A 56,643-nucleotide genomic window follows, 5' to 3' on the forward strand; every position below is an offset into this window, starting at 1 on the left:
CCGGCTTCTTCTCCAAGGATGCCATCATCGAGGCTGCCTTTGCCGGCCACAATTCGGTCGCCGGCCTCGCTTTTGTCCTGCTGGTCATCGCCGCCTGCTTCACCTCCTTCTACTCCTGGCGGCTGATCTTCATGACCTTCCACGGCGAGCCGCGGGCGAGCCACGACGTCATGCACCATGTCCATGAATCGCCGCCGGTGATGCTGGTGCCGCTGTTCATCCTGGCCGCGGGCGCGCTGTTTGCCGGCGTTGTCTTTCATGGCGCCTTCATCGGCGAAGCCTATGCCGAATTCTGGAAGGCGTCGCTGTTCACGCTGCCGGGCAACCACATCCTGCACGAGATCCATGAATTGCCGCTGTGGGTCGAGCTGGCACCGTTCGTCGCCATGATCATCGGCTTTGCCGTCGCCTGGAAGTTCTACATCCGCTCGCCGGAGCTGCCCCGGAGCGTCGCCGCCAACCATCGGCTGCTCTATGCCTTCCTGCTCAACAAATGGTACTTTGACGAGCTCTACGACGTCCTGTTCGTGCGGCCGGCAAAGGCGCTGGGCAGGTTCTTGTGGAAGACCGGCGACGGCACCATCATCGACGGGCTCGGCCCTGACGGCATTTCGGCGCGTGTCGTCGACGTCACCGACCGCGTCGTCAAGCTGCAGACCGGCTATCTCTATCACTATGCCTTCGCCATGCTGATCGGCGTGGCCGCACTCGTCACCTGGATGATGCTCTGATGACCGCCTGGCCAATCCTCTCGCTGGTCACGTTCCTGCCGCTCGTAGGTGTGCTGCTGATCCTGTTCATCAGGGATGACAGCCCGAATGCGCGTCGCAACATCCGCGCCATCGCGTTCACGACGACAGCAGCCACCTTCATCATCTCGCTGTTCATCTGGACCGGCTTCGACAATTCGCAAGCCGGCTTCCAGTTCGTCGAGAAGTTTGCCTGGTTGGATTCCGGCATCTCCTACCATATGGGCGTCGACGGCATTTCGATGCTGTTCGTCATCCTGACGACGTTCCTGATGCCGCTCTGCATCCTGGCGTCGTGGGAAGCGATCGACAAGCGGGTCAAGGCCTACATGATCGCCTTCCTGCTCTTGGAAACGCTGATGATCGGCGTGTTCTGCGCGCTCGACATCGTGCTGTTCTACGTCTTCTTCGAGGCCGGCCTGATCCCGATGTTCATCATCATCGGCGTCTGGGGCGGCAAGCGCCGCGTCTATGCCTCGTTCAAGTTCTTCCTCTACACGCTGGCCGGCTCGGTGCTGATGTTGCTCGCCATCATGGCGATGTTCTTCCAGGCGGGCACCACCGACATCCCGACGCTGCTGACCCACAACTTCCCGGCCCACATGCAGACATGGCTATTTCTAGCCTTCTTCGCCTCCTTCGCGGTGAAGATGCCGATGTGGCCGGTGCACACCTGGCTGCCCGATGCGCACGTCGAAGCGCCGACGGCGGGCTCGGTGATCCTGGCGGGCATACTGTTGAAAATGGGCGGGTACGGCTTCCTGCGCTTCTCCCTGCCGATGTTCCCGCTGGCGTCGGAAATGTTCGCACCGCTGGTGTTCACGCTGTCGGTCGTCGCCATCATCTACACCTCGCTGGTGGCGCTGATGCAGGAGGACATGAAGAAGCTGATCGCCTATTCCTCCGTCGCCCATATGGGCTTCGTCACCATGGGCATCTTCGCCATGAACCAGGAAGGCGTGCAGGGCGCGATCTTCCAGATGCTGAGCCACGGCCTCGTCTCGGGCGCACTGTTCCTGTGCGTCGGCGTCATTTACGACCGCATGCACACGCGCGAGATCGACGCCTATGGCGGCTTGGTCAACAACATGCCGAAATACGCCACGGTGTTCCTGATCTTCACCATGGCCAATGTCGGCTTGCCGGGCACGTCAGGTTTCGTTGGCGAGTTCCTGACCATGCTCGGCGTGTTCCGGGTCAACACCTGGGTGGCTTTCTTCGCCGCCACCGGCGTCATCCTGTCGGCGGCCTACGCGCTCTGGCTCTACCGCCGGGTGATCTTCGGCGCGCTGACCAAGGAAAGCCTGAAGGGCCTGCTCGATCTGTCGACGCGCGAGAAGGCAATCATCTACCCGCTGGTCGTGCTGGTCATCTTCTTCGGCGTTTATCCCGCTCCCGTCTTCGATGCCACGGCCCAGTCGGTCAAGGCGCTCGTCACCAATGTCACCGCATCCATCGGCGCCGCGCAGACCGCGGCGGCGAACTGACCAGAGGTTTTGCGAACCATGACGCCGGACCTTTACTCCAGCCTTTCGCTCTCGACGCCGGAGCTGATCCTCGCCATCGGCGCGCTGGCGCTGTTGATGGTGGGCGCCTATTCGCGCGCCAACACTGCCATTCTGGTGACTGTCCTTGCCGTCGCCGTGCTGGTGATCGCAGGCCTATGGCTGATCTTTCCCACGGGACAGGGCGCAGCCTACGGCAACGCCTTCATCCAGGATCCGTTCTCCCGCTTCATGAAGGTGCTGTCGCTGATCGGTTCGGCGGTGACGCTGGTGATGTCGATGCGCTTCGCCAGGCAGGAGCATTTCGACAAGTTCGAATACCCGGTGCTGATCCTGCTCTGCACGCTCGGTATGATGCTGATGATCTCGGCCAACGGCATGATCGGGCTCTATCTCGGCCTCGAGCTGCAGTCGCTGGCGATTTACGTGCTGGCCGCGATCAATCGCGACAATCTGCGTTCGACCGAGGCCGGTTTGAAGTATTTTGTGCTGGGCGCGCTGTCGTCGGGCATGCTGCTTTACGGCATCAGCCTCATTTACGGCTACACTGGCAATGTCGGCTTCCAGGAAATCGCCTCGGCGCTTGGCAGCGGTGAGCGCCAGCTCGGCCTCGTCGTCGGCCTGGTTTTCGTTTTGGCCGGCCTTGCCTTCAAGATTTCCGCGGTGCCGTTCCACATGTGGACGCCCGATGTCTACGAGGGCGCGCCGACGCCGGTCACCGCCTTCCTGGCGGCTGCCCCCAAAATGGCGGCAATGGCGCTGATCGTGCGCGTCACCATGGGCGCCTTCAAGCCGATCGCTTCCGACTGGCAGCAGATCATCGTCTTCATCTCGATCGCCTCGATGGCGCTCGGCTCCTTCGCCGCGATCGGCCAAACCAACATCAAGCGGCTGATGGCGTACTCCTCGATCGGCCATATGGGCTACGCGCTGGTCGGCCTAGCCGCCAACAGCCAGGCCGGCGTGCGCGGCGTCGCCATCTACATGCTGATCTATCTCGTCATGACGCTCGGCACCTTCGCCTTCATCCTCGCCATGCGGCGCAAGGAAGGCAATGTCGAGCAGATCAGCGATCTCGCCGGTCTGTCGTCGACCAACCCGATCATGGCGACGATCCTGACCATCCTGATGTTCTCGCTGGCCGGCATCCCGCCGCTCGCCGGTTTCTGGGGGAAATGGTACGTGTTCCTCGCCGCCATCAACGCCAATCTCTATGCGCTGGCGATCATCGGCGTGCTGGCCTCTGTGGTGGGCGCTTTCTACTATCTGCGGATCATCAAGATCATGTGGTTCGACGAACCGGCCGGCGGCTTCGTGCCGATGGCGGTTGAGCTGCGCCTCGTGCTTGGTGTCTCCGGCGCTTTCGTGCTGTTCTATGTGCTGATCGGCGGGCCGATCGCGACCTACGCCGAAGCCGCCGCCAAGACATTTTTCTGAACGGATGGCATTTCGGCTGGCTCCGACCTCTGAGACGGAAGGGTTCCGGCTCGAGGCCCATGACAGCGTGGGTTCCACCAACACACTGGCGCTGGACCATGCAAGGGCAGGCGATCCCGGCAAATTGTGGGTCGTTTCCAAGAAGCAGGAAAGCGGCCGTGGCCGCCGCGGCAGGGCCTGGGTATCGCCCGAGGGCAATCTGGCGGCGACATTGCTGGTCATCACCGGCGGTGAGTTGCGTCTGGCGGCGACGCTGGGCTTCGTCGCCGGCCTGTCGCTGGCCGATGCGCTCGACGCCGTGGTGCCGAAGGGCAGGATCGCTATCGGCCTCGACGGCGCCAGCCAGGGGCAGAATCGCTTCGAGCTGAAATGGCCGAACGATGTGCTGGCCTCCGGCGCCAAGCTGGCCGGCATCCTGCTGGAATCGGCCATTCTCGATGGCGGCCGTTTCGCGGTGGCGGTGGGCATCGGCGTCAATGTGGTGGCGCATCCGCCGGATTTGCCGTATCCGGCGACATCGCTTCAGGCGCTGGGCGCGACATGCGACGCCGAAACGCTGTTCTTGGCGCTGTCTGATGCCTGGACCGACAATGCCCGGCTGTGGGATGACGGACGCGGGCTCGACGCCATCCGGCGTCGCTGGCTATCGCGCGCGGCGGGGCTTGGCGGCGAGGTTGCTGTCAGGATTGACGGGAATGTGGTGCGCGGTACCTTCGAAACCATTGACGCGGACTGCCGTTTCGTGATCCGCGATGATGAGGGGTCGGTCGTGACGGTAGCCGCCGGCGACGTGCATTTCGGCGCCGTCGCGTCGGCAAAGATTTAGGGGCTGGCCGCAAGGGCCGGGAAGGGAAAATTGATGGCGAAAGCGCAAAACGCCGAACTCGTCTTCGTGCCGCTCGGCGGCGTCGGCGAGATCGGCATGAACTTCGCCCTTTACGGCTATGGGCCGCCTAGCGCGCGCGAGTGGATCGTCGTCGATGTCGGCGTGACTTTTCCCGATGCGGCGCATCCTGGCGTCGACCTGATCCTGCCCGATACGCGCTTCATCGAGGAGAACCTCGCCGGCCTGCGCGGCATCATCATCACCCACGCGCATGAAGACCATTACGGGGCGCTGCTCGACATCTGGCCGAAGCTGAAGGCGCCGGTGTGGATGACACCGTTCAGCGCCGGACTGCTGGACGCCAAGCGCCAGGGCGAGCAGGGCGCGCCGAAGAAAATTCCGGTGACGATCTACCGGGCAGGCGAAACATTCACTGTCGGCCCGTTCTCGATCGAGGCCATTCCGGTGGCGCACTCGATCCCCGAGCCGATGTCGCTGGCGATCACCTCGCCGGCCGGCACCGTCATCCATACCGGCGACTGGAAGATCGATCCGGAACCGACGATCGGTCCGAAAACCGACGAGGCGCGGTTTCGCGCCTATGGCGACAAGGGCGTTCTGGCGCTGGTCTGCGATTCCACCAATGCGCTGCGCGAAGGCGAATCGCCGTCGGAAGTGGCGGTGGGCGAAGGCCTCAGGGGCGTCATCCAGAGCGCTGTCGGCCGTGTCGCCGTCACCACCTTCTCTTCCAATGTCGGGCGCATCGTCTCGATCGCCAAGGCGGCGCGCGATGCCGGCCGCCAGTGCCTGGTGCTGGGCCGCTCGCTGAAGCGGGTCATCGATGTCGCCGGCGAGCTCGGCTACATGGACGGGCTGCCGGAGTTCATCGCCGAAGAGGATTTCGGCTTCATCCCGCGCGAGAACCTCGTCATCATCTGCACCGGCAGCCAGGGCGAGGCGCTGGCGGCACTGGCAAAACTTTCGCGCGACGAGATGAAATCGGTGTCGCTGACGGCCGGCGACACGGTGGTGTTTTCCTCACGCACCATTCCCGGCAACGAGAAGGCGATCCTCGAGATCAAGAACCGCCTCATCGACCTCGGCATCAAGATCATCGAGGATGGCGACGCGCTTGTGCATGTCTCCGGCCATCCCCGCCGCAGCGAATTGCGCAGGATGTATGAATGGGTGCGGCCGCAGATCGGCGTTCCCGTGCACGGCGAAGCCGCGCATCTGGTGGCGCAGGGGTCGCTGATGTCGACGTCGGGCATCGGCCAGGTGGCGCAAGTGCGCGACGGCGACATGCTGCGGCTGGCGCCGGGTCCGGCCACGATCATCGACCAGGTGCCGTTCGGCCGCATCTACAAGGACGGCAGGCTGATCGGCACCGACCAGGCGATGGGCATACGCGACCGGCGCAAGCTATCCTTTGCCGGCCATGTCGCGGTCAATGTCGTGCTCGACGACAAATATGAGCTCGCCGGCGATCCCGATCTGGTCGCCATCGGCGTCGCCGAGGCCGATGCCCGTGGCGAAAACATGGAAGATCTGATGCTCGACGCGGCCGTCGGCGCGGTCGACTCGATCCCTCGCCAGCGCCGCAAGGACCTCGATCTGGTGCAGGAAGCGGTGCGCCGCGCCGTGCGCGGCGCCGCCAACGAGGCCTGGGGCAAGAAGCCGCTGGTGACGGTGTTTGTGACGAGGTGAGGGAATAGGCAGTAGGCGGTAGGCAGTGGAGAAAAATGCAGATGTATCACTACTGCCTACTGCCCATTCCCTACTCTCTTAACTTGTGGAGCACTTCATGCTCGGACGCCTGAACCATATAGCGCTTGCCGTGCCGGACCTGGCCGCGGCGATTGCGGCCTATCGCGATACGCTTGGCGCGAAGGTCACCGCGCCGCAAGCGCTGCCCGAGCATGGCGTTACCGTGGTGTTCGTCGATGTCGGCAACACCAAGATCGAACTCCTGGAGCCGCTGGGCGAGGGGTCGCCGATCGCGGCCTTTCTGGACAAGAACCCCTCGGGTGGCATGCATCATGTCTGCTACGAGGTCGACGACATCCTTGCCGCGCGCGATCACCTCAAAGCGAGCGGCGCCCGCGTGCTGGGCGACGGCAATCCCAAAACCGGCGCCCACGGCAAGCCGGTGCTGTTCCTGCATCCCAAGGATTTCTTCGGCACGCTGGTCGAACTGGAGCAGGCATGAGCTGGATTTCGTTTGCCGCGCTGTTCTTCATCACCTGGTGGCTGATGCTGTTCATCGTGCTGCCGTTCAGCGTCAAGACGCAGGATGACGACCAGGACGTGACGCTGGGCACGGTTGCGAGTGCGCCGCGCGGGCCGCATATGCTGCGCGCCGTGATCCGCACCACCATCGTCACGGCTGTCGTCATGGGGGTTTTCTATAGCCTGACGCACGGGCTGGGCTACAGCCTCGACGAAGTCCCGCACATCATCCCCGAAGCCAGCCAGGCACCGGCTAACTAACCACTTTCCCGCCGGCAGATCGGCTGGGATGTTTGTGTCTGTTTCGGAGCGCCAAACTCAGATTTTGTCTCGCCAGCCTGCGATGCGCAATAGGCGGCCAGGCATGGCCCACCCGCATTAGAATCACGCCTTGGTGTCAGGCTGACGCAAGCTCACGTGATTTGGGAACAGGTTGATCTAACCAGATGATCGGGCAAAAAAAATGCAAGGCACAAGGCCTTGCAATTTAAACGCGTTCCGATCTGTTTTCCGGTTTCCGGCGGCAGCGGGTAACCGCGCCTAGATCGCATCCTCCCAAGACTTTGACCGCGTAGGAGAGCAGATTTTTCTCCACCCTCTCGGTTATCGGGGCACACTAGCCTAACCCTGATGAAATTGTCACGCAGAATTTTGCCCGCAATCGGGCAATCTGTGCTGCAGTGCACAATAGTGCGGCAGGCTTTGCTTGCGAAACGAACAACACCGGGGCTGCCGCCTTAATCTGGTCAGGTGTGCCGCGTCGCCCGGACGCGCAAAGCGTGTGTGAGGACTTTGCAGTCAGGCGATCACTTTGCGTCAGAAGCATTATCGTTTTCGGTGCGAAGGTCTTTGGAAGAAGAATCGATTTTTGCGATTTCGGGCCGATACGGCCGGTCGGGTTTCCATTCCGTCACGAAATAGCTATGAAGCCGGGGCAAGCAAGCCAGCCGCGCCGATTCCGGCGCAGCCTCCTCTCTCACGGACCTGTCCATGCGTTTGTCGCAGTTTTTCCTGCCCATTCTGAAAGAAAATCCGCGCGAGGCCGAGATCGTCTCGCACCGGCTGATGCTGCGTGCCGGCATGATCCGCCAGCAGGGGCAGGGCAGCTTTTCCTGGCTGCCGCTGGGCAAGCTGGTGCTGGACAAGGTCTGCCGCATCATCCGCGAGGAGCAGAACCGCGCCGGCGCTCTGGAAATCCTGATGCCGACCATCCAGTCGGCCGATCTGTGGCGCGAAAGCGGCCGCTATGACGATTACGGCAAGGAGATGTTGCGCATCAAGGACCGGCAGGACCGCGACATGCTCTACGGTCCGACCAATGAGGAAGTGGTCACCGAAATCGTGCGCGCCTACGTCAAGTCCTACAAGGATTTGCCGCTCAATCTCTACCACATCCAGTGGAAGTTCCGCGACGAGGTGCGGCCGCGGTTCGGCGTCATGCGTTCACGCGAATTCCTGATGAAGGACGCCTATTCCTTCGACCTCGATTTCGAGGGAGCCAAAGCCGCCTATAACCGCATGTTCGTATCCTATCTCCGAACGTTCACGCGCATGGGGCTGCAGGCCATTCCGATGCGAGCCGACACCGGGCCGATCGGCGGCGATCTCAGCCATGAATTCATCATCCTGGCCGACACCGGCGAGAGCCAGGTCTATTGCGACCGCGAATATCTGTCGCTCCAGGTGCCCGGCGAGAAAACCGACTTCGGCAATGACGTTGAGATCGCCGACATCGTCAAGACGTGGACGACGCCTTACGCCGCCACCGACGAGATGCATGACGAGGCGGCCTGGGACAAGCTTGGCGAAGCCGACCGGGTCTCGGCACGCGGCATCGAGGTCGGCCACATCTTCCATTTCGGCGACAAATATTCCAAGCCCATGGGCGCCAAGGTGACCGGGCCCGACGGCAAGGATCATTTCGTTTCCGGCGGCTCCTACGGTATCGGTCCGTCGCGGCTGGTGGCGGCGATCATCGAGGCCAGCCATGACGACAACGGCATCATCTGGCCGGAAGCGGTGACGCCGTTCGACATCGGCCTGATCAACATGAAGGCCGGCGACGCCGAGTGCGACCGCGTTTGCGGCGAGATCTACGCCGCCTTCACCAACGCCGGCAAGGATGTGCTTTACGACGACACCGACCAGCGGCCGGGCGGCAAGTTCGCCACCGCCGACCTGATCGGCCTGCCCTGGCAGTGATCGTCGGGCCGCGCGGCGTGGCCGCCGGCGAGATCGAGATCAAGAACCGCCGGACCGGCGAGCGCGAGACGCTGCCGGTCGCGGAGGCCAGGAAACGCTTCGGTGCAACCGCATGAGCGAAGCCGCGGCAGCGAAGTCTTCGGTAGCCCAGTCTCCGGTTGGCAAGTCTCCGGTCGCCAAGTCTCCGGTCACCAAGTCTCCGGTCGCCGGCCCGTTCTCCATGTTCGAACGCATGGTCGCCTGGCGTTATTTGCGGTCGCGCCGCAAGGAGACGGTGATCTCGGTCATCGCCTCGATCTCCTTCCTAGGCATCATGCTGGGCGTCGCCACGCTGATCGTCGTCATGGCTGTCATGAATGGGTTTCGAGCCGAACTTCTGACCCGCATCCTCGGCGTCAACGGCCATCTGATCGTGCAGCCGCTGGATTCGCCGCTTGAGGATTATGCGCAGGTCGCAGCCCGCATCAACGGCGTGGCCGGCGTCAAATACGCGATCCCGCTGATCGACGGCCAGGTGCTGGCGCAGGGCAATGTCGGCGGCGGCATGGGCGCGCTGGTGCGCGGTATCAGGGCCGAAGACCTCGGCAAGATCGCCATCGTCGCCCAAAACGTCAAGCAAGGCACGCTTGACGGCTTCGACTCCGGCGAGGGCGTCGCCATCGGCAAGCGCATGGCGGAGAATCTCGGCCTTGTGCTCGGCGACACCATCACGCTGATCTCGCCGGACGGCGATGTGACGCCGATGGGCACGACGCCGCGGCTGAAGGGCTACAAGGTGGCGGCGATCTTCGAGGTCGGCATGTCGGAGTATGACAGCTCCATCGTCTACATGCCGTTTTCCGAAGCGCAGCTCTATTTCAACATGGACGGCAGGGCGCAGACGATCGAGATCTATGTCGACAACCCCGATAATGTCGATGCGCTGAAACCGCTGGTCGATGCGGCGGCGCAGCGGCCGATCGATATGGTCGACTGGCGCCAGCGCAACGAGACGTTCTTTTCCGCACTGCAGGTCGAACGCAACGTCATGTTCATGATCCTGACGCTGATCGTGCTGGTGGCGGCGCTCAACATCATTTCGGGCCTGATCATGCTGGTGAAGGACAAGGGCCACGACATCGCCATCCTGCGCACGATGGGCGCCTCGCGCGGCGCCATCCTGCGCATCTTCCTGATGACGGGTGCTGCGATCGGCGTAACCGGCACGCTCGCCGGCGTGCTGCTCGGGGTGCTCATCTGCACCAACATCGAATCCATCCGCCAGTTCTTCTCCTGGATGACCGGCAAGGTGCTGTTCAATCCGGAACTCTATTTCCTCAGCCAGCTGCCGGCAAAGATGGACCCGCGCGAGACCACCTATGTCATCCTGATGGCGCTCGGCCTGTCCTTCCTGGCAACAGTGTTTCCGGCATGGCGCGCCGCACGGCTCGATCCGGTCGAGGCCTTGAGATACGAATGAAGTCCGAGATCATTATCGAGCTGAAGAGCGTCGAGCGGCACTATGTCCAGGGGCCGCGCAAGCTCACCATTTTGAACGGCGCCGACTTTTCGCTGAAACGCGGCGAGATGGTGGCGCTGGTGGCGCCGTCGGGCACCGGCAAGTCGACGCTGCTGCACACGGCGGGCCTGCTCGAGCGCCCCGACGCCGGCGACGTCATTCTGGCCGGCCGCGCCTGCGGACGGCTCTCCGACGACGAACGCACGGCAATCCGCCGCAACGATGTCGGCTTCGTCTATCAGTTCCATCATCTGCTGCCGGAGTTTTCGGCGCTCGAAAACATCATGATGCCGCAGCTGATCAAAGGGCTTTCGCGCAAGGAGTCGTCGGAGCGCGCAGCACAGCTGCTCGACTATATGCAGATCGGCAAGCGCGCGTCGCACCGTCCGTCGGAGCTGTCCGGCGGCGAACAGCAGCGCGTCGCCATCGCCCGTGCCGTCGCCAATGCGCCCTTGCTGCTGCTCGCCGACGAGCCGACCGGCAATCTCGACCCGGTCACCGCCTCCTATGTCTTCGAGGCGCTTGGCGCGCTGGTCAAGCAGTCCGGCCTTGCCGCGCTGATCGCGACCCACAATCACGAACTCGCCTCGCGCATGGACCGCCGGGTGACGTTGGCGGATGGCAAGGTCGTTCCGTTGTAGGCCCCAACTTCCTCATCCTAGGGTCTGCGCCGCGTCGCTGCGCTCCTTGCTCCGCCCTAGGATCACGAAGTGATTGGTGCGTGTCCCGATCGCAAAGGCATGCGATGCGCCCTGCGTCAGCACTGCCGTCACCCCGTCAACCTTTCCTTAACCCTGCCCAAACGGCTGTCAGGATTCGTCGGCATGCCGCTTTCCGCTCATTGACTTTCGAACAAAATTAGAACAAAATACGAACATATCAACAACAGGAGAGAGTTATGAGCGATCTTGTTCAGGACGTCGTTTCGTTGGTGTGCATGAGTGCGTTTCTGGTTTCCATGGCTGTCTGGATCGGCGCCATGTGATGCAACTGCGGTTCGCCGCACTGTTTTAGGCGGGCAGGAAGGCGCTGTGCCGTTAAGCCTTTCTTGCCGCCATGACGCTAGGCTGCCCCGCCAAGACAGGGAGCAAAAACCTCAGGTGTCGCCGATCGTGACGGCCCTTCTCGTGGCCGGTAATCTCGGACTGATTTTCCTTCTGATGACTGCGCCGCTCGGTTTGCGCACGGTGCGGCTGAGCCGCGTGGTTGCCGTGGACCGGCAGCGCCTCTGGCAGGCGCTGTGGCCGCTCGGCAGCGATGCCGGCTGGTCCGGCGAGATACTCTCGGCCCAGCCGCTGGACGGGCAGGGCACGGCCCGCATCCTGCTGTCCTGGGAGGGCCGGGACGGCCAGCCGATCGAGCGAAGGTCGCGCTTCGAGGACGTCGTCGAAGGCAGTCGTTTTTCGATGCGGGTCATCGAGGATACCGCGCTCGACGCGTCGTTCTGGAAGGATTTTTATGAGACCACTGAACTCACCTCGGAAGGTGCCGGCACGCGGGTGACGCTCAGCCAGACCGATCGCTATCGCGGCGTCGCCTTCTTGGTGTTCCGCTACTTCGCCATGCGCCGCGAGCTCGGCAAGCTGGAGGTCTGGGCGAGGACCGGACAATATCGCAAGGGCGGTTGGTTCGAGCATCCGCTGAGCCAGCTCGGTTTCGCCGTTCTTTCGGCTTTCATCCTGTGGCCGTTCTTCGGGCTCAATCTCGGCGGCCTGGCGCTGGCCGCGATCCTGACCTCGGTGGTCGCCCTGCATGAGCTCGGCCACATGGCGGCCTTTCGGCTGACCGGTCATCGCAAGGCGCGGATGATCTTTATCCCGCTGCTCGGCGGCCTCGCCATTGGTGGCCGGCCTTATGACAGCCGCTTCGAGGTCGCCTTCGTGGCGCTGATGGGCGCCGGCTTTTCCGCGTTCCTGGTTCCGCTGCTGATCGTCGCCAGCGGGCTCGCATCCGGCGAGGGACATCGGCTTGCCGCGGCCCTTCTGGCGACGCTTGCCGGCTTTGCCGCATTGTTCAACATCGCCAATCTGGTGCCGGTTTGGAAATTCGACGGCGGCCAGGTACTGCGCCAGATCTGCCCGGGGCCGGTCGCCCTGGCGCTCGCCTCGTTTTCCCTGCTCTCGGCCTTGCTGTGGCTTGGCTGGCTGGCCGGCTTTTCCCAAACCTTTCTGCTGGTGGCGGGCGCCGTCTTTGCCATCCTCAGCCTGATGACAGTGGGTAGCGGGGTAAAACCGCGCCACGAATTGAAGCCGATCCGCATCTTCGACCGCTTCGCCATAGCCGGCGCGCTGCTGGCCGTCTTCGCCATTCACGGTTTCGGGCTGTTGTGGGCCTCGGCGCGGTTGCTTTGAGCGTTGGTCGAGGCGAGACTCAGCCGGCCTTGCGAGCCGGTTCTGCAGAAGTTGACTCCGCTGCCCCGAAAACATCCTCGAAGGCGGATTTCAGCGCCAGGTCGAAATCGGCCATGGTCACGGGCAGGCCGAGGTCGACGAGGCTGGTGACGCCGTGATCCGGCACGCCGCATGGCACGATGCCGCTGAAGTGGCTGAGATCCGGCTCGACATTGACGGCAATGCCATGAAAGCTCACCCAGCGCCGCAGCCGGATGCCGATGGCCGCGATCTTGTCTTCAGCCGGCGAGCCGTCGGGCAGGGACGGGCGCTCGGGCCGCACCACCCAGACTCCGACGCGGTCCTCGCGGCGTTCGCCGCGTACATTGAAGGCGGCAAGCGTGCCGATGATCCACTGCTCGAGCGCGGCGACGAAGGCGCGCACATCCTCGCGCCGGCGCTTCAGGTCAAGCATGACATAGGCAACCCGCTGCCCCGGGCCGTGATAGGTGTATTCGCCGCCGCGCCCCGCGGCAAAAACCGGGAAACGGTCGGGGTCGATCAAATCCTCGATGCGGGCGCTGGTGCCGGCGGTGTAAAGCGGCGGATGCTCGACCAGCCAGACCATCTCGGCGGCCGCACCCGTGCGGATCGCCTCGGCGCGCGCTTCCATCAGGGCCAGCGCATCGGTGTAGCCGGTCAGGCTAGGCTCGATGCGCCATTCGACCGGCGCTGACCCGGGCAAGGGCAGGAACGACGTGGCGATCTGGCTGCGTTCGGTCATGGCTTTTCGTTTTTCGCTTAATGCACGCCGCTTGGCAAAACCGCCTTGCGCTCTGGGGCGGAATGCATTCGCCCTTTATATGGCGGTATCCGGCTGAAACGTCCAGTTCGCCGTCCTTTGCGCGTACCACAGGACGCGCGGCGCTGTAGAGGCCGATATGCCAATTCGCGGCGATTATTGCGCGCGGCGCCCTTGTTTCGCCGGAAACGATTTGCTACACGCCGCGAGCCGGTTCGTTCCGGCTCCTACCACGGGCGGTCGTGGCGGAATTGGTAGACGCGCAGCGTTGAGGTCGCTGTGGGGCAACCCGTGGAAGTTCGAGTCTTCTCGACCGCACCAGTTATTTTTCGGCCATTTAATCGTTGCGACTTCAGGCTGTCGAGGCCGAATCATCGCTTTGGCGATTGAACCGGCCGCTGCAGAGTTGCAACAGGAGTTTGCAGAAACCGCAACGCGAACACGTTAGCTCGCGCCTGCCAGCCTCCTGCACCGGGTGGCGGGGCAGGGGACGGCTTTCTGGGCGACCTAAGCGGCGCGTCGTTGAGGGAAATGGAGACCCGGACGGGCTCGACGAGGGTCAACGGCCGTCACGACGGTGTGGTGGTGATCGCAATAGACGCGATCCGGCGACGTTGGCCCGGCACAAAAACGGTAGCCACCGGGTACCGAGCGGTCTTCGCTCACCGGGAAGCGGCACTGGTTGAGGCCTAGCTGAATGAGGGGGACGTCTCTAGACGCTGGTCTGATATTTTCATGCATGATGGTTTTCAGTTTCCTGGTTCATAGCCATTGCCGGCTGACGGCCGCGGTGCGACCCGCCGGAGCGAGCTTCTCTCGTTTTGGAGGGCTGTGGACCACATATGGTGCTGATCGCACCGTCAAAGAAGCCCGGCGCCCCGCTTCTGCAGCCAAATCGTTTGCGACTTAAGGCCACACCCGCGAGCGCCCGAAGCACCTGTCCGGCCGGGATTTGCCGGCGCGCCGTTGCATAGCCTCAGTCCGTCGCCGCCGATCGCTTGAAGACGATGGTGACCCTGGTTCCCTCGCCGGCACTCGACTTGACGTCGAATTGCGCCTTGGCATTTTCGGTCAGCGACCGCGCGATCAGGGAGCCGAGCTTGCCGGGCCTGGGCCAGGTCTCACCCGTCGGCAGACCGATCCCATCATCGGCGACAGTCACCCGGCAACCATCGCCGCTGACGACGCTGTGCAGCGTGATCGTGCCGCCCTCGCGCCCGACGAATGCATGTTTGAGAGCGTTGGTCAGCAACTCATTGACGACCAGGCCTGTCGGCATGGCAACGTTGATGGATACCGGATAGGTATCCACCTTAAGGTCGAGGCGGATACCTTCGACTGCGTGCGACGCCATGACGGCGGACGCGATCTGGCTAAGATACACACCAAGATCCACCTCATCCTTCTGCTGGTCAGCCGACAAGGTCTGGTAAAGGATTGCCAATGCGTCTACCCGGCCGGCAAGCCTTTCGAAACGCTTCTGGTCCGGTTCGGTGGCGTTGCGGGTTTCCATCCGGATCAAAGCGGTGATCATCTGCAGATTGTTTTTCACCCGGTGCTGCAGTTCGCGCAACAGGGTGTCCTTCTCCCGGATGAGCTCTTCCGCGGGTCGCGCGTCCTCGGTCTCACCGTGTGCCGTGACGTCGACAAGCGCCACCAGCCGGAAGCAGAGCTTGCCGTTGTCGTCCTCGATCACGTTGGAATAAACGTCGACGATTGCCGGCTTGTCCTCGCCGCGCTCAAGACGAAATGTGCCGACGAAATCGGTGTCTTCAACGACAGCCTCGGCGAGCGGCCTGTCCTTCTGCCGATGAAGCCCCCTGCCGGAAAGGGCCGCCCAGTTTTCCCGCGCAAGCTTCGGCGCCTTGAGGTCCGAGAGCTTCTCGAATTCGGGATTGGCGTAGACGACACGCTCCTTCGCGATCAATTCCGAGACGGCGATCGCGATCGGCATCTGGTCGAGAAATTTCTTGAACTGGTCGCTTTCCAGCGCGGTGGCGAGGTCAGGCGTATCGAGCAATTGCTCGACAGCGTCAGCCTTATCGGAGTCTGTCATTTCGGCGCCTGCGTGATGCGTGGAAGCCATCAATATCAGGCATGCAATTCACCCGCCATCTCCAATATCGAAGGGATACGACAGCGTCACTACTGGTGCGGGCCGCGTCGCGCAGGGCTCCACCGCCTGCTGCTCACGAGCGAACTGAACAGAAGGCATTTTTCTCAGGGCCGCCGAACTTTGAAAAGAAATGTCTATGGAATTTGTAGAATTACGCTTTGAATGGGATCTCGGTACTGCTCGCCAGCCTTGGCGGCCCTTCGCCTCCTGAGTTGAGATCAGTGCTCTCGTTACCAAGCAAGTCGGCTCCCGATGAGGGAGTTGCTCCGCCGATCGCTGTGCGGCCGGCAGACGGCGGAGCATTGCCACCAGCCCGCGGCTTTAGAGGAAGAGGTTCCCATGACCAGACTTACCCCCGTAGAGCAGATCATCCCGGATGCCGATATTGTCCCGCTTACCGGACGCGTCGGCGCAGAGATCAGGAACATTCGGCTCTCCGGCGACCTGCCACAGCAGACGGTCGCGGCGATCAACCAGATCCTGTTGCGGCACAAGGTGGTGTTCTTCCGCGACCAGGCGCATCTCGACGATGCCGGGCAGGAGCGCTTTGCCCAGCGTCTCGGCGACCTCGTCCCGCATCCGACGCAAGGTCCCGTCAAGGGAACGGCGTCCATTCTCGAACTCGATTCCAGCCGTGGCGGCGGCCGTGCCGACCAATGGCATACCGACGTCACCTTCGTAGATGCCTATCCGAAATTCTCCGTTCTTCGCGGCGTCGTCATACCGCCGGCCGGCGGCGACACGATCTGGTCGAACACCGCGGCCGCCTACCAGGACCTGCCCGAGCCGTTGAAGCTGCTGGCGGACAATCTCTGGGCCGTTCACAGCAACGTCTACGACTACGCCGCGGTGCGGCCGCGTGCGAGCGCCGCGGAAAAGAAGCACTTCGAGGAGGTCTTCACCTCAACGGTCTACGAGACCGAGCATCCGGTCGTCCGCGTCCACCCCGAAACAGGCGAGCGCTCGTTGTTGCTCGGCAATTTCGTGCAACGGCTGATCGGTCTGTCCAAGAGCGATTCAGCGCGGCTCTACGAGGTATTCCAGTCCTATGTCACCGCGCCCGAGAACACCGTACGCTGGCGCTGGAAAGCCGGCGATGTGGTGATCTGGGACAACCGGGCCACGCAACACTATGCCGTCAACGACTATGGCGATCAGCACCGGGTGGTGCGTCGCGCCACGGTCGATGGCGATATTCCAGTCAGCGTCGACGGCCGCCGCAGCGCCACCCGCACCAAGGTCGCGAAGCCGGCAGCCGACAAGGCGGCATGAGGCGCGGTCGAACGCGAAGGCCGCTGTTCAGGCGGCCTTCTTCATACGTGATAGTGTCTCTGCAACCACCTCACCAAACGACGACGGCGTCGGCACGATGATCACCCCGGCGTCCTTTAGAATCTCGACCTTCTCCTGCGCCGACTCGCCGAAGGCCGAGATGATGGCGCCGGCGTGGCCCATGCGGCGGCCTTTGGGGGCGGAGAGGCCGGCGATGTAGGCGATCAGCGGCTTCCTCATGTTGTCGCGCGCCCAGATGGCCGCTTCGGCTTCCTGCGGTCCGCCGATCTCGCCGATCATCACCACGGCGTCGGTGTCGTCATCCTGTTCGAACAGTTTCAGCATGTCCTTGAAGGACGAGCCGTTGATCGGGTCGCCGCCGATGCCGACGCTGGTCGAGACGCCGATGCCGAGCGACTTCATCTGCGACGCCGCCTCGTAGCCGAGCGTTCCGGAGCGGCCGACGATGCCGACGCGGCCAGGCAGATAGATGCTGCCGGGCATGATGCCGATCAGCGCCTGTCCGGGCGTGATGACGCCGGCGCAGTTCGGGCCGATCAGCCGCATGCGGTCCTCGTAGCGGTAGCGCAGCATGTAGCGCTTGACCTGCATCATGTCCTGCGACGGGATGCCGTCGGTGATGCAGACGCAGAGTTTAATGCCGGCGTCCGCCGCTTCCATGATCGAATCGGCGGCAAAGGGCGGCGGCACGAAGACGATGCTGGCCTCGGCGCGGGTCTCGCGCACCGCGCCCTTGACCGTGTTGAAGACAGGCAGGCCGAGATGCTTCTGGCCGCCTTTGCCGGGGGTGACGCCGCCGACCAGCTTGGTGCCATAGCGTTTCATGTCCTCGGCATGGAAGCTGCCGATCTTGCCGGTGAACCCCTGGACGATGACGCGGGTGCTGCGGTTGAGCAGGATTGCCATTTTCTCGACCTCCCTCAGGCTGCTTTTTTCTTGGTGGCCGCGCGCCAGGCGGCGACGGCTTTTTCGGCGGCTTCGGCCAGCGTGTCGGCAACGATCACCGCCTCGCCGGAATCGGCCAGGATGCGGCGACCCTCCTCGGCCCTGGTGCCGGAGAGACGGACCACCAGCGGCACGTTGACGCCGACCTCGCGTATCGCCTTGATGACGCCTTCGGCGACCCAGTCGCAGCGGTTGATGCCGGCAAAGATGTTGACCAGTATGGTCTCGACATTCTTGTCGCCGAGCACGGCGCGGAAGGATTTGGCCACCCGCTCGGGCGAGGCGCCGCCGCCGATGTCGAGGAAGTTGGCCGGTTCGCCGCCGGCGATCTTGATCATGTCCATGGTAGCCATCGCCAGCCCGGCGCCATTGATGATGCAGCCGATGTTGCCGTCGAGGCCGACATAGGAGAGGCCACGGTCGCTGGCAAAAGTTTCGCGCGGATCTTCCTGGCTTTTGTCGCGCAGCTCGGAGATTTCCGGCCGTCGGAACAGCGCGTTCTCGTCGAACGACATTTTGGCGTCGAGCGCGATCAGATTGCCGTCGCGGGTCACCACCAGCGGATTGATCTCCAGCATCGAGGCGTCGTAGTCGCGGAACACCCGGTAGCAGCTGAAGATGGTCTCGGTCGCCTTGCCGATCAGATTGTGGTCGAGGCCGAGCCCGAAGGCGATTTCGCGCGCCTGGAAACGCTGCATGCCGACGCCGGGATCGACCGATGTGCGCAGGATGGAGTTCGGCGCCTTTTCGACGATGTCCTCGATCTCCATGCCGCCGGCAGCCGAAGCCACGATCATGACGCGCTCTTCCTTGCGGTCGAGGACGAAGCCGACATAGAGCTCCTGCGCTATGTCGACGGCTTCCTCGAGATAGAGGCGCGAAATCAGCTTGCCGCGCGGGCCGGTCTGCTGTGTCACCAGCTTGCGGCCGAGCATGGCTTCGGCGGCGTCGGAGATTTCCTCGTCATTGGCGCATAGCTTGATGCCGCCGGCCTTGCCGCGGGCGCCGGAATGCACCTGCGCCTTCAGCACCCATTTGCTGCCGCCGATCTCGCGCGCCCTGTAGGTTGCCTGCTCGGGGCTGTAGGCCAGCCCGCCGCGCGGCACATGCACGCCGTGGCGTGCCAGCAGTTCCTTGGCCTGATATTCGTGGATGTCCATTTTGTCCTCCCTGAACGGTCAATGCGTGGCGACGCGCGGCTCACTAGAGAATTGACCGGCGCGTTCGATTGCCTCGTTGACCACCAGAACATTGCGCGCCATGCGTTCCGACGCGGCGTCGATCATCTTGCCGTCGAGGGCCGCCGCGCCCTTGCCCTGCGCCTCCGCCTCCTTCAGCACTTCGAGGATGCGCCGGGCGCGGGTGACCTCTTTTTCCGGTGGAGAGAAGACGTCGTTGGCAAGCGCGATCTGCGAGGGGTGGATCGCCCACTTGCCTTCGATGCCCAGCGCCGCCGCGCGCCTGGCGCCAGCGATGTAGCCCTCCGGATCGGAGAAGTCGCCGAACGGCCCGTCAATGGCGCGCAAGCCATAGGCGCGGCAGGCGACGGTCATGCGCGACAGAGCGAAATGCCACTGATCGCCGGGATAGTCGGGGTTGAGGCCGCCAATGTTGACCGTGCGCGCCTTGCAGCTTGCCGCATAGTCGGCGACGCCGAAATGCATGGCTTCCAGCCGGCCGGGTGTCGCGGCAATCGCCTCGACATTGGCCATGCCGAGCGCGGTCTCGATCAGCGCTTCGAGGCCGACGCGGGTCCTGAAACCCTTTGCCATCTCGATCTGGTTGACCATGGCCTCGACCATGTAGAGGTCGGCCGGCACGCCGACCTTCGGCACCAAAATGGTGTCCAGCCGGTCACCGGCCTGCTCCATGACGTCAACCACGTCGCGGTACATGTAGTGCGTGTCGAGGCCGTTGATGCGCACCGAGACGGTCTTGCCCTTGGCGCGCCAGTCGATGTCGTTGAGCGCCTGGATGATGTTCTTGCGGGCGCGCTCCTTGTGGGGTGGGGCAACGGCGTCCTCGATGTCGAGGAAGATGAAGTCGGCGGCGCTGTTCGCCGCCTTGTCGATCATTTCCGGGCTGGAGCCGGGAACCGCCAGCTCGCTGCGCTGCAGGCGGAGTTTCTTCAGGTGGTTGATGGTGTGGCTCATTGTCGGCTCCTCAGGCGGCTTCGGCGACCGGCACGGCGGCCGAGGCGCGGAAGTGCTGGATGGCGGCGCCGACGCCCGAGCCCGGCGCCAGCCGTACGCCGCAGTCGAGCAGCGCCATTTCGGCGGCCGAGAGCGAGGCCAGCACCATCACCTCGTTCAGCCAGCCGAGATGGCCGATGCGGAAGACCTTGCCGATCACCTTGTTGAGGCCGCCGCCGAGCGAGGTCTGGTAATTCTGGTAGGCGCGCTTGACCACATCGCCGCTGTCGACGCCGTCCGGCACCAGGATGGCGCTGACGGTGTCGGAGTGCCATTTCGGCGCCTTGGCGCAGAGCTTCAGGCCCCAGGCGTCGACCGCCTTGCGCACGCCTTCGGCGAGGCGATGGTGACGGGCGAAGATGTTTTCCAGCCCTTCCTCGGCGATCAGGTCGAGCGAGGCGCGCAGGCCGCGCAGCAGCTGAGTAGCCGGCGTATAAGGGAAATAGCCGGCGTCGTTGGCGCGGATCATATCTTCGAAGGAGAAGAAACAGCGGCGGTGGGTGGCGCTCCGCGAGGCCACCAGCGCCTTCTTGCTGACGGAGAGGAAACCGAGGCCGGCGGGCAGCATGAAACCCTTCTGCGAGCCGCTGACCGCGCAATCGACGCCCCATTCCTCCTGGCGAAAGTCGATCGAGCCGATCGACGAGACGCCGTCGACGAAGAGCAAAGCAGGGTGGTTGGCGTCATCGAGCGCGGCGCGGCAGCCGGCGACGTCGCTGGTCACGCCGGTCGCGGTCTCGTTTTGGGTGCAGAAGACTGCCTTGATGCGGTGCGCCTTGTCGGCCCTGAGCCGCTCGGCATAGAGCTCGAGCGGCACGCCGGTTCCCCATTCGCAGTCGATGACATCGACCTCGAAGCCGAGCCGTTCGGCCATGTCGACCCACAGATGCGAGAACTGGCCGAAGCGCGACATCAGCACGCGGTCACCGGGGCTGAGCACATTGGTCATCGCCGCTTCCCAGGCGCCGGTGCCGGAGGAGGGATAGATGAAGACGCGGCCGGTCTCGTTCTTGAACACCGTCTTGATGTCTTCGAACAGCGGTAGCGTGAGATCGGGGAAGGATGCTGCACGCATGTCCTCCATCGGCAGGTTCATCGCCTGGCGGACCTGTTCGGGAATGTTGGTCGGTCCGGGAATGAAAAGATGGGTGAAACCGGCCATGTCGCGAACTCCTCCTGATCCAGCAAAGCGGTGATGGGGAGTTTCGTTTCGACGGCTAATGGCAACAACACCTCAAGAGGTAACATCTTGCCGCGCGCGGGTGGGGGTTGCCTACCCGGGTGACCTACCCGCGGCTCATCGCTTTCCTACCCGAACGGCTGCTTCTGGGTACGCCGCTCGCGCGCATAGAGCGCGACGGCCATCGCCCGGTTGCGGACGTCGAGCTTGTCGTAGAGATTCTTGAGGTGATACTTCACCGTGTTCTCGGAAATCCCCGTACGCGTCGCGATCTGCAAATTGGTCCAGCCGTCGGACAGCACGGCCAGCAGTTCGCGCTCGCGCACGGTGAGCAGCGACAAGGGCGTGTCGTTGACCTTATTGATGTCGATGTAGGGGATGCAGATGCGTCCATGCGCGACGGCCAGGATGGTCTCGAAGATGATCGCTGGATCGTCGAACTGGAAGCAGTAGCCCTGGGCGCCGAGGCGCACGCACTGCTTCAGGATGCCGATGTCGTGGTCGTTGGAAAACACCGCGATGCGCACGCCGAGCTTGCGGCTGTGAACCTCGGCCAGCACATCGGCGCCGTCCATGTCGGCAAGCTTCCACCCGATGATTGCGACGTCGAATTCGCCTTCCGCTGCCAACTCAAGAAAATGCCTGCCGCTTTGCACGCAGGCCAGGAGCTCGAAGCGCCCGTCGCAGTCCAGCATGTCGCGCAGCGCCGATATCACGAGCGGATTGCGTTCGGCCACGACCACGCGCACGCGCCGTTCCTCGATTGCTTTCTGCGTCTGCGACCTGATCTTCAAGGGCTTCCGGCTGTTCTGGTTGTCGCCTAGGCGGGTCCGGCCTTTGCCTGAACCTGCATCATGACAATTCTGCCCCAACCGTGCTGGGGTGCTCTTTCCCCAGCGACATGCGCTGTCGCGCCGCCTGAATCCTGGGCGGCGTCATATCCTGATGAAATCGCTCTCGCCCATATGCAGGGCGGGGCGCATTTCGTTTGATATTACCGTGCGTTGCGCGCTAGACCTGACAGGCACCTTTTCCGAAATTCCCATGGCGGGAGCCGCTGGTGGAACGCCAGGACGACCACACGACCGGCGCCAAAGCCGCTGACGATGCCCACGCCGACATCTATGGCGAGGACGGCGCCGTTCTGTCATCATTCCTCGCCCAGATCGGGGCGGCGATCGCCGATCGCGATACGCTGACGCTGAAGCGCGAAGTCGACGACCTGCACCAGTCGGAACTTGGCGATCTGCTCGAGGCCCTGCACCCCGAACAGCGTCGCGCCCTTGTCGAACTGCTCGGCGCCGACTTCGACTTCTCGTCGCTGACCGAGGTCGACGAGGCGATCCGCCGCGATATCGTCGACAATATGCCCAATGAGCAAATTGCCCAGGGCATGCAGGACCTCGATTCCGACGACGCGGTCTACATTCTCGAAGATCTTGAAAAGGAAGACCAGGACGAGATCCTGTCGCAGCTGCCGTTCACCGAGCGGATCAGGCTGCGCCGCTCGCTCGACTACCCGGAAGAGACCGCCGGCCGCCGCATGCAGACCGAGTTTGTCGCCGTGCCGCCGTTCTGGACCATAGGCCAGACCATCGACTACATGCGCGAAGACAAGAACCTGCCCGAGCGGTTCAGCCAGATCTTCGTCATCGATCCAAGCTTCAAGTTGCTCGGCGCCATCGACCTCGACCAGATCCTGCGCACCAAGCGCACGACCAAGGTCGGAGACGTGATGCACGAGACGAGGCACGCCATTCCGGCCACCATGGACCAGGAAGAGGCGGCGCGGGACTTCGAGCAATACGATCTTCTGTCCGCCGCCGTCGTCGACGAGAACGAGCGGCTGGTCGGCGTGCTGACCATCGACGACGTCGTCGATGTCATCCAGCAGGAGGCCGAGGAAGATCTGCTGCGCATGGGCGGCGTCGGCGACGAAGAGTTGTCCGACAGCATTCTTTCGACCTCGCGCTCGCGCGTGCCCTGGCTGCTGGTCAACCTGTTGACGGCGTTCCTCGCGGCTGCGGTGATCGGGCTGTTCGACCGCACCATCGAGCACATCGTGGCGCTGGCCGTGCTGATGCCGATCGTGGCCGGCATGGGCGGCAATGCCGGTTCGCAGACCATGACCGTCACCGTGCGCGCGCTGGCGACCAGGGACCTCGACATCTACAATGCCGGCCGCATCATCCGCCGCGAAATGGGCGTGGGTTCCATCAACGGCATCATCTTCGCCGTGCTGATCGGCATCGTCGCGGCCGTCTGGTTCCGCGATCCCAATCTGGGCGGCATCATAGCGGCGGCGATGATCATCAACATGTTCGTGGCAGCCCTTGCCGGTATCCTGATCCCGCTATTGCTCGACCGGTTCAAGATCGACCCGGCGGTGGCGTCGGCGGTTTTCGTCACCACCGTCACCGACGTCGTTGGCTTCTTTGCCTTCCTGGGGCTGGCCACCTGGTGGTTCGCTATCCCTTGAGAAAGAGGCGTTGCGGGTTCAATTGACTTTTACGTAAATGTGGTGCGAGGCTTGCGCGGGGTTCCATGCCGAGTCCGGCTTGGAACGGGGTTGATCGGAATGCGTTGGAAATCCCGGGCGACCGGGCGTTTTCCGATGTTCCGACATTTGGAGCAAAGATGCGGGAATATTATTCGATCACCGAACTGACCCGCGAATTCGACGTGTCGACGCGGACGCTGCGCTTCTACGAGGATGAGGGGCTGGTGCAACCAGTCCGGCGGGGCCGCACAAGGCTGTTTCGCCCATCTGACCGGCATCTGATCCGCCAGATCATGCGCGGAAAACGGCTCGGCTTCTCGATCAACGAGATCCGCGAAATCATCCAGATGTACAAGGAACCACCCGGCGAGGTCGGTCAACTCAACCTGATGATCAAGCGCATCGAGGAAAAGCGCGAGGATTTGCGCCAGAAGCGGCGCGATCTCGAGGAGACGCTGGCGGAGCTCGACCAGGCTGAGGAGTCATGTGTTGAGCGGCTGGTGGAGCTGGGGGTTAATACCTGAGCGGACCCTCGAGCGTTTGCGCGCCCGTCGCAAACGTTCGCGATTAGCCGGAGCCCTTCCGCACTTCGTCATTCTAGGGCGAAGCAGGAGCGAAGCTCCCTCGCGGAGACCCTAGAATCCATTCCGTGACATCGGTCGTGGAGTGCAGCGGTAGCGAATTCTGGACCATAGCAACGCTCTGGAGTCGCGGCATGGATCCTCGGGTCTGTGCTGCGTCGCTACGCTCCTTGCTCCGCCCGTGGATGACGAAGAGACGGATGCGCCAGCTAATCGCCAAGGTATACATCCCTGCCACGTCGCCTCAGATCCACCGGCGCACCCGCTTCGTATAGTCGCGGTACTTCTTGCCGAATTTGGCGAACAGCACCTTCTCCTCGCTCTCGATGGCGACCTTCTGCGTTGCAAATGCCGCGATCAAAGCCAGCGGCAGGAACCATACGATCCCCGAGACGAAGGCGACGCCGATCAAAAGCAGCGTGTTGGCCAGATACATCGGGTTGCGCGTCACGCCGAACGGGCCGGACGTCACCAGATGATCCGGCACGCCATTGGGGTTCATCGTCGTTTTGGCCCGGATCATGGTGCGGATAGCGGTGAACCAGAGGGCTGCGACGGCAAACAGCACCACAAAGCCGGCGGCAAACAAAAGGTCGCCCAAGAGGTCGCCGATCCAGGGCAGGGGATAGAACAGGCCGAGCGCGATGCTGATGGCAATGGCGGCGATGTAGATCAGCGGCGGCCATGGGATCAGCCGTCGTCTCGGTAGATCGGGTTTTGCCAGCCCGGGTTTTGTGAGCTTGTCGGTCATTGTTGCCCTCCCTGCGTCATCGGACTCTCCTCCGTCCTTGCGGTGCAGATGCCGGCGAGTTCACCGAGATGCGCTTTGAACTCCGGGGTCTGGTCACCATTGTAGAGCCGGTCGAATGCCGCTTCGCTTTGCAGCGTGTCCAGCATGCACACACAATAGCTGGTGCAGAACTCCGTGTCGCGCTGCTGTTCGCAGGATACCTGGCATTCCTTGAGGAAGACTACTTCCCGTGTCTCGACCGGCGCCGGCGCGATCTGCGAGAACAGCCAGACGCAGCCGAACAGCAGCGGCTGGTGGATCAGATAGAAAGCCAGGCTGTGGCGGCCGATGAAGGTGAGCGGCCTGGTCCAGCTTCCTGATCCCAGCTTGGCCAGCCGCGCCAGCAGGCCGGTGGTGGACGCAAACTTTGCCGCGGCGATGCCGAGAAGCACGGCGCCGAACCAGGGAAACAGCGGCACGTAATCGTTGGAGCGCGGGTTGATCGCCGACAGGCCGACCCACCACAGCGCCGGATGATCGAAGGCTTCGGATCGGAAATAGATCGGCCCGGCGATCACCACCGCCGCCACGACAAGCGCCAGCAAGGACGGCAGCCGCAAGAACAAAAGGCCGAGCAGGCTGGCCAGCGCGATCTGATGCAGGATGCCGAAGAAGATGAAGCTGTCCGGCGTGATGAAGTACGTGACCGCCGATATAGCGGCGGCCGCGACGGCGACCATGGCAAAACGTTTCCAGAAGCCGGTCCAGCGGATCTGCCTGCCATGCGCGAGAAACAGGCTGACGCCGACCAGGAACAGGAAGGTCGAGGCGATGCAGCGCGCATAGATCTTCCACCAGCCGACGGCGGTGAGGCCGGGATCGGTGTAGTGGAAATTTTCGAGATCCCAGGTGAAGTGGTAGCTCGCCATGGCGATCAGCGCGATGCCGCGTACGACATCGATGGCGACGATGCGCTTCGGTTGATCTCGCTTCAGTTGATCTCCAGGGGGTGCGGTATGGATGCTCATGGTCTCGCGATCTGATTCAGCCCCAAAGACGACTATCACGGTTGCACCGGACAAAAGAAGGCCGCCCTCTACGCTCCGGGTCGCGCCGTGCGGCTGCATCGCGCGGCGCTTTAGGCCAGAGCCGGAAAGCCTTTGGCCGAATTCGCTTTTTGCCGGGAAGGGGTCGGTTTCCTGTTACCGGCGGAGGAAGCGCCAGCGCAGATTTGGGCTGCGAGTCTGATTTGGGGATCAAATGTCCACCCATGTGCGCCATCCGATCTGGCTGCCAGCCCTGCGTCCGGCGGATGCGCGCACCTTTGCCTCGCTCTATGCGGTCGAATCCTTCGCCCGTGCCACGGTGTCGAGCGTCATCCCGATCCAGGCTTATGAGATTCTGCACAACGAGCAGATCGTCTCGATCCTCTACACCATCGTGGCGCTGCTCGGCCTGTCGGTGACCTTGTTCATGCCGATGCTGATCCGCAGGTTTGACCGGCGCTGGGTCTATACCGCCGGCGCCTGCCTGCTGGCGATGGGCTCGCTGTTCTTCGTCACCCACACGCTTGCCGGGCAACTGGCAGGCATGCTGTGCCGCGTGATGGGGGCGAGCGCCCTGTCGATCACGCTCAACCTCTACATCATGGACCACATCCGCAAGACCGATTTCATGCAGGCCGAATCGCTGCGCATGGCGTGGTCGATGCTGGCCTGGACCGGCGGGCCGACACTCGGCATCTTCCTCTACACACGCTACGGCATCTATGCCGCGCATGGCGCGGTCGCGGTGTTTGCGTTGGCCTTGCTGGCGCTGTTCTGGACCTACAGGCTGGGCGACAACCGGTCGATCCGGCCGGGCAAGACACGGCCGGCCAATCCGCTGGCCAATATCGGCCGCTTCGTAGCACAACCCAGGCTCAGGCTGGCCTGGCTGATCGCCTTCGGCCGCTCCTGCTTCTGGACGACGTTCTTCGTCTACGGGCCGCTGTTCATGGTGATTACCGGCGAGGGCAAGCTTGCCGGCGGCCTGCTGGTTTCGGCCGGCAACGCGCTGTTGTTCATGGCGATCTTCTGGGGCAAAGCGGGAAAACGCTTCGGCGGCCGGCGCACCATGACCTTCGCCTATTTCGCGATGTCGGCGACGCTGCTTGCGGCGGCCGCGGTCGGCACTACCGCGCCGCTGCTTACGGGCTTTTTCCTGCTCTGCGGCGCCTTCTTCACCATCGCGCTCGATGCACTGGGCTCGACCGCCTTCATGCGCTCGGTGCGGTCCTATGAGCGGGCGCAGATGGCCGCGGTCTACCGCACCTATCTCGACTTTTCCGAGCTGACGCCGCCGCTGGTTTATTCGGTGGTGCTGGCGTTTTTCGGCCTCGGCTCGGTGTTCGTGACGCTGGGCATTCTGGCCGCGGTTTGCGGCTTTATCACCTGGCGCTATCTGCCGAAGTCGCTTTGATCAGGAGGCCGCATGCCGCTCGCGCACCCAGTTGTGGAAGCGATGCAGATCATACTCCTCCGGCATCAGCACGCCGGCCGCGTGACGCATCGAGCGCAGGCCTTTCTGGTTGACCTCGCAGATCGCGGCATCCTCCTCCAGCACCTGGGTACCGAAGGCGACGACATTGTCGATGTCGGTCTCGGCGAGCGCCTCGGGCGCGAACAGCCATTCGGCGGTGAGTTCGGCCTGTTCGGGACCGAGCGGCATCAGTCGCACCGTCCTGACATAATCGACATGGCCGACGATGAACATCGAGGGCAGGCTGGTGGCATAGGTCTGTCCGGCCGCACGCTCGGCTGGCGTCAGGCCCGGGAAGACCGGGCCATGGGCGTGTCCGTCGCGCGACCAGGTCTCGGCGCCGGCGCGCAGGCCACCCGAAAACTCCGGTGCGTCATTGTCGGCATGGCGGACCCAGTCGGGGTCGTCGTGCCGGCTCATCAGGCCGCGGCCGTATATCGGCACCAGCCGAGACAGGTCCTTGTGGACGCCTGGGCAATGCAGGCACTCGTTGAAGTTCTCCCAGAAGATTTTCCAGTTGCAGTTCATCACCTTGCGCAGGACATGGCCTGATACCAGCGTTTCCAGCGGCCAGTTGGCGAGGTCGCCGGATGCGGGATCGAAGGAGGTCTCGGCGGAGCCGGCCGTCGCCTGCTGAAGGTTCACAAAGACAAAGCCGCGCCACACCGACAGCGCCACCCGGTAGAGCGGATGATCTGCCTTGTCGAAACCATCTGGCAGCGATTTCGAGGGAACGCGCACGAGATCGCCGCGCAGCGAGTAGGACCAGGCATGGTAGGGGCAAGTGATGAGCCGCGCTTTCAGCCGGCCCTCGCTTTCCTGGCAAAGCTGCGAGCCGCGATGCCGGCAGGTGTTGTGGAAGGCGCGCAACTCGCCGGTGTCGTCGCGCAGCACGACGATTTCCTGCGTGCCGACGCGGAATGTCCTGAATGCCAAAGGCTGGGCAAGATCGGCCTCGCGGCAGACGAGCAGCCAGCTTTTGTACCAGATGGCCTCGAGATCGCGCTGGTAAGCCTCGCTATCCCAATAGGCCGATGACGGTAGCGTCGGTTCGGCCCGGCTCAGGCCGTTATAGGGGTCGCGCTCGCTCGGGTTGGGATGCATGGCTGGCTTCCTATGAAGCGTCAGCCGACACCCCGGCAAATCGTTTGTCAATCAGAGTGCCGCATTGCCGGTTGCAGGCGCGGCGCATAATCATGTCGTGGACATGGGACATTCGGAATTGGGGGGATTCGGACGTGGCCGCACGACAGATGTCGCTTACGCCGGAGCTGGTCGCGCGCTGCTGGCGCGAGATCAGGGACCCCGGGCCGGATCCGGACGCGATGCATCTCGATGAAGCCGACTATGACGCGCTGCTGGATGAATTGCAGGTCGAACTCCCGGACAGCGAACCGCTATGGCTGTTCGGCTATGGATCGCTGATCTGGAAACCGGAAATAGATTATGTCGAGGACCGCGTTGCCTTGGCGCGCGGCTGGCATCGGTCCTTTTGCATGAACATGACGCGCTGGCGCGGCACCAAGGACAGCCCCGGCCTGATGATGGCGCTGGACCGTGGCGGACAATGCAAGGGCGTCGCCTTTCGGCTGACCGACAATAACCGGCGCGAGCAGTTGGGCCGGCTTTTCCGGCGCGAAGTCACGCTGAAGCCGACAAGCTACCGGCCGCGCATGCTCAAGCTTGCAAGCGAGGCCGGACCGCTCAGGGCATTGGCCTTCGTCATCAACCGCAACGGCCTGACCTATTCAGGGCCGCTCGACGAGGGCAAGGTCGTCGAAAGGCTGGCAACGTCCTGCGGGCACTGGGGGTCGGGCGCCGACTATCTCTACAACACGGTGAAAAACCTTGAAGAGCGCGGCATTCACGATCGCCATCTGTGGCGGCTGCAGCGGCTGGTTGCCGAGCGGATCACCGCGTTGAACCCGTAACGCCGCATGGCGCATTCGCGCTGTTGGCCGGCGGAATTTGGTTTGCCGGATGCGGCCGTTTCAGCCTATAGTCATGCATGTCGTCGGTTCCGTTAGGGACCAAGAGGGAATGCGGTGAGGGCTGACTTGTTGCCCAATGCCGTGGCTGCCCCCGCAACTGTGTGCGGTAGTCCTCTCCAAGCCACTGGGGATTTTTTCTTCGGGAAGGTGGGGAAGGGCGCTGATCCGCGAGCCAGGAGACCTGCCGGCGACAGGGAACTGACTTCGATGCCCTCGGGTGGAGGGCGAAAGGACAAGATATGAATTCCGCTTCCGTCTCCCTCGGCGCTTCCGTCTCCTCGCAGTCGCGCTTCATGCAGCTCGTGCTTAGCGCGTTTCTGGGGATTTTCGTCGTCGGCGTTGTCGGTTTCTCGCACATCGATGCGGTCCACAATGCGGCGCACGACTATCGCCATTCGATGGCGTTTCCCTGCCACTGACGAGGATCTGACATCATGAACCTGTTTCGCAACGTCGTGTTCATCGCGGCGATCGCAGGGCTCGTGGCCGGTGTCGCTCTCGCCTGCATGCAGGCCTACGCCACCGTGCCGCTGATCCTCAAGGCGGAGGTCTACGAAAAGGCTGGTGGCGGCCACGAGCATCAGCATGCCGCGGTGCCCGCCGCCAACGCTACGGACACCAATGCCATGAGCACCGCCGCGCCGGCGGAAAATGCGGTGAGCAGCGCAACACCGGCTGAAGCAGCCGCGCCGGCGGAGGACGAAGGCTGGGCGCCGGCCGACGGCTTCGAGCGCTTCGCCTTCAGTGTCGTCGCCAATATCGTCACCGGCATCGGCTTCGCGCTGGTCCTGGTGGCGGTTTCCGAGTTCGCCGGTGGCATCGGCAGCTGGCGCCAGGGCGTGTTCTGGGGTCTGGCCGGCTTTGCCGTTTTCACGCTGGCGCCGGGACTCGGCCTGCCGCCGGAACTGCCGGCAATGCCGGCGGCCGATCTCATGCAGCGCCAGATCTGGTGGTGGGCAACGGTGATGGCAACGGCGATCGGTCTTGCCCTTATCACCTTCCGCACGTCGGCGCCCCTGACCGTGCTCGCCGTCGTCCTGATCGTCGCCCCGCATATTGTCGGCGCGCCGCAGCCTGACAGTTTTGTAACGCCGATCCCGGAGGGCCTGCATCATCAGTTCGTGGTGGCGGTGACGCTGACCAATCTGGTGTTCTGGGTGGTGCTCGGCGCGGTTGTCGGCATAGTGCGCGCGCGCTTCACCGGCACCGCGACCAGCCTGCGCGACACCTTTGCCTGATCGCAGTTTGACCTTCATCATCGGCGGTGCGCGCTCCGGCAAGAGCGTGCATGCCGAAAGTTTGGCGACGGCGTTGCCGCCGCCATGGGCTTATATCGCCACCGCGCAAGCCTATGACGGCGAAATGCGCGAGCGCATCGCGCAGCACCGCTCGCGCCGCGGCGAGGGATGGGCGACCATCGATGCCCCGCTTGATCTTGCAGGTGCGATCGAGGCATTGCCGGACAACCAGCCGGTGCTTGTCGACTGCCTGACGCTGTGGCTGACCAATCATATGCTGGCCGATCATGATCTGGAGGGGGAGTGCCGGCGGCTGGCCGATGTGCTTTCGCGGCCGCGCGGACCGTGGTTCGTGGTCTCCAACGAAGTCGGACAAGGCATTGTGCCCGACAATGCGCTGGCACGCCGGTTCCGCGATGCCGCCGGCCGGCTCAACCAGCAGATCGCGGTCGTAGCTGATATGGTGCTTCTGATGGTGGCGGGGCTGCCGCTCAAGGTGAAATGAGATGACCGATATCGACACAAAAGACGAAGAGCGCCATCGCGCCAAGATGGCCAAGCGCAAGGCGGTGCAGGACGCCGAGGTCGCGGAAAAGACGGTCGAGAAGGGGCTGCTGATCGTCAACACCGGACCCGGCAAGGGCAAGACCACGGCTGCCTTCGGGCTGGCGCTGCGCATGCTCGGCTATGGCAAGCGCGTCGGAATGGTCCAGTTCATCAAGGGCAAATGGCACACCGGCGAGAAGGATGCCTTCGCGGCGTTTGGCGACCGCGTCGTCTGGCACACGATGGGCGAGGGTTTCACCTGGGAGACGCAGGATCTGAAGCGCGACATTAAGGCGGCCGAAGCCGCCTGGGCCAAGGCGCTGGAACTGATCGCCGATCCCTCGATCAGCCTCGTCGTGCTGGACGAACTGAACATCGCGCTGCGTTACGACTATCTCGATCTCGACAGAGTGGTGGCGGCGCTGAAAGCGCGGCGCGAAGGTCTGCATGTCGTCGTCACCGGCCGCAACGCCAAGCCGGCGCTGGTCGAGGCGGCGGATCTGGTGACGGAGATGGGCGTGACCAAGCATCATTTTTCGGCCGGCGTTAAAGCACAGCAGGGGATTGAGTTTTGAGGGGCTATCCTCACCTTTTACCCTCCCCCTTGTGGGGAGGGTCGATCCGCGAAGCGGATCGGGGTGGGGGTTCTCGTAGTACGCAGTCCCCCACCCCGGCGCTTCGCGCCGACCCTCCCCACAAGGGGGAGGGTAAAGGAAGGCGACGGTAAGCTCTCAGAACGTCACCGCGATAAGCACCGCCGACAGCAACCCGAACAGCCCAATCAGCAGATAGTCCGCCACCTGGTACAATTTCAGCGCCTGCCTGATGTCCTGGCTTTCCGCCGCGCGCCTACCGCCTTCGCCCATATAGGCGTCCTCGATGATGACGCCGCCATAGCTGCGCGGGCCGGCGAGCGCCAGGCCGAGTGCGCCGGCCATTGCCGCTTCCGGCCAGCCGGCATTGGGCGAGCGGTGCTTTTTGGCGTCGCGCCGCACTGCTTGCCAGGCGTTGCGGGGATCGGCGCCGTCAACGAGAAAGGCGGCGGCAACGATCAGCAACGCGGTCAGCCGGGACGCCGGCAGGTTGATCCAGTCGTCGAAGAGTGCTGCCGCGCGGCCGAAGGCCTCGTGGTGCGGGGTGCGGTGGCCGATCATCGAATCGGCGGTGTTGGCGGCCTTGTAGGCCACGCCGCCGGCCAGACCGCAGACACCTGTCCAGAAGGCGGGCGCAACGATGCCGTCGGAGAAATTCTCGGCCAGGCTTTCGATGGCGGCGCGGCTGACGCCGGCATGGTCGAGCTTCTCTGGATCGCGACCGACGATGCGCGCAACCGCAATGCGGCCGAGCGCCAGCCCGCCGGTATCCAGCGAATCGGCCACCGCCTCGACATGTTCGGTAAGGCTCTTTTGCGACAGCAGCGACGAGGCCAGGATTGCCGTGATGATCATGCCGGCAGGAAAGAGCTGCCAGAGCAGGATTTGCACGATGAAGGCGATTGCCGCCGGCACCAGCACGATCACCAGCAGCGCCTGCACGCTGCGGCGGCGACGCAGCGCGTCGGAATCAGTGTCGCGGTTGAGCCTGAGGTCGAGAAAGGCTATCAGCCTGCCGAACCAGGTGACGGGATGGCCGACGGCACGGAACAGCCAGTCCGGGTAACCCAGGATGCGTTCGATGGCCAGCGACAGGAAAGCGATCAGGATCGACATGAAGCTTTCTGATGGAGCGATTACTGTGGTGGATCACGGTGGATCCCTTGGCCGGGCGAGGGCGCTCTTCCCTCACGCGCCACAACCTTTCGTCGATCTCTCGACAGGTATCAATCCGCACTCCTACCCGCTTTTCGAGCTGCCCGCCACCGCCCTGTCACGATTGCCGGAGGCCGCGCGCCTGTGTGAGCTGGCCAGGGTCGCGGCCGGCGCCTATGGCGCGCCTTCGGCCGAGAATGTGGCGGTCGCCCCGGGCACGCAGATCCTGCTGCCGCGCGTCGCCTCGCTGGTCAGCCCCGGCAAGGCGCTGGTGCTCGGGCCGACCTATGCCGAGCATGCCAGGGCCGCCGCGATTGCCGGCCATGCGGTGGCGGAGGTCGACGATTTCGAGGCGCTTGCGGGAGCCGAAATTGCCATCGTCGTCAATCCCAACAATCCCGACGGGCGCGTCGTGTCGCGGGAGAGGCTGCTTCGGCTTGCCGAGACATTGCGCGCCATAGGCGGTCTGCTGGTCGTCGACGAAGCCTTCATGGATGTCGGCCCGCACGCGGAAAGCCTGGCCGGCGATGTCGGGCGGGGCGGCATCGTCGTGCTGCGCTCGTTTGGCAAGTTCTTCGGTCTCGCCGGCCTGCGGCTCGGCTTCGCACTTTCCGATGCGGTGACGGTCGAAAGGCTTGAAACGCAATTCGGCCCTTGGGCGGTCGCCGGCCCAGCGCTCGAATACGGCATCCGCGCGCTTGCCGACAGCGGCTGGCAGGCCGGCATGCGGCGGCGGCTGGCGCAGGATGCGGCGCGGCTCGATGCACTGCTTTCGCGCTTTGGCGTTGCTGTCGCCGGCGGCACGACGCTGTTTCGCTATCTCCGGCTTGCCGATGCACCGGGGCTGTTTTCGACGCTCGGTGAGCGCGGCATATTGCTCAGGCATTTTTCCGAGCGTCCCCAGGTGCTCCGCGCGGGGCTGCCTGGAAGTCAGGAGGAATGGCAGCGGCTCGAATCGGCGCTTGCCGACTGGCACGCACGGCGCGACGATGGGTCGAAGGAGATCGCGCCATGATCCATATCTGTTCGCTGGCAAAGCTTGAGGAGACGGTGGCCAAAAGCGGCGCCGAGCGCGTGCTGTCGCTGCTCGCTGCCGGCACCGAGGTGACGCGGCCGGCCTCAATCGCGAGGGAAAACCACCTGCATCTGGTCATGCACGACATCGCGGTGGCGCAGGACGGCATGACCATGCCCGGCGAAGACCATGTGCGCAATCTGCTCGATTTCGCCCGGAAATGGGACCGCGCCAAACCCATGGTCGTCCATTGCTATGCCGGCATCAGCCGCTCGACCGCCTCGGCCTATATCATTGCGGCGGCGCTCGCCCCGAAGCGCGACGAAGTCGAACTTGCGCAGACATTGCGGAAGCTTTCGCCCTCGGCGACACCCAATCCACGGTTGATCGCCGTCGCGGATGCTCTGCTCTCACGACAAGGCCGCATGATCGAAGCGATCGAGGCGATCGGACGCGGCGCCGATGCTTTTGAGGGTACGCCTTTCGTGTTGAAGATCGACGGCTAAGGCGGCCCGCTATGCCAGCCAGTCGGCAAGCTTCGCCTTGCGCACATCCTTCAACAGGGTGATGAAGCCGTTGGCCTGATGCTCCGCCGTCAGTCGGCCTTTCTCGGCCGTGGCAATGCTGGCATCGCCGACCACGCCGTTGGGGTTGAGATCCCCAGCGATCCAGGCGAAAGCGTGCGTTCCGGTGTGGCGCAGCAGCGCAAATTCGGTTTCGGCGCGGGCGACCTTGGAGGCGAAATTGTCGGCCTTGGCCATGTCGACTAACTCCGGGCGAAAATGCAGCATCAACGAGGTCTCGACGTCGCCGCCATGGATGCCATGGCGGTCTTCCAGCTCGGTGTACATGCCGGCGGGGCGGCCGAAGCGCTGCCAGCTGGTCTTCACCGCCAGCATCCTCTCACGCACGCGCAGCTCGCGCGTGACGATGCCCATGATCTCTTCATTGCCGCCATGCGAGTTGACGACGATCAGTTTCCTTACGCCTGCGCGGGCAACGGACAGGCCAAGCTCGGTCCAGGCATCGACCAGGGTGGCCGCCGGCAGGGTGAGCGTGCCCGGCGCCTGCAGATGCTCGTTCGACTTGCCGACCGTTTGGACCGGCAGGATGCGGATGTCGAGATCGCCGGGCAGGCGGGCGATGACCGTCTCCAGCATGCCGTTCATGATCGAGGTATCGGTTGATACAGGCAGATGCGGGCCGTGCTGCTCGATCGCCGCCACCGGCAGCACGGCAATCGTCGCCTCCGGATCGATCGCGGCGTATTCGGTGGTCCGGTAGTCGCCCCACCAAACGCGTCTGTTTGCAACGGTCATGTCATGCCTCTTGACTGTGAGGGAGACCTAGCGCGCCAAACGTCGCCTGTCGATCACCCAGCCGCAATCGCCTCGACCTCGACCTTGAACTCCGGCCGCGCAAAGCCTGACACGATCATCAGCGTCGAGGCGGGCGCGGGGCTGGCAAACAAGCGGTCGCGGACGTCCATATAGGGCCGCAGAAAGGCGCGGTCGGTGACGTAGGCGTTTATGCGCACGATGTCGCCTAGCCCCAGCCCGGCTTCAGCCAGAATCGCCGCTATGTTTTGAAAGCAGAGCTCGGCCTGCGCGCCGGCATCCTCGGGGATCTGGTCGTCCGCCGTGATCGCGACCTGGCCGGAGCACAGAACCAGCCGCTTGCCTGGCGGCACCTCGACGCCGTGGCTGTAGCGGGCGAAAGGCGGCTTGATCGACTTCGGCGCGAGGTATCTGAACATGGCAATCTCCTGTCTGCGAGACCAGCCTAAGACGTGACCGATAGTACGTTCAAGATGTGGTGCATGGCACAAGGGCGATTGTGGACAGGCGTCCAAAAAATAGGCACGATGCCTCCCGCACAGCATGACCCGTCCGGTGTTGGCAGTGACTGCCGCGCAAGCAGGCGGCCCGGGCGGTGGCATGTGTCTTGCTTCTTGGATCAATGGTGTCGAGCCCGGCGCGTGACGCTCCGGAGCCAACAAAGGGTGGTGTCGATGTACGGAAAACAGAAGATTTCAGCGCTTGCGGTCGCGCTGCTTGGAGCCGGCACGTTCGGCGCGGCAGCAAACGAGAAGGTCACCTTCGGCACCAACTGGCTGGCCGAGCCCGAGCATGGCGGCTACTACCAGGCCGTCGCCGACGGCACCTACGCTGCATGTGGCCTCGACGTGACGATTTCGCAGGGAGGTCCGCAGGTCAGCGGGCGGCCGCTGCTGCTGGCCGGCAAGCTCGATTTCTACATGGGCGGCAATCTGCTGTCGGCTTTCGACGCCGTCCAGCAGGGCATCCCGATGCGCGTCGTCGCCGCCGATTTCCAGAAGGACCCTCAAGTCATCATGTCCCACCCGGGGCAGGGGCTGGACAAGTGGGAGGATTTGAAGAACGCCGACCAGTACATTCTCGGCGACGAGGGCGTCCAGACCTTCTTCCAGTGGATGGTCATCGAACTCGGTTTCGATGCCGCCAAGCGCGTGCCCTACACCTACAACACCGCTCCATTCCTGGCCAACAAGAAGTCGATCCAGCAGGGTTACGTCACCTCGGAACCTTTTGCGGTCAAGAAGGAAGGCGGCTTCGTGCCCAACCAGTTCCTGCTCGCCGACTATGGCTGGGACACCTATTCGACGACGATCGAGGTGATGCAGGACACGATCGACAAGCGGCCGGAGGTGGTCCAGTGCTTCGTCGATGGCTCGGCCAAGGGCTGGTACAACTACCTCTACGGCGACAACAAGGCCGCCAACGAGATGATCAAGAAAGACAATCCCGACATGAGCGACGAGCAGATTGCCTTCTCGATCGAGCAGATGAAGAAGTTCGGCCTGGCCGATTCCGGCGACACCGAAAAGCTCGGCATCGGCGCCATGAACGAAGACCGGATCAAGAGCTTCTATGACAAGATGGTCAAGGCCAAGGTCACGCCCGAGGGCATCGATATCAAGAAGGCCTATACGCTGGCCTTCATCAACAAAGGTGTCGGAATCGAGCTGAAGAAGTAATCGTGAAGCTGGAAAAGATGGCGCAGGCGCCCATGACGGCATCGGGTGAAGGCCCGATGCTGCTGACGCTGCGCCATGTCGGCAAGGTGTTTTCCAATGGCGTGACTGCATTGAGCGACGTCGATCTCGCCATCCGCGAGGGCGATTTTGTCAGCCTGCTCGGGCCGTCCGGCTGCGGCAAGTCGACGGCGTTGAGGCTGATCGCGGGCCTGTCGACGCCGACATCCGGTCAGCTCGACTGGGGCGGTTCGATCGACCGCGCCAATATCGGCTTCGTCTTCCAGGAACCGACGCTGCTGCCTTGGGCCGATGTCTTCGACAATGTCTGGCTGCCGCTCAGGCTGAAAGGCGTGTCGCGTGCCAAGGCGGCGCCGGTGGTGACGGAGATGCTGGAGCGGGTGCACCTGACCGGTTTCGAAAACGCCGTGCCGCGCGAGCTTTCCGGCGGGATGAAGATGCGCGTCTCGATCGCACGCGCGATGGTGACGAAGCCGCGCATTCTGTTGATGGACGAGCCGTTCGCCGCCCTCGACGAGATCACCCGCTTCAAGCTCAACAACGACCTTCTGGAGCTGTGGCAGGACGAGCGCTTCACCGTCGTCTTCGTCACCCACAGCGTCTTCGAAAGCGTGTTCCTGTCCAACCGCGTCGTCGTCATGGCGGCGCGGCCGGGCCGCGTCCATGCCGAGCTTGCCATCGACGCCTCCTATCCGCGAGACGAGGTTTTCCGCACTTCGCCCGACTATGCCGCGCTCTGCCGCCAGGCCTCGGACATCCTGGTCAACGCCATCAACACATCAGCCGGACCGCACCATGACGGCCATTGACCAGAATGCCGCAACGCTCGACGCGGAAGAGGCGGGCCGCGTACGCCAGGAGCGGCTGGAGCGGATCGGCCGGTGGGTCTTGCCTTTGGCGATCATGATCCTGGCGATCTGGCTGTGGGACCGCATTTGCGTGTGGAACGCGATCCCGCAATATATCCTGCCGCGCCCCGGCGTGGTGCTGTGGACGCTCTATAGCGATGCGGGGCTCCTGTTCTCCGCGCTGCTGGTCACGTTGCGCATAACCTTTCTCAGCCTGCTGCTCGCGGTCGTCGGCGGCGTCGGACTGGCGGTGCTGTTTGCGCAATCGAAATGGGTGGAGATGTCGTTCTTTCCCTTCGCCATCGTGCTGCAGGTAACACCGATCGTGGCGGTCTTCCCGCTCATCAACATCTATGTGGACAACCAGACGGTGAAGCTTTTGCTTTGCGCCTGGATCGTCGCGTTCTTCCCGATCCTGTCCAACACCACGCTCGGCCTCAATTCGGTCGACCGCAATCTGCGCGACATGTTCAAGCTCAACGGCGCGACGCGCTGGCAGCAATTGCGCTATCTCAGACTGCCGGCGGCCATGCCGTATTTTCTAGGAGGCTTGAAGATAGCCGGCGGCCTGTCGCTGATCGGCGCCGTGGTGGCCGAGTTCGTCGCCGGCGCGCAGGGGCAGTCGTCGGGGCTGGCGTCGCGCATCATCGAGGCCGGCTACCGCCTCAACGCGCCAAGGCTGTTCGCGGCGCTGATCCTGATCTCGCTCACCGGCATATTGATCTTCCTGGTGCTGTCGCTGGTGTCGCATCTCATCCTGCGCCGCTGGCACGAGAGCGCGCTGAAGCAGGAGCGGTAGGGGGTTGGGTGACGTGATTGAGATGCTGGCGCGAAACACCCCCCTCTGGCCTGCCGGCCATCTCCCCCTCAAGGGGGGAGATTGGACGTCATCCGGGATTTCGCCAATTATCGACGTTGGAAGACGGGTGCTGTCGGAAAAGCTGCCAATCTCCCCCCTTGAGGGGGAGATGCCCGGCAGGGCAGAGGGGGCGGTCCTTGATACCGACCTCTGGCTCGTACCATCTCACAAACGTCCGCCTTCACCGGTCGCTGACATCAGGCCTTGCCGCCACTTACGACAGCGACGGCTTCGCCCTGGCCGACATAACGGTCGCCGATGGCAAGACCTCAGCCATCGCCGCGCACAAGAAATCAAAAGCGCCAGCCACCGCCATCGACCTTGCCGGCCGCATCGTGCTGCCGTGCTTCGTCGACTGCCACACCCACATCGACAAGGGCCATATCTGGCCGCGCAAACCCAATCCCGACGGCAGTTTCATGGGCGCGCTCAATGCCACCGGCGCCGACCGTGCAGCGCGCTGGAGCGCCGAGGACGTGGCGCGGCGCATGGATTTCTCGCTGCGCTCGGCCTACGCGCACGGCACCAAGGCGCTGCGCACGCATCTCGACAGCGTGCCGCCACAGGAGGAAATCTCCTGGCCGGTGTTCGAGGCGATGCGGGAGAAATGGCGCGGCCGCATCGAATTGCAGGCAGCCTGCCTGCTCGGCATCGAAGGCGTGCGCGACAGAAAGTGGTTCGAGAGGCTGGCCAAGCGCGTGGCTGCGGCCAAGGGCGTGCTCGGCGTCGTCACCTATATGGTGCCGGATCTCGAAGAGCTTCTCGACAAGGTGTTCGCCGAGGCGAACAGGCACGGGCTCGATCTCGATTTCCACGCCGACGAGACCGACGACATCGCGGCGATATCGCTGAAGAAGATCGCCGAGGCGGCACTGTGGAACGGTTTTGAGGGCAACATGCTGGTGGGACATTGCTGCTCGCTGGCGCGCCAGCCGGATCTCGACGTGCTGGATACACTCGACAAGGTGGCCAAGGCGCGGCTGGCGGTGGTGTCGCTGCCAATGTGCAATCTCTATCTGCAGGACCGGCGTGCCGACCAGACCACGCCACGCTGGCGCGGCGTGACGCTGCTGCACGAGATGAAGGCGAGGGGCATCCCGGTCGCGGTCGCCTCCGACAACACCCGCGATCCGTTCTATGCCTATGGCGATCTCGACATGCTGGAGGTCTACCGCATGGCGACGCGCATCCTGCATTTCGATCATCCGGTCGGCGACTGGCCGCAGACGGTGGCGGCGACGCCGGCCAAGGTGATGCGGCTCGACGGTGTCGGGACACTGGCAGCAGGTGGCAGCGCCGATTTCATCGTCTTCAAAGGGCGGAGCTGGACGGAATTGCTGTCGCGGCCCGAATCGGATCGCATCGTCGTGCGCAACGGCCGAGCGATCGACAGGCAATTGCCCGACTATGCCGAGCTCGACGAACTGATGGTGGAATGATGGATGTTTCGGCGCTCAAACGCGATCTCGACGGGATAAAGCTCGACGACAATCCGGCCATCGTCCAGCAGAAGAGCCGCGACTTCTACTGGTACAGCCCGGTGCTGAAGCAGCAGCTCGACCACGTCACCGGCGACCTGATCGTGACGCCCAGGAACGAGGCCGAACTGATCCGCGTGCTTGCCGCTTGCCACCGTCATGGCGTTCCGGTGACGCCGCGCGGCAGCGGCACCGGCAATTACGGCCAGGCGATGCCGCTGTCGGGCGGCGTGGTTTTGAACCTCGCCGAGATGAACGAGATCAAGGCCATAGCGCCGGGCCGCGTCGTCACCGGGCCGGGCGCGATCCTCGCCGACATCGACAGAGCGACGCGCGCGCATTCCGGGCAGGAACTGCGGCTGTCGCCGTCGACCTACAACACCGCCTCGATCGGCGGCTTCATCGCCGGCGGCTCGGGCGGCGTTGGCTCGATCAATTTCGGCGGTCTGCGTGATTTCGGCAATGTGCTGCGCCTGCGCGTCGTCACTATGGAGGCGGAGCCGAAGGCGCTCGAACTCGCCGGCGAGGACCTGCACAAGGTCACCCACGCCTATGGCACCAACGGCATCATCACCGAGGTCGAGATGCCGCTGACTGCAGCCTATGAATGGACCGACGTGATCGTCGGCTTCGACGCTTTCATGCCGGCAGCCCGCTACGGCAACGCGCTGGCACGCCAGGACGGCATCCTGACCAAGCTGATCACGCCGATCGCCGCGCCCGTGCCGCAGCTCTATTTCAAGCGCCACCAGAAGTTCTTCCGGGACGGGCAAAGCATCTGCGTCGTCATGGTTGCCCGGCATGGGCTAGACGCGTTCCTCGCCTTCACCCGCCGCGCCGGCGGCGAAGTCATCTTCAATGCGGCGACGGCAACGGACGAAGAGAAAAAGGGCCTGCCGCCGGGCTTCGAACTGGCGTGGAACCACACCACGCTCAGGGCACTGCGGGTCGATCCCGCGATCACCTATCTGCAATCGCTCTATCCGTTTCCCAACCAGCTGGCGCTGGTGGAGAAGATGGACGCGATGTTTCCGAACGAGGTCTTTTCGCATCTCGAATTCGTGCGCCTCGACGGCAACATCACCTGCTTCGGCCTGCCGCTGGTGAAATTCACCACCGAGGCGCGGCTCAACGAAATCATCCGGCTGCATGAGGAGAATGGCTGCCCGATCTTCAACCCGCACCGCTACACGCTGGAAGAGGGCGGCATGAAGCAGACGGATGAAATCCAGCTCGCCTTCAAGCGCGAGACCGATCCGCAAGGCCTGCTCAATCCCGGCAAGATGATCGCCTGGGAAAATCCGGATTACGACTATCGCTCGGGCCGGACTTTTTTGTTCAAGGGGTTGCAGAAAGCAGAATGAGCAGAGGTTTGAGCTTGAGCACCCCCCTCTGTCCTGCCGGCGCAGGCCCTACGCTGCCGCTTCGGGCGTTCGTCGTTTGGAAAGCCAAGCAATTGGCTTCCCATCGGCTTCGCCGACCACTTCTCACCCCCCTCAAGGGGGGAGATTATTCGCTCCGCCGCTTTAGCCTATCTACAACGTCGAAAGGAAAGGCGCGGCGCAGAAGCTGCCAATCTCCCCCTTGAGGGGGAGATGCCCGGCAGGGCAGAGGGGGGTGCCTCGCGCCGACCCCAGCAATTTCCCATGAAAGTCCTCGTCCTCTACGCACACCCGGTGGAGACCAGCTTCAATGCAGGTCTGCACCGCACGATCGTCGAGCGGCTGACGGCCGCCGGCCATGAGGTCGACGATTGCGATCTCTATGCAGAGGATTTCGACCCCAGGCTGACGCGCGGGGAGAGGCTGGATTATCATAACCAACGCAGCCCTGCGGACCCGGCCGCGCCCTATGTCGAGCGGCTGCTCAAGGCCGAGGCGCTGGTGCTGTCATATCCCGTCTGGAACTACGGCTTCCCGGCCATCCTGAAAGGCTTTTTCGACCGCGTGTTTCTGCCCGGCGTGTCGTTCAAATTGGTCGACGGCAAGGCGCAGCCTTCGCTCCACAACATCCGCAAGCTGACCGCCGTCACCACCTATGGCGGCAGCCGCTTCCGCGCCATGCTGATGGGCGATCCGCCACGCAGATTGGTCAAGCGGATGCTGCGCGCGACGATCAGGCCCGGCGCCTCGGTGTCCTACCTCGCGCATTATTCGATGAACCTGTCGACCGACGAGACGCGGGCAGCCTTCATGGCCAAGGTCGCGGCCGGGATGGATGAATTCTGATGCGCGTGCTGGTGGTCTATTGCCATCCGGTGCCCGAAAGCTTTTGCGCCGCCATCAGAGATGCCGCAGTCGATGTGCTGAAGGCACGCGGCTGGGAGGTGCGGCTGCTCGACCTCTATGCGGAGAAATTCGATCCGGTGATGGGCTGCGAAGAGCGACGCGCCTACAATGAGCGGGCGCCGGAGGATCCGGCCCTAAAACCGCATTTCGAGCATCTCGCCTGGGCTGAGGCGATCCTGTTCATCTATCCGACCTGGTGGTACGGGCTGCCGGCCATGCTGAAGGGCTGGCTCGACCGGGTCTGGGCGACCGATGTCGCCTTCAAGCTGGGCAAGGGGCGCATCACGTCGCTGATGACACATGTCACCAGGGTCGGCGTCATTACCACCTGCGGCGCGCCGACCTGGTGGAGCGTCGTCGTCGGCCAGCCCGGCCGCAAGACCTTGCTGCGCGGTATGCGCGCGCTGTGCGCCCGCCGCTGTCGGACGTTTTTCCTGGCGCACTACCTGATGGACGCCTCCACGCCAAGGACGAGGGCGGCGTTTCTGGTGAAGGTGCGGGCGAAGCTGGAGCGGTTTTGAGCTTCTTTACCCTCCCCTTGTGGGGAGGGTCGCGCAGCAAATGCCGCAAGGCGGCTTTTCCGAAGCGGGGTGGGGGGTCTCGTAGGGCGCACCCCCCCACCCCGTCTCGCAATCGCCGCTTCGCTCCGACTGCGAGCCGACCCTCCCCACAAGGGGAGGGTAAAAAGGTGCTACATCCTCGTCCGTTCCGCCTTGGGATCGTACATCGGCTTCAGCGATGCTTCCGCCGCAAAACGCTCGCCGGCGATCTCGATCTCATAGGACGAGGCCAGCACATCCGCCTCGCTCTCGCCCTGGCAGGGCACATAGCCCAGCCCGATCGCGCCGCCGAGATGGTGGCCGTAATTCCCCGATGTGATCGGGCCGACGATCTTGCCGTCGCGAAGGATCGCCTCGTTGTGGAAGAGCAGAGGCTGCGGGTCCTTCAGCCGGAACTGCACCAGCCGGCGCGACAGGCCGGCTTCTTTTTTCTTCAGCACCGCATCGCGGCCGATGAACTCGCCATTGGCGGTTTTGACCGCAAAGCCGAGGCCGGCCTCCAGCACATTGTCCTCGTCGGTGATGTCGTGGCCGAAATGCCGAAACGCCTTTTCGATGCGACAGGAATCGAGCGTATGCAGGCCGCAAAGTTTCAGGCCGACATCCGCCCCCGCCTCATCGATCGCCTCGAAAACATGGGCAGCCTGGTCGGTAGAGACATAAAGCTCCCAGCCGAGTTCGCCGACATAGGTGACGCGGTGGGCGCGGGCGAGGCCCATGCCGATCTCGATCTGCTGGAAGGTGCCGAACGGATTGTTCTCGTTGGAGAAATCGTTAGGGCTGACTTTCTGGATCAGCTTTCGCGCATCCGGACCCATCAGGCAGAGCACGCTTTCTGCCGCCGTCACATCGGTGATGACAACGAATTCCTCGCCGACATGCCGCCGCAGCCAGGCGAGATCGCGTTGCAACGTCGCGCCCGGTACGACGAGGAAATAGGCCGTGTCCGACAGCCGCGACACGGTAAGATCGCTCTCGATGCCGCCGCGCTGGTTGAGCATCTGGGTGTAGACGATCTTGCCCGGCGCCACGTCCATGTCGTTGGCGCAGAGCCTTTGCAGGAACGCGCAGGCATCGCGGCCCTCGACACGGATCTTGCCGAACGAGGTCATGTCGAACAGGCCGACCTTGTTGCGGACCGCCAGGTGCTCCTCGCGCTGATTGTCGAACCAGTTCTGCCGCTTCCAGGAATAGCGGTATTCGCGCTCCTGTCCCTCTCGCGCAAACCAGTTGGCGCGCTCCCAGCCGGCGACTTCGCCGAACACGGCGCCGCGCGCCTTCAGCTGTTCGTGCAGGGGCGAGCGCCTGACATTTCTGGACGTCGCCATCTGCCGGTAGGGGAAGTGATCCGCATAGAGCAGGCCGAGTGTTTCGGAGACACGCTCCTTGAGATACCTACGGTTCTTCTGGAACGGCTGGGCGCGGCGGATGTCGACTTCCCAGAGGTCGAAGGGCGCTTCGCCGTCATTGATCCACTGCGCCAGCGCCATGCCGGCGCCGCCGGACGAGACGATGCCGATGGAATTGTAGCCGGTCGCCATCCAGTAGCCCGACAGCTCCGGGGCCTCGCCGAGATAGTAGCGGTCGTCGGGGGTAAAGCTTTCGGGGCCGTTGAAGAAGGTGTGAATGCCGGCGGTTGCCAGCATCGGCATGCGGTTGACGCCCATTTCGAGGATCGGCTCGAAATGCTCCATGTCCTCCGGCAACTGGTCGAAGCAGAAATCCTCGCTTATGCCGTCCATGCCCCAGGGCTTGGCCACCGGCTCGAAGGCGCCGAGCATCATCTTGCCGGCGTCTTCCTTGTAGTAGGCGCATTCATCGGGAACGCGCAGCACCGGTAGACGACCGAGTCCGGAGATCGGCTCGGTGACGAGATAAAAATGTTCGCAGGCATGCAGCGGGATGGTGACGCCGTTCTGGGCGCCGAGCTCGCGCGCCCACATGCCGGCGCAGTTGACGACGATGTCGGCCTCGATCGTTCCCTGATCCTCGCCTTGCGCCCACGACACACCGGTGACGCGACCGGCCTTGGTATGGACCTTGGTGACCTTCACATTCTCGACGATGGCGGCGCCACGCTGGCGGGCGCCCTTGGCCAGCGCCATGGCGATGTTGGCGGGATCGCACTGGCCGTCGAGCGGCAGATGCACGGCGCCGACCACGTCGGACACGTTGAGATGCGGGTACATTGCCTTGACTTCGTTCGGCGAAATCTCGCGCACATCGACATCGAAGGCGCGGGCGAGCGAGGCCTGCCGGTAAATCTCGTGCTTGCGCTCCTCGGTCAGCGCCACGGTGATCGAGCCGACCTGGCGCATGCCGGTGCCGACTTCCGTTTCGGCTTCCAGCTTGACGTAGAGGTCGGCCGAATATTTCGCCAGCCGCGTCATGTTCTGCGAGCCGCGCAGCTGGCCGATCAGGCCGGCGGCGTGCCAGGTCGTTCCCGAGGTCAGCTGCTTGCGTTCCAGCAGCACGATGTCGGTCCAGCCGAGCTTGGCCAGGTGGTAGGCGACCGAACAGCCGGAGACACCGCCGCCGATAATAACCGCGCGGGCGTTGGTGGGAATGCTTCTGGTCATGCGGCCTCGCGGCGATAGCCGGATGCGAAGCGGCGCAGGCGTTTTGCGGCTTCCTGAAGCACCGGTTCCGGTTGGCAGAGGCTGATGCGGATGTGGCCGGCAGCGGCCTTGCCGAAGCTGGAACCCGGCATGACGCCGACACTCTCCTGGTCGAGAAAGGCCCAGGCGAATTTCTCGTCGTCGGGCTCGACGGCGGAGATGTCGAGCATGACATACATGCCGCCCTCCGAGCCGTGCACGCTGATATTGTTCATGCCGCGCACGGCGTCGAGCAGGACGGTGCGGCGCGCCGCATAGCGTTCGGCGATCTCTTTCACGCCATAGCGGTTCTCCAGCGCCTCGGCGCAGGCGATCGAGATGAAGGCCGGCAGGCCGTAGGTCGTCACCAGATTGAGATTGGTCAACAGCGTGATCATCTGCGTCGGGCCGGTCAGCCAGCCCATGCGCCAGCCGGTCATGCCATGGCTCTTGGACATCGAATTGATGACCAGCGTGCGCTCGGCCATGCCGGGCAGGCCGCGCGGCGAGATGTGCTCGCCGCCGCCGAGCGTCCAGTAGACCTCGTCCGACAGCAGCCAGAGATCGTGCTCGCGGCAGATCTCGGCCAGCTCTTCCAGACGTTCACGCGAATAGACGGCGCCGGTCGGGTTGTTCGGCGTGTTGATCAAAATGGCGCGCGTGTTGGGCTTGAGCGCCGCGCGGATCATCTCGGCGTGCGGCTGGAAACCGTCCTCGGCCGGCGTCTCGACGACGGTGAAGCTGGCGCCGGCGGCGCTGAACGTGTTGGGATAAGTCGCGTAGTAGGGCGCCACCACGATAGCGTGGTCGCCCTGGTCGAGAACGGCCTGCACGGCCGCGTAAAGGGCAGCCTGGCCGCCCGGCGTGGCGATGACTTGGTCAGGTGCCGTCTCGACCCCGGTGCAAGCGGTCGAGGCCGCCGCCATCGCCCTGCGCAGGCGCGGAACGCCGGGAAGCGGGGTGTAGTGGTGGTTGCTGCCGCGAACCGCCGTCACGCAGGCTTCGATCGTCTGGCTCGGCGTATCGAAATCATGGTCGCCGACCGACAGCATGATGATGTCCTGGCCGGCCTCCTTGCGGGCCCATGCCTCGGTGTGGACCTCCCAGCCATCCTTGCCCGAAGGCACGATGCCGGAAATGCGCGATGAGGGTCTGGGCATCAGGATACTCCCGAGATTTCGTGGCCGGCCTGTTCGAGCTGATCGCGCAACGCGGCGATGTGGGCAGGGCCGACTTCGCAGCAGCCGCCGACGATGGTGGCGCCAGCGGCGACCCAGCCGAGCGCCTGGTCGGCATAGGCATCCGGATCAAGGTCGTGGCGTGCGTGCAGCACTTCGACCGTTCCGCCATGCTTGAGCGCTTCGACAGAGGTGAAGCCATTGGCATAGGCGCCGACCGGGCCGCCGAGAGCAATCAATTCGGGCAGTGCCGCGGCGATCGCTTCTGGCCGGCAGCAATTCACCAGGCGCGCTGCAACCGTCAGGCCGTCGAGGGCGTCCGCCGCTGCCGCTATTGTTTCGCCGCTGCGCAGCTGCGGCGCGCCGTGATCGGCGAGCGTCCAAGACACCCAGACAGGTTTGCCGCTTTCCGACGCAGCGGTAACGGCCGCACGGCCTTCGTCGGCTGAGGCCATGGTCTCGCACAGGAACAGGTCGACGCCGTCGGTCTGCTCGGCGACGATGCGGCGATAGATGTCCAGCGTCTCCTCGAACGATATGGTCAGCGCTGGCGCATAGCTGCCGAACAGCGGTGACAGGCAGCCGGCGATCGCTGCATCGCCTGCCTCCTCGCGTGCCTGTCTTGCCAATTCGATGCCGCGCTTCTGCAAGGGCTTGAAGAGGTCTTCTGCTCCTTCCCGCGCGAGCCGCTCCGGCGTTGCCGAATAGGTGTTGATGGTGATGACGCGAGCGCCGGCCCGGATGAATTCGGCATGCAGGTCACGCACCAGATCCGGCTCGTCGATCAGCACCCTGGCCGACCAGAGCGGCGTCGGCTCGGAGCTGCTGCGGCGGACCAGTTCCTGGCCCATGCCGCCATCGGTGAGAATGACTTTCTTCATGCTCTCAGTCTTTCGTTTTTCGGATCCCACAGCGGCTCGTCTTTCTGCACGACCGCCCTGAAACGATCGCCAAAAATTTCAATCTCGATCGCGGTATCGGGTTCAGCCAGGTCGGCGCGCAGCATGCCGAGCGCGATCGATTTGTCGATGCGATGCCCCCAGCCGCCGGACGTCGTCTCGCCGACGATCTTGCCGTCATGCCAGAGCGTCGACACGGACGGCGCGTCGCAATCGCCTGGGTTTTCGACCACCAGCGTGACGAAGCGCTTCTTCACGCCTTGCTGCTTTTCGTTCTGCAGGGCTGCCTTGCCGCGGAAGTCGGGCTTGTCCCATTTGACGAAGCGCTCGAGCCCGCCCTGCAGGACCGTATAGTCGGTCGACAGGTCGCCCTTCCAGGTCCGGTAGCCCTTTTCGAGGCGCAGCGAATCCAGCGCATACATGCCGAACGGTTTCAGACCGTGTTTTTGTCCCGCCGTCCAGACGGCGTCGAAGATGGCGGCGGTGTCTCCCACCTTGGTGTGGATTTCCCAGCCGAGTTCGCCGGCGAAGGATACCCGCACCAGCTTCGCCCAGCGGCCGGCTATGGTGGTTTCCTGATGCGTCAGCCAGGGCAGCGAGAGATCCGCGCCACAGACCTCGGCCAGGATCTTGCGCGAATTGGGGCCGGCGAGGATTTGCGTCGAATAGTCTTCGGTCCTGTCGGTGAGGGTGAAAGCTGCGTCCTTCGGCAGGCGCGACTTCAGCCATTCGAAATCGTGCCACTGCGCTACCGCCGCGGTGATCAGAGTCATCTGCTCTTCGCCATGGCGCACCACCGACATCTCGGTGACGATGCGGCCTTTGTCGTCGGCGAAATAGGCGAGGCCGATTCGGCCGGGCTTGGGCACCAGGCCGGTGACCTGCAGCGCCAGCCATTCGGCTGCACCAGGACCTTCGAGGTTGAAGCGCGAGAAGCCGGGCAGGTCCAGAATGCCGGCGGCGTCGCGCACCGCCAGGCATTCTTCGCGCACGCGGTGCTGCCACGGCCCGTCGCGGCGGAAGGTGAGTGTTGCTTCTTCCGACGTGTCGTCACCGGGTTGCGCATACCAGGTGGCACGCTCCCAGCCATTATAGGCGTCGAACTGGGCGCCGAGTGCCTTGATGCGATCGTGGATCGGCGACAGCTTGCGGTCGCGCCCGGCCGGCCAGGCATGCCGCGGAAACTGGATGGCGTATTCGTTGCCGTAGATCTCCATGCCCTTGGCGACGCTATAGTCGGGGGCGGCCGCAAAGCTGGTGAAACGGCGCGGATCGCAAGACCACATGTCCCATTCGGTCTGGCCCTGCGTCACCCATTCGGCCAGCACCTTGCCGGCGCCGCCGCCCTGGGCGATGCCGAAGGTGAAGACACAGGCCTCGAACGCGTTGGGAACGCCGGGCATCGGACCGATCAGCGGATTGCCGTCCGGCGCGTAAGGGATCGGCCCGTTGATCACCTTGGACAGGCCGGCAGTGCCGAGAATCGGCACGCGGGCGACGGCATCGGCAAGGTAGTGCTCGAGACGGTCGAGATCGTCGGGGAAGAGCTGGAAGGAAAAATCCTCCGGCATCGGGTCGTTGTGGGTTGCCCAATGCGCGCGGCAATTGCGCTCATAGGGGCCGAGATTCATGCCGTTCTTTTCCTGGCGCAGATAGTAGGAGGTGTCGACGTCGCGCAGCAGCGGCAGCTTCTTGCCCTGCTCCTTCGACCACGCCACCAGTTCGGGGATCTCCTCGAACAAGATGTACTGGTGGCTCATCACCATCATCGGCACGTCGCGGCCGAACATTTTGCCGACTTCGGCGGCACGGTAGCCGGCGGCGTTGACGACGATTTGGCAGCGGATTTCGCCTTGCGGCGTCTCGACCACCCATTCGTCGTTGTCGCGACGCACGCCTGACACCGGGCAGAAGCGGACGATCCTGGCGCCCATGTCGCGTGCGCCCTTGGCCAGCGCCTGCGTCAGCTGCGCCGGATCGATGTCGCCGTCGTTCGGATCGTAGAGCGCGCCTTTCAATTCATGCGTCTCGATGAAGGGATAGCGGCGCTTGATCTCGTCGGGGCCGACAATGTCGATGTCCATGCCCTGGTAGCGGCCCATGCCCTTGGCGCGCTGGAACTCCTGCATGCGCTCCTTGGTGTGGGCGAGGCGGAGCGAGCCGGTAACGTGGTAGTTCATGGGATAGTCGACCGCGTCGGCGAGACCGCGATAAAGCTCGGTCGAATAGCGCTGCATGTTCATCAGCGACCAGGACGACGAGAAGGTCGGCACGTTGCCGGCGGCATGCCAGGTCGAGCCCGATGTCAGCTCGTTCTTTTCAAGCAGCACGCAATCGGTCCAGCCGGCCTTGCAAAGGTGATAGAGCGAGGAGGTGCCGACGACACCGCCTCCGATGATCACCACGCGTGCCGTGGTCGGCAAACCGGCCATATTAGAAACCCCTCGTTCAGTAGACAGGCGGCGAAACCACCCAGATGATCACGGCCGGCTCGGTGCCGGGATTGCGCCAGCGGTACGGCTTGCGCTCGAAGCGGAAGGAATCGCCTTCGCCGAGCCGGTGCCAGACGCCGGCGATCTCGATCTCGAAAATGCCAGAGGCGATGTAGCCGGCTTCCTCGGTCGGCCGCAGCTGCTCGCTCTTCATCTCGGCGCCCGGCGCGAAGATCGAACGCACCATCTCGAAACTACCGCCGAGATCGGGCGACAGAAGCTCCTCCACCAGGCCGGATTCGCTTGTGCCAAGCGTGCGCCGGCTGCCGGCGCGCACGACAACGCCGCGCTCCTTTTCGATCGGCACGTCGTGGCTGAAGAACAGGCTGAGCGGCACGCCGAATAAATCGGCGAAGGCCCTGAGGTCGCCGAGCGAAGGAATCGACAGGCCGCGCTCGACCTGGCTGACCCAGCCGACAGAGCGGCCAAGCTTCAGCGCGATCTCAGCAAGCGTCAGCCCACGCGCCTTGCGGAGCGCACGGATGTCGCTCGCCAGCAGGCGCTCGTCGGGTCCCTGCAATGTTTTGGGGATAGCTGGGGGCAAAAACGCTCACTTGATGAAACTCTGGAAATGAATTTCATGAGAGCTCATGTCCGTGAAAAAATCAAGCGAATTTTCATGGACACACAAGATTTGCTTGCGCCATTTTGGCAGTTCATGCAAAGGCTCTGCCACGAGCGGCGGGTGTGGGAATGCGGGTCGGCGACCAAGGATTGAAATCTGCGCAAGGTCTTCTCCGATAGCCGGTTCGGCTTTCGAAGTGTGCGCAAAGGGACGGCCCATGCTGGAAAAAAACGGCCTGGCAGCGCATAACGCGGCTGTTGTCGACGAGGCGATCATCTCGCGCCGTTCAGTGCGTGCCTTCCTGCCCGACATGGTCGATGACGAGACGATCCGAGCCATTCTTGGCGTCGCCGCGCGCGCGCCTTCGGGCACCAATATGCAGCCTTGGCGGGTCTATGTCGTCAAGGGCGAGGTCAAGCAGCAGATCACCGATGCCATCCTGAATTCCGGTATCCGCGCCGAAAAGGCCGATTGGGACGAGTATCGCTATTATCCCACCCAGTTCTTCGAGCCGTATCTCACCCGCCGCCGCGCCAACGGTTTCGGGCTCTATGGGGCACTCGGCATCGGCCGCCGCGAGGTCGACAAGATGCGCGCCCAGCACGACCGCAACTTCGTCTTCTTCGACGCGCCGGTCGGCATGATCTTCACCATCGACCGGCGGCTGAACCAGGGCTCGTGGATCGACTACGGAATGTTCCTGCAGAACATCATGGTGGCGGCGCGAGGCAGGGGCCTGCACACCTGCCCGCAGGCCGCCTTCGCGCCCTATCACCGGCAGATCCGGCCGGTGCTCAACATCCCCGACGAGGAGATCGTCGTCTGCGGCATGGCGCTCGGCCTTGAGGATACGTCGAAACCCGAAAACGACTTCCGCACCGACCGCGTGCCGCTGGAAGAGTGGGTGACGTTCAGCGGCTAGGCCTCGGCTACCGGGGCCTTATTCCACGTTCATCTGCGCGCCATGGCCGCTGACATGGGCGCCGTCCTGCGGTGTCAGTCTGAGATAGGCGATCAGCGCGCACAAAGTGATGACGCCCTCGACCACGAACAGGATGCGGAAATCGTTGGTCACCGCCGGCCTGCCGCCAGCCAGGAACGACAACAGCGCCGCCGCCAGGCCGACGCTGATCGCTACCCCCAACTGCCACAGTATGTAGTAGAGCGCGCTGAAGCGGGCGAGCTGGTCGGGCGCGATGTCGGAATAGGCGAGGTTGCCGGTCGAAGCCCACTGCGCCGAGCGCAGAACGCCGAAGGCAAAGATATAGGCAAGCACGATCCAGACCGGCGTTGTCGCCTCAATCAAGGCGAAGCCCGCTACCATGGCAGCAACGATCGGCGTGTTGACGACCAGCACGCGGCGAAAGCCGAAACGGTTGAGCAGGCGCGGCATGAAGACACGCATGATCAGCGAGCCGATTGCGGCGACGAAAGTCAGCGATCCCGCCTGCACCGCGCTCATGCCGAAGCCGAGCTGGAACATCAGCGGCAAAAGGAAAACGACCGAGCTCAGGCCGATCGTGTCCAGCCCACCACCGGTGAGGAAGGAGATGCGAAAGGTGCGGATGCGCAGGAGTTTCAGGTCAAGCAAGGGGTTGCGGGCGCGCAGGCAGTAGAAGGAGGCAAGCGTCAGGATGACGATCGCCAGCGCCAGCTCGGCCGCGATCATGCTGCCGGCGGCGTCTTTGGCCGCAAGCGAATCCATGCCGAAGACCAGCAGGACCATGCCGCCGCCGACCAGCAGGAAGCCCGGAAAATCGAACGGCGTGCGCACCGGCTTGGTGACCGTCGGAAACAGCGAGGCGGCAAGGACGGCAGCCGCCAGCGCGAACGGCACGTTGATGAAGAAGATCCAGCGCCATGAAATGTAAGTCGTCAGCGCGCCGCCGACGAGCGGGCCGACCAGCGGTCCGGACTGGCCGGCCAGTGAGATATACATGTTGATCTTCAGCGTGCGGCTGCGCGGGAAGGTCGACAGGATGACGACCTGGCCGAGCGTCCCGATCAAGGCGCCGCCGAAGCCTTGCAGCGCGCGGGCGCCGACCAGCGTCCAGATGTCGTTGGACAATCCGCACAGCGCCGATGACGCGGCGAACACCAGCAAGGCGAAGCAGTAAACGTTGCGCAAGCCGAAGCGGTCGGCGGCCCAGCCGCCGAGCGGCATCGAGATGATCAGGCTGGCGACATAGACGGTGATCAACAGGCCGAGCTGGCTCGGCGGCCGGCCGAGGCTGTCGCTGATGCCGGGCAGGGCGGTGACCACGACATTCTGGTCGAGGCTGGTCATGAACACGCCGCAGGCGACCGTCAGCGGCAGCAGGAGCAAGGCTCTGGCCGACACATCGGCGCGATCCGTGGCGCCGGCGGATAGTGATGCGGTCATGGGGATGTTCGAACCAAACGAGGATGCCGACTCTAAAGAAGGGGTTTTCAGACCCCCTTTGGACCGTTGGGCGGCCACGTTTATCCATCATGGGCGTCTAGCGCGGGATTCTCTAGCGGCAGAGCCGGCTGGCCTTGATGCCAGTGGCGGAAGGCGGGACGGCTACTGCACCTCGTAGCCGACTTCCTCGCTGGCATGGCAGAGCGCCTTCCAGAACGAGCGGGCGAAGGAGCGGAAGACATAGATGTCGAACTGGTCGGCGCCGGTGCGCTGGATCTGCGCAAAGACGTCGTGATGGGTGGTCGAACGGCCGGCGCCGATCGGGAAGGCGGGCAGCGCAAAGTCGATGGCGAAGAATTTCGCCAGCACCCATTCGGCCTTAGGGCCGGCGATGCGGATAGCGGTGCGGCCATGCGACAGGTCGGTGATCGTGCCGATTACCGGGGTTACGTCCCCGGCAAAACTCGCCGCCAGGCCCTCGGCATCGTCGACGACGGTGAATTTTCCAGGCGCGAAACCGAACACGGCCTTGCCGTCCTTGGCGAGACCGCCGCCCGCGCCATCGGGCAAATCGAGGCCGGTGACCTTCCGGATCGCTTCGATCAGCTGCTTTTCCGCGCCCGGCCATGCGGCCAGCTGCAGGATCGAGCCCGGCCTGGTCTCGGTCAGGATGACATCGACGCCATGCTCGAAATTGCCGTGCGAACCCGGATGGAACACCGGCTCGAGCGGCGAGAGGCGCTCGGGTGATTGGCGTTCGAGTGATTGGCGCTCAGCCATGCATGCGGCTCCCGTCCGGGTCGTAGAAATGGTTGGAGACGATCTCGATGGGCCCGAACCGCTTGCGCAGCGGATCGGAGACGAATGCCCGGGTACCATGGCGCGCCTTGCCGCCTTCGACCAGGGCCAGCGCGATGTGCTTGCCCAGCGCCGGCGAATAGCAGCAGGCGGTGATGTGGCCGATGGAATCGTGCGGATTGGCTTCGTCCAGTTGCTCGACGAGGTGGGCGCCGCCATTGAACGGCCGGTTGTCGAGCGAGACCAGGCCGACCAGTTGCAGCCGCTCGGGCGCGATCAGGCCTTCGCGGTCCATCATCGCCGAGCCGATGAACGGCTTCTTCTTCGACAGCATCCAGTCGAGATGCAGGTCGCGCGCCGTGGTGCGCCCGTCGATCTCCGCGCCGGTGACATGGCCCTTTTCGATGCGCATCGTGCCCAACGCCTCCAGCCCGTAGGTGACCAGGGCGAACGGCTTGCCGGCTTCGATAAGGGCTTCCCAGACATGGGTGCCGTAGCCGGCGCCGCAATAGACCTCGAAGGCCATTTCTCCGGAGAAGGACAGCCGGCAAATCATCACCGGCACGCCTGATATCTCGCCGCGCACGATGCCCATGAAGGGCAGGGCTGTGTTGTCGACGGCGGTGCCGGTGACACAGGCGGCGAGGATGGCCCGCGCCTTCGGCCCGCCGATGGCCGCGCCCGCCCATTCGTCGGTTACCGAGGTGACATGCACTTTGAGTTCCGGCCAGATGACGTCGAGGAAATATTCCAGATGCTGCATCACCTTGCCGGCGTTGGCCGTGGTGGTCGTCATCAGGAAATCCTGTTCGCCAAGCCGCCATGTGGTGCCGTCGTCGAAGGCCAGCCCGTCCTCGCGCAGCATCAGGCCGTAGCGGGCCTTGCCGACGGGGAGGGTGGAAAACATGTTGGTGTAGACGCGGTCGAGGAATTCGCCCGCATCCGGCCCTGAACGGCGATCTTGCCCAGCGTCGAGACGTCAACGATGCCGGCGCTTTCGCGCGTCGCCCTGGCTTCACGGACATAAGCCTGCTCGACCGTCTCGCCGGCAAGGCCGTAGATCATCGGTCGGAACCAAAGGCCGGCCGAATATAGGGTCGCACCATTGGCGAGGTGCCAATCATGCATCGGCGTCAGCCGCTCGGGCTTCAAATCGCCGAAACGCTCGGCGGCGAGCGAGCCGATCGACACCGCGGAATAGGGTGGGCGGAAGCGCGTCGTGCCGACTTCGGGGATCGGTTTGCCCAGCGCCTCGGCCATGATGGCGAGCCCCGGGACGTTGGAGTTCTTGCCCTGGTCGGTCGCCATGCCGAGCGTGGTGTAGCGCTTCAGATGCTCGACGGAGACAAAACCTTCGCGATGCGCCAGCCGCACGTCTTCGGCAGTCACGTCATGCTGGAAGTCGACGAAGCTTTTTCCCTTGGCTTTGATCTCGAACACCGGCGCCGGATCGGGGTTTCCCGGGGCTGCTTCGACATCCGGCAAAGCTGCCGGCGCAGCCGCTCCGCCCGCGGCGGACAGGCCGGCTGCACGGCCCTCAGTGATGGCTTCGACGGTCGAAAAGCTGCCGTTGAAAGCGCCGGCGCCAATCCATTGCCGAGTCGGTTTCGGCGGCAGGAAGGCCTGGCGGGCAGGGTTCCATTCGGCTCTGGCACCGGCCTGGCTGGCGAGATGGATGGTCGGCGACCAGCCACCCGACATCAGCAGGCAATCGGCGTGGATGCTGCGGGCGTCACCGCTGAGCGCGCCCGAGGTCATGTCGAAGCGCTGCACCTTGAGGCCGGAGAGCGCCTTGCCGCCTTCGGTGGCGACCACGGCATGGCCGGAGAGGATTTCGGCTTCGGCCTCGGTGGCGAGGCTGCGCATTTCGGCCGAAAGCTCGGGGCGCACATCGACGATGGCGACAATAGCCGCCCCGGCCTTCCTCAGCGCCAGCGCCGAGCGATAGGCGCTGTCATTGTTGGTGAACAGCGCGATCCTGTCGCCGGGCAGCACGCCATAATCGTTAGCATAGCGCTCGGCGGCATGCGCCAGCATGACGCCCGGCCGGTCATTGCCGGGGAACACAAGCGGCCGCTCGAAAGAGCCGGTGGCCAGCACCACCGTCTTGGCGCGGATCGCCCAGTAGCGATGGCGCGGCTCGCCCTTGCCGGGCGTTTCCTTGTGGTCGGTGACGCGCTCGAGCGCGGCTAGCGTGTTGCCGTCGTAATAGCCCCACACCGTGGTGCGCGGCAGCAGGCGGACCGTGTCATGGCCTTCGAGCTGGCTGAGGGCGCGCGCCGCCCAGTCGGCGGCCGGCGCGCCGTCGATGGCCTCGCCGGACCAGTTGGCCGAGCCGCCGAAACGCGGCTCGAGTTCGGCCAGGATGACGCGCGCGCCCTGGTCGGCAGCGGCCTTGGCGGCTGACAGGCCGGCCGGGCCGGAGCCGACCACCAGCACGTCGCAAAACGCGTTCATGCGCTCGTAGCGCGAGGTGTCGGCGGCAATACCG

51 protein-coding genes, 1 tRNA gene, 2 pseudogenes and 1 riboswitch (2 of these 55 cut by a window edge) are annotated in these 56,643 nt (G+C 63.9%); of the genes and pseudogenes, 32 read left to right on the forward strand and 22 right to left on the reverse strand.

Going from position 1 to position 56,643, the window contains the following annotated elements; genetic code table 11:
- The 12 genes and pseudogenes from nuoL to NLY33_RS16645 form a co-directional block, all read left to right on the forward strand.
- Window positions 1-731 carry the final stretch of an NADH-quinone oxidoreductase subunit L gene (nuoL, locus tag NLY33_RS16590; RefSeq protein WP_023706137.1) on the forward strand. The gene continues 1,243 nt to the left of window position 1, outside the view, so the window shows 731 of its 1,974 coding nt (coding positions 1,244-1,974); its start codon lies beyond the left edge, outside the window; it ends in the stop codon at window positions 729-731.
- Entirely contained in the window at window positions 731-2,236 is a 1,506-nt protein-coding gene (locus NLY33_RS16595; protein WP_023670808.1) for an NADH-quinone oxidoreductase subunit M, read from the forward strand. The genes nuoL and NLY33_RS16595 overlap by 1 nt, the downstream gene beginning before the upstream one ends.
- A gap of 18 nt (window positions 2,237-2,254) precedes the next feature.
- Window positions 2,255-3,691: an NADH-quinone oxidoreductase subunit NuoN gene (nuoN, locus tag NLY33_RS16600; RefSeq protein ID WP_023706136.1), complete on the forward strand. Its 1,437-nt coding sequence runs from the start codon at window positions 2,255-2,257 to the stop codon at window positions 3,689-3,691.
- Window positions 3,692-3,695: 4 nt separating this feature from the next.
- Window positions 3,696-4,517 (forward strand): biotin--[acetyl-CoA-carboxylase] ligase, encoded by an 822-nt coding sequence (locus NLY33_RS16605; protein ID WP_023709242.1) that lies wholly within the window; start codon window positions 3,696-3,698, stop codon window positions 4,515-4,517.
- Between the two features lie 33 nt (window positions 4,518-4,550).
- Entirely contained in the window at window positions 4,551-6,224 is a 1,674-nt protein-coding gene (locus NLY33_RS16610; RefSeq protein WP_023690300.1) for a ribonuclease J, read from the forward strand.
- Between the two features lie 97 nt (window positions 6,225-6,321).
- The gene (mce, locus tag NLY33_RS16615) at window positions 6,322-6,726 is read left to right on the forward strand and encodes a methylmalonyl-CoA epimerase (protein WP_023698333.1); all 405 of its coding nucleotides are present in this window, start codon (window positions 6,322-6,324) and stop codon (window positions 6,724-6,726) included.
- Window positions 6,723-7,007 (forward strand): DUF1467 family protein, encoded by a 285-nt coding sequence (locus NLY33_RS16620; RefSeq protein ID WP_023670803.1) that lies wholly within the window; start codon window positions 6,723-6,725, stop codon window positions 7,005-7,007. The genes mce and NLY33_RS16620 overlap by 4 nt, the downstream gene beginning before the upstream one ends.
- A gap of 729 nt (window positions 7,008-7,736) precedes the next feature.
- The gene (proS, locus tag NLY33_RS16625; protein ID WP_502882060.1) at window positions 7,737-8,948 is read left to right on the forward strand and encodes a proline--tRNA ligase; all 1,212 of its coding nucleotides are present in this window, start codon (window positions 7,737-7,739) and stop codon (window positions 8,946-8,948) included.
- A pseudogene (locus NLY33_RS16630) lies at window positions 8,847-9,064 on the forward strand (His/Gly/Thr/Pro-type tRNA ligase C-terminal domain-containing protein); the annotation flags it as partial. The gene proS and the pseudogene NLY33_RS16630, both read left to right, overlap by 102 nt.
- Before the next feature lie 104 nt (window positions 9,065-9,168).
- Window positions 9,169-10,407: a lipoprotein-releasing ABC transporter permease subunit gene (locus NLY33_RS16635; RefSeq protein ID WP_031194713.1), complete on the forward strand. Its 1,239-nt coding sequence runs from the start codon at window positions 9,169-9,171 to the stop codon at window positions 10,405-10,407.
- Complete coding sequence (locus tag NLY33_RS16640; protein WP_023690966.1) at window positions 10,404-11,087, forward strand: ABC transporter ATP-binding protein; 684 nt, start codon at window positions 10,404-10,406, stop codon at window positions 11,085-11,087. The genes NLY33_RS16635 and NLY33_RS16640 overlap by 4 nt, the downstream gene beginning before the upstream one ends.
- 459 nt (window positions 11,088-11,546) lie before the next feature.
- On the forward strand, window positions 11,547-12,797 hold the full coding sequence (locus tag NLY33_RS16645) for a peptidase M50 (RefSeq protein WP_023706132.1): 1,251 nt from the start codon (window positions 11,547-11,549) through the stop codon (window positions 12,795-12,797).
- A gap of 19 nt (window positions 12,798-12,816) precedes the next feature.
- Here the strand turns inward: NLY33_RS16645 and lipB are convergent, their stop codons facing one another.
- Complete coding sequence (lipB, locus tag NLY33_RS16650) at window positions 12,817-13,560, reverse strand: lipoyl(octanoyl) transferase LipB (protein WP_023706131.1); 744 nt, start codon at window positions 13,558-13,560, stop codon at window positions 12,817-12,819.
- A 254-nt stretch (window positions 13,561-13,814) separates the two neighbouring features.
- Between lipB and NLY33_RS16655 the strand changes: the two genes are divergently transcribed.
- Window positions 13,815-13,899: transfer RNA gene (locus tag NLY33_RS16655), tRNA-Leu, on the forward strand.
- 186 nt (window positions 13,900-14,085) lie between these two features.
- Here the strand turns inward: NLY33_RS16655 and NLY33_RS29515 are convergent.
- On the reverse strand, window positions 14,086-14,319 hold the full coding sequence (locus NLY33_RS29515; RefSeq protein WP_081726779.1) for a GcrA family cell cycle regulator: 234 nt from the start codon (window positions 14,317-14,319) through the stop codon (window positions 14,086-14,088).
- 235 nt (window positions 14,320-14,554) lie between these two features.
- Window positions 14,555-15,634: a sensor histidine kinase gene (locus NLY33_RS16660; protein ID WP_023690969.1), complete on the reverse strand. Its 1,080-nt coding sequence runs from the start codon at window positions 15,632-15,634 to the stop codon at window positions 14,555-14,557.
- A gap of 399 nt (window positions 15,635-16,033) precedes the next feature.
- On the opposite strand from NLY33_RS16660, the gene NLY33_RS16665 reads away from it, so the two are divergent.
- Window positions 16,034-16,966, forward strand: a complete 933-nt coding sequence (locus NLY33_RS16665) for a TauD/TfdA dioxygenase family protein (protein WP_023690970.1) — start codon at window positions 16,034-16,036, stop codon at window positions 16,964-16,966.
- A 27-nt stretch (window positions 16,967-16,993) separates the two neighbouring features.
- Here the strand turns inward: NLY33_RS16665 and sucD are convergent, their stop codons facing one another.
- The 5 genes from sucD to NLY33_RS16690 all read right to left on the reverse strand — a co-directional run bounded on the left by sucD (window position 16,994) and on the right by NLY33_RS16690 (window position 22,098).
- A complete protein-coding gene (gene sucD / locus NLY33_RS16670) occupies window positions 16,994-17,893 on the reverse strand; it encodes a succinate--CoA ligase subunit alpha (protein ID WP_023706130.1) in 900 nt (299 codons plus the stop codon).
- 14 nt (window positions 17,894-17,907) lie between these two features.
- Entirely contained in the window at window positions 17,908-19,092 is a 1,185-nt protein-coding gene (locus NLY33_RS16675) for a malate--CoA ligase subunit beta (RefSeq protein WP_023706129.1), read from the reverse strand.
- Window positions 19,093-19,110: 18 nt separating this feature from the next.
- Window positions 19,111-20,085, reverse strand: a complete 975-nt coding sequence (locus tag NLY33_RS16680; protein ID WP_023706128.1) for an HpcH/HpaI aldolase/citrate lyase family protein — start codon at window positions 20,083-20,085, stop codon at window positions 19,111-19,113.
- A gap of 10 nt (window positions 20,086-20,095) precedes the next feature.
- On the reverse strand, window positions 20,096-21,286 hold the full coding sequence (locus NLY33_RS16685; protein WP_023706127.1) for an aminotransferase class V-fold PLP-dependent enzyme: 1,191 nt from the start codon (window positions 21,284-21,286) through the stop codon (window positions 20,096-20,098).
- Window positions 21,287-21,432: 146 nt separating this feature from the next.
- On the reverse strand, window positions 21,433-22,098 hold the full coding sequence (locus NLY33_RS16690) for a response regulator transcription factor (protein ID WP_023670791.1): 666 nt from the start codon (window positions 22,096-22,098) through the stop codon (window positions 21,433-21,435).
- 266 nt (window positions 22,099-22,364) lie between these two features.
- Between NLY33_RS16690 and mgtE the strand changes: the two genes are divergently transcribed.
- Window positions 22,365-23,783: a magnesium transporter gene (gene mgtE, locus NLY33_RS16695; RefSeq protein WP_023706126.1), complete on the forward strand. Its 1,419-nt coding sequence runs from the start codon at window positions 22,365-22,367 to the stop codon at window positions 23,781-23,783.
- A gap of 158 nt (window positions 23,784-23,941) precedes the next feature.
- A complete protein-coding gene (locus NLY33_RS16700) occupies window positions 23,942-24,328 on the forward strand; it encodes a MerR family transcriptional regulator (RefSeq protein WP_023685221.1) in 387 nt (128 codons plus the stop codon).
- A 301-nt stretch (window positions 24,329-24,629) separates the two neighbouring features.
- Here the strand turns inward: NLY33_RS16700 and NLY33_RS16705 are convergent, their stop codons facing one another.
- Together NLY33_RS16705 and NLY33_RS16710 are read right to left on the reverse strand one after the other, a co-directional pair.
- Entirely contained in the window at window positions 24,630-25,136 is a 507-nt protein-coding gene (locus NLY33_RS16705) for a methyltransferase family protein (RefSeq protein WP_023706125.1), read from the reverse strand.
- Window positions 25,133-26,143 carry an acetyltransferase domain-containing protein gene (locus tag NLY33_RS16710; RefSeq protein ID WP_023706124.1) on the reverse strand — a complete coding sequence of 337 codons (1,011 nt, stop codon included), beginning with the start codon at window positions 26,141-26,143 and terminating at the stop codon, window positions 25,133-25,135. Before NLY33_RS16710 ends, NLY33_RS16705 begins: the two co-directional genes overlap by 4 nt.
- 232 nt (window positions 26,144-26,375) lie before the next feature.
- On the opposite strand from NLY33_RS16710, the gene NLY33_RS16715 reads away from it, so the two are divergent.
- Window positions 26,376-27,575, forward strand: a complete 1,200-nt coding sequence (locus NLY33_RS16715; protein WP_023706123.1) for an MFS transporter — start codon at window positions 26,376-26,378, stop codon at window positions 27,573-27,575.
- On the opposite strand, the gene NLY33_RS16720 is transcribed toward NLY33_RS16715, so the two are convergent.
- On the reverse strand, window positions 27,576-28,739 hold the full coding sequence (locus NLY33_RS16720; protein WP_023706122.1) for an aromatic ring-hydroxylating oxygenase subunit alpha: 1,164 nt from the start codon (window positions 28,737-28,739) through the stop codon (window positions 27,576-27,578).
- A 134-nt stretch (window positions 28,740-28,873) separates the two neighbouring features.
- On the opposite strand from NLY33_RS16720, the gene NLY33_RS16725 reads away from it, so the two are divergent.
- From NLY33_RS16725 to cobO, 5 genes are all read left to right on the forward strand, one after another.
- Window positions 28,874-29,566: a gamma-glutamylcyclotransferase gene (locus NLY33_RS16725; RefSeq protein ID WP_031196360.1), complete on the forward strand. Its 693-nt coding sequence runs from the start codon at window positions 28,874-28,876 to the stop codon at window positions 29,564-29,566.
- Between the two features lie 67 nt (window positions 29,567-29,633).
- Window positions 29,634-29,829, forward strand: a riboswitch (cobalamin riboswitch).
- 36 nt (window positions 29,830-29,865) lie between these two features.
- The gene (locus NLY33_RS16730) at window positions 29,866-30,045 is read left to right on the forward strand and encodes a CbtB domain-containing protein (RefSeq protein WP_023706121.1); all 180 of its coding nucleotides are present in this window, start codon (window positions 29,866-29,868) and stop codon (window positions 30,043-30,045) included.
- Between the two features lie 15 nt (window positions 30,046-30,060).
- Window positions 30,061-30,864 (forward strand): CbtA family protein, encoded by an 804-nt coding sequence (locus tag NLY33_RS16735; RefSeq protein ID WP_023707847.1) that lies wholly within the window; start codon window positions 30,061-30,063, stop codon window positions 30,862-30,864.
- Window positions 30,857-31,369 (forward strand): bifunctional adenosylcobinamide kinase/adenosylcobinamide-phosphate guanylyltransferase, encoded by a 513-nt coding sequence (cobU, locus tag NLY33_RS16740; protein WP_023706119.1) that lies wholly within the window; start codon window positions 30,857-30,859, stop codon window positions 31,367-31,369. Before NLY33_RS16735 ends, cobU begins: the two co-directional genes overlap by 8 nt.
- Before the next feature lies 1 nt (window position 31,370).
- On the forward strand, window positions 31,371-31,985 hold the full coding sequence (cobO, locus tag NLY33_RS16745; protein ID WP_023706118.1) for a cob(I)yrinic acid a,c-diamide adenosyltransferase: 615 nt from the start codon (window positions 31,371-31,373) through the stop codon (window positions 31,983-31,985).
- Between the two features lie 156 nt (window positions 31,986-32,141).
- Here the strand turns inward: cobO and cbiB are convergent, their stop codons facing one another.
- The gene (gene cbiB / locus NLY33_RS16750; RefSeq protein WP_023706117.1) at window positions 32,142-33,119 is read right to left on the reverse strand and encodes an adenosylcobinamide-phosphate synthase CbiB; all 978 of its coding nucleotides are present in this window, start codon (window positions 33,117-33,119) and stop codon (window positions 32,142-32,144) included.
- On the opposite strand from cbiB, the gene cobD reads away from it, so the two are divergent.
- Together cobD and NLY33_RS16760 are read left to right on the forward strand one after the other, a co-directional pair.
- On the forward strand, window positions 33,118-34,173 hold the full coding sequence (cobD, locus tag NLY33_RS16755) for a threonine-phosphate decarboxylase CobD (protein WP_023707848.1): 1,056 nt from the start codon (window positions 33,118-33,120) through the stop codon (window positions 34,171-34,173). The genes cbiB and cobD overlap by 2 nt on opposite strands.
- Window positions 34,170-34,679 (forward strand): tyrosine phosphatase family protein, encoded by a 510-nt coding sequence (locus tag NLY33_RS16760; protein WP_023706115.1) that lies wholly within the window; start codon window positions 34,170-34,172, stop codon window positions 34,677-34,679. Before cobD ends, NLY33_RS16760 begins: the two co-directional genes overlap by 4 nt.
- A 9-nt stretch (window positions 34,680-34,688) precedes the next feature.
- Here NLY33_RS16760 and NLY33_RS16765 read toward each other — a convergent pair whose 3' ends face one another.
- Together NLY33_RS16765 and NLY33_RS16770 are read right to left on the reverse strand one after the other, a co-directional pair.
- Entirely contained in the window at window positions 34,689-35,492 is an 804-nt protein-coding gene (locus NLY33_RS16765) for a creatininase family protein (protein WP_023706114.1), read from the reverse strand.
- A 53-nt stretch (window positions 35,493-35,545) separates the two neighbouring features.
- Window positions 35,546-35,929, reverse strand: a complete 384-nt coding sequence (locus tag NLY33_RS16770) for a RidA family protein (protein ID WP_023670775.1) — start codon at window positions 35,927-35,929, stop codon at window positions 35,546-35,548.
- A 255-nt stretch (window positions 35,930-36,184) separates the two neighbouring features.
- Between NLY33_RS16770 and NLY33_RS16775 the strand changes: the two genes are divergently transcribed.
- The 7 genes from NLY33_RS16775 to NLY33_RS16805 all read left to right on the forward strand — a co-directional run bounded on the left by NLY33_RS16775 (window position 36,185) and on the right by NLY33_RS16805 (window position 43,201).
- On the forward strand, window positions 36,185-37,189 hold the full coding sequence (locus NLY33_RS16775) for an ABC transporter substrate-binding protein (RefSeq protein WP_023670774.1): 1,005 nt from the start codon (window positions 36,185-36,187) through the stop codon (window positions 37,187-37,189).
- Between the two features lie 2 nt (window positions 37,190-37,191).
- Window positions 37,192-38,016 carry an ABC transporter ATP-binding protein gene (locus NLY33_RS16780; RefSeq protein ID WP_023706113.1) on the forward strand — a complete coding sequence of 275 codons (825 nt, stop codon included), beginning with the start codon at window positions 37,192-37,194 and terminating at the stop codon, window positions 38,014-38,016.
- The gene (locus NLY33_RS16785; RefSeq protein ID WP_023670772.1) at window positions 38,003-38,854 is read left to right on the forward strand and encodes an ABC transporter permease; all 852 of its coding nucleotides are present in this window, start codon (window positions 38,003-38,005) and stop codon (window positions 38,852-38,854) included. The genes NLY33_RS16780 and NLY33_RS16785 overlap by 14 nt, the downstream gene beginning before the upstream one ends.
- Before the next feature lie 197 nt (window positions 38,855-39,051).
- Entirely contained in the window at window positions 39,052-40,353 is a 1,302-nt protein-coding gene (locus NLY33_RS16790; protein ID WP_023706112.1) for a cytosine deaminase, read from the forward strand.
- A complete protein-coding gene (locus tag NLY33_RS16795; RefSeq protein ID WP_031196359.1) occupies window positions 40,353-41,756 on the forward strand; it encodes an FAD-binding oxidoreductase in 1,404 nt (467 codons plus the stop codon). Before NLY33_RS16790 ends, NLY33_RS16795 begins: the two co-directional genes overlap by 1 nt.
- A 282-nt stretch (window positions 41,757-42,038) precedes the next feature.
- Window positions 42,039-42,620, forward strand: coding sequence for an NAD(P)H-dependent oxidoreductase (locus NLY33_RS16800; protein ID WP_023700354.1), 582 nt, complete (start codon window positions 42,039-42,041; stop codon window positions 42,618-42,620).
- Window positions 42,620-43,201, forward strand: a complete 582-nt coding sequence (locus NLY33_RS16805) for an NAD(P)H-dependent oxidoreductase (RefSeq protein ID WP_023690990.1) — start codon at window positions 42,620-42,622, stop codon at window positions 43,199-43,201. The genes NLY33_RS16800 and NLY33_RS16805 overlap by 1 nt, the downstream gene beginning before the upstream one ends.
- 170 nt (window positions 43,202-43,371) lie before the next feature.
- Here the strand turns inward: NLY33_RS16805 and NLY33_RS16810 are convergent, their stop codons facing one another.
- Genes NLY33_RS16810 through NLY33_RS16830 form a run of 5 tightly spaced genes read right to left on the reverse strand, consistent with a single transcriptional unit; the run spans window position 43,372 to window position 50,905 of the window.
- On the reverse strand, window positions 43,372-45,819 hold the full coding sequence (locus tag NLY33_RS16810; protein WP_023706110.1) for a GcvT family protein: 2,448 nt from the start codon (window positions 45,817-45,819) through the stop codon (window positions 43,372-43,374).
- Window positions 45,816-46,997, reverse strand: coding sequence for a pyridoxal phosphate-dependent aminotransferase (locus NLY33_RS16815; RefSeq protein ID WP_023706109.1), 1,182 nt, complete (start codon window positions 46,995-46,997; stop codon window positions 45,816-45,818). Before NLY33_RS16815 ends, NLY33_RS16810 begins: the two co-directional genes overlap by 4 nt.
- Window positions 46,997-47,896, reverse strand: a complete 900-nt coding sequence (locus tag NLY33_RS16820) for a homocysteine S-methyltransferase family protein (protein ID WP_023706108.1) — start codon at window positions 47,894-47,896, stop codon at window positions 46,997-46,999. The genes NLY33_RS16815 and NLY33_RS16820 overlap by 1 nt, the downstream gene beginning before the upstream one ends.
- A complete protein-coding gene (locus NLY33_RS16825) occupies window positions 47,893-50,346 on the reverse strand; it encodes a GcvT family protein (protein WP_023706107.1) in 2,454 nt (817 codons plus the stop codon). Before NLY33_RS16825 ends, NLY33_RS16820 begins: the two co-directional genes overlap by 4 nt.
- A 16-nt stretch (window positions 50,347-50,362) precedes the next feature.
- Window positions 50,363-50,905 (reverse strand): helix-turn-helix domain-containing protein, encoded by a 543-nt coding sequence (locus NLY33_RS16830; RefSeq protein ID WP_023706106.1) that lies wholly within the window; start codon window positions 50,903-50,905, stop codon window positions 50,363-50,365.
- Window positions 50,906-51,188: 283 nt separating this feature from the next.
- Between NLY33_RS16830 and NLY33_RS16835 the strand changes: the two genes are divergently transcribed.
- Window positions 51,189-51,893 (forward strand): nitroreductase, encoded by a 705-nt coding sequence (locus NLY33_RS16835; RefSeq protein WP_023670762.1) that lies wholly within the window; start codon window positions 51,189-51,191, stop codon window positions 51,891-51,893.
- An 18-nt stretch (window positions 51,894-51,911) separates the two neighbouring features.
- Here the strand turns inward: NLY33_RS16835 and NLY33_RS16840 are convergent, their stop codons facing one another.
- From NLY33_RS16840 to NLY33_RS16850, 3 genes and pseudogenes are all read right to left on the reverse strand, one after another.
- Window positions 51,912-53,354, reverse strand: coding sequence for an MFS transporter (locus NLY33_RS16840; protein WP_023707850.1), 1,443 nt, complete (start codon window positions 53,352-53,354; stop codon window positions 51,912-51,914).
- A gap of 162 nt (window positions 53,355-53,516) precedes the next feature.
- Window positions 53,517-54,134, reverse strand: a complete 618-nt coding sequence (locus NLY33_RS16845; protein WP_023706103.1) for a sarcosine oxidase subunit gamma — start codon at window positions 54,132-54,134, stop codon at window positions 53,517-53,519.
- Window positions 54,127-56,643 (reverse strand): annotated as a pseudogene (locus tag NLY33_RS16850) (sarcosine oxidase subunit alpha); it runs 476 nt beyond the window's last position. The gene NLY33_RS16845 and the pseudogene NLY33_RS16850 overlap by 8 nt, the downstream one beginning before the upstream one ends.

It is taken from the genome of Mesorhizobium sp. C432A (assembly GCF_030323145.1).
Taxonomy (GTDB): domain Bacteria; phylum Pseudomonadota; class Alphaproteobacteria; order Rhizobiales; family Rhizobiaceae; genus Mesorhizobium.

Bases quoted from the DNA above. Each gene is read 5' to 3' on its own strand.
- NLY33_RS16595 (WP_023670808.1), top strand. From the start codon at position 731: ATGACCGCCTGGCCAATCCTCTCGCTGGTCACGTTCCTGCCGCTCGTA.
- nuoN (WP_023706136.1), top strand. From the start codon at position 2,255: ATGACGCCGGACCTTTACTCCAGCCTTTCGCTCTCGACGCCGGAGCTG.
- NLY33_RS16605 (WP_023709242.1), top strand. From the start codon at position 3,696: ATGGCATTTCGGCTGGCTCCGACCTCTGAGACGGAAGGGTTCCGGCTC.
- NLY33_RS16610 (WP_023690300.1), top strand. From the start codon at position 4,551: ATGGCGAAAGCGCAAAACGCCGAACTCGTCTTCGTGCCGCTCGGCGGC.
- mce (WP_023698333.1), top strand. From the start codon at position 6,322: ATGCTCGGACGCCTGAACCATATAGCGCTTGCCGTGCCGGACCTGGCC.
- NLY33_RS16620 (WP_023670803.1), top strand. From the start codon at position 6,723: ATGAGCTGGATTTCGTTTGCCGCGCTGTTCTTCATCACCTGGTGGCTG.
- proS (WP_502882060.1), top strand. From the start codon at position 7,737: ATGCGTTTGTCGCAGTTTTTCCTGCCCATTCTGAAAGAAAATCCGCGC.
- NLY33_RS16635 (WP_031194713.1), top strand. From the start codon at position 9,169: ATGTTCGAACGCATGGTCGCCTGGCGTTATTTGCGGTCGCGCCGCAAG.
- NLY33_RS16640 (WP_023690966.1), top strand. From the start codon at position 10,404: ATGAAGTCCGAGATCATTATCGAGCTGAAGAGCGTCGAGCGGCACTAT.
- lipB (WP_023706131.1), bottom strand. From the start codon at position 13,560: ATGACCGAACGCAGCCAGATCGCCACGTCGTTCCTGCCCTTGCCCGGG.
- NLY33_RS29515 (WP_081726779.1), bottom strand. From the start codon at position 14,319: ATGCATGAAAATATCAGACCAGCGTCTAGAGACGTCCCCCTCATTCAG.
- NLY33_RS16660 (WP_023690969.1), bottom strand. From the start codon at position 15,634: ATGACAGACTCCGATAAGGCTGACGCTGTCGAGCAATTGCTCGATACG.
- NLY33_RS16665 (WP_023690970.1), top strand. From the start codon at position 16,034: ATGACCAGACTTACCCCCGTAGAGCAGATCATCCCGGATGCCGATATT.
- sucD (WP_023706130.1), bottom strand. From the start codon at position 17,893: ATGGCAATCCTGCTCAACCGCAGCACCCGCGTCATCGTCCAGGGGTTC.
- NLY33_RS16675 (WP_023706129.1), bottom strand. From the start codon at position 19,092: ATGGACATCCACGAATATCAGGCCAAGGAACTGCTGGCACGCCACGGC.
- NLY33_RS16680 (WP_023706128.1), bottom strand. From the start codon at position 20,085: ATGAGCCACACCATCAACCACCTGAAGAAACTCCGCCTGCAGCGCAGC.
- NLY33_RS16685 (WP_023706127.1), bottom strand. From the start codon at position 21,286: ATGGCCGGTTTCACCCATCTTTTCATTCCCGGACCGACCAACATTCCC.
- NLY33_RS16700 (WP_023685221.1), top strand. From the start codon at position 23,942: ATGCGGGAATATTATTCGATCACCGAACTGACCCGCGAATTCGACGTG.
- NLY33_RS16705 (WP_023706125.1), bottom strand. From the start codon at position 25,136: ATGACCGACAAGCTCACAAAACCCGGGCTGGCAAAACCCGATCTACCG.
- NLY33_RS16710 (WP_023706124.1), bottom strand. From the start codon at position 26,143: ATGAGCATCCATACCGCACCCCCTGGAGATCAACTGAAGCGAGATCAA.
- NLY33_RS16715 (WP_023706123.1), top strand. From the start codon at position 26,376: ATGTCCACCCATGTGCGCCATCCGATCTGGCTGCCAGCCCTGCGTCCG.
- NLY33_RS16720 (WP_023706122.1), bottom strand. From the start codon at position 28,739: ATGCATCCCAACCCGAGCGAGCGCGACCCCTATAACGGCCTGAGCCGG.
- NLY33_RS16730 (WP_023706121.1), top strand. From the start codon at position 29,866: ATGAATTCCGCTTCCGTCTCCCTCGGCGCTTCCGTCTCCTCGCAGTCG.
- NLY33_RS16735 (WP_023707847.1), top strand. From the start codon at position 30,061: ATGAACCTGTTTCGCAACGTCGTGTTCATCGCGGCGATCGCAGGGCTC.
- cobO (WP_023706118.1), top strand. From the start codon at position 31,371: ATGACCGATATCGACACAAAAGACGAAGAGCGCCATCGCGCCAAGATG.
- cobD (WP_023707848.1), top strand. From the start codon at position 33,118: ATGAAGCTTTCTGATGGAGCGATTACTGTGGTGGATCACGGTGGATCC.
- cbiB (WP_023706117.1), bottom strand. From the start codon at position 33,119: ATGTCGATCCTGATCGCTTTCCTGTCGCTGGCCATCGAACGCATCCTG.
- NLY33_RS16760 (WP_023706115.1), top strand. From the start codon at position 34,170: ATGATCCATATCTGTTCGCTGGCAAAGCTTGAGGAGACGGTGGCCAAA.
- NLY33_RS16765 (WP_023706114.1), bottom strand. From the start codon at position 35,492: ATGACCGTTGCAAACAGACGCGTTTGGTGGGGCGACTACCGGACCACC.
- NLY33_RS16770 (WP_023670775.1), bottom strand. From the start codon at position 35,929: ATGTTCAGATACCTCGCGCCGAAGTCGATCAAGCCGCCTTTCGCCCGC.
- NLY33_RS16775 (WP_023670774.1), top strand. From the start codon at position 36,185: ATGTACGGAAAACAGAAGATTTCAGCGCTTGCGGTCGCGCTGCTTGGA.
- NLY33_RS16785 (WP_023670772.1), top strand. From the start codon at position 38,003: ATGACGGCCATTGACCAGAATGCCGCAACGCTCGACGCGGAAGAGGCG.
- NLY33_RS16795 (WP_031196359.1), top strand. From the start codon at position 40,353: ATGGATGTTTCGGCGCTCAAACGCGATCTCGACGGGATAAAGCTCGAC.
- NLY33_RS16800 (WP_023700354.1), top strand. From the start codon at position 42,039: ATGAAAGTCCTCGTCCTCTACGCACACCCGGTGGAGACCAGCTTCAAT.
- NLY33_RS16805 (WP_023690990.1), top strand. From the start codon at position 42,620: ATGCGCGTGCTGGTGGTCTATTGCCATCCGGTGCCCGAAAGCTTTTGC.
- NLY33_RS16810 (WP_023706110.1), bottom strand. From the start codon at position 45,819: ATGACCAGAAGCATTCCCACCAACGCCCGCGCGGTTATTATCGGCGGC.
- NLY33_RS16815 (WP_023706109.1), bottom strand. From the start codon at position 46,997: ATGCCCAGACCCTCATCGCGCATTTCCGGCATCGTGCCTTCGGGCAAG.
- NLY33_RS16820 (WP_023706108.1), bottom strand. From the start codon at position 47,896: ATGAAGAAAGTCATTCTCACCGATGGCGGCATGGGCCAGGAACTGGTC.
- NLY33_RS16825 (WP_023706107.1), bottom strand. From the start codon at position 50,346: ATGGCCGGTTTGCCGACCACGGCACGCGTGGTGATCATCGGAGGCGGT.
- NLY33_RS16835 (WP_023670762.1), top strand. From the start codon at position 51,189: ATGCTGGAAAAAAACGGCCTGGCAGCGCATAACGCGGCTGTTGTCGAC.
- NLY33_RS16840 (WP_023707850.1), bottom strand. From the start codon at position 53,354: ATGACCGCATCACTATCCGCCGGCGCCACGGATCGCGCCGATGTGTCG.
- NLY33_RS16845 (WP_023706103.1), bottom strand. From the start codon at position 54,134: ATGGCTGAGCGCCAATCACTCGAACGCCAATCACCCGAGCGCCTCTCG.